Genomic DNA, 45599 nt, shown 5'->3' with positions numbered 1-45599 from the left:
GCGGACCGAGAAGCCGGAGAGGCTGGCGAGGAAGCCGTACGAGCGGGAGCTGCTGCGGCTCCAGGAGGAGCTGGTGAAGCTCCAGGAGTGGGTGCAGCCCGCCCGAAACGAAATATCGGCATTCGGCACGGTCCCGATGATCCTGCACACGGCCATGAGCGAGTGCCTTATGCCTGCTTCAATGGCGACAGGTCAGGATGCCACCGAGGCAGGAGATCTTGAAAGTCCCCTCAGTGGCGATCACCGAGGCAACGATCTCCGCTGCCCGGCTGACGGTCTCGTGGAACGGGACGCCGCTCCGATCAGCCCATGACTCGTAGGAGGCCAGGTGGGCGACGACCGGCGCAGGATCGGTGACCTCGATGACACCGGGCAGCTTCCGCACTCTGATGCCCCCGAACGCCGCACCGAGGTAGCCGGGGGCCTTCTCCAGGGAGAATCGGGAGCTGAGGGAGATCCGGGCCGGGCCCTCGGGAATCCCGAGGACGTCCCCTGCCGCCCTGGCCCAGAGCCGGTCCAGCTCCTGCTTGTCGGCGTCGCTGTTGGTCGAGGCGATGAGCACGCCACCAGGCTGGAGGACGTGGGCCAGTCTTTTGATTGTGGCCGCGATGTCGCTCACGTGATACAGCATGTGCAGAGCCAGCACGGCGTCGATGCTGTCATCGCCGAAGGGCAGGGCCTGAGCGTCGGCCACCAGAACCGGCTTCGCGACGTCGGCGAGGATGCCTGCCGAGATGTCCATCCCTACGACCTGAAGGTCTGGCCTGTCCCTGTGCAGACGGTTGACGAACTTCCCGTTGCCGCAACCGACATCGATGACGGTGCCGCTGACATCGGCCAGCTCCTCTACAACGATCCCGGGCAGATCGTACTGCGGCCGCTGCCACTGGTAGATCGACTGGCGAGCGGCCAGGTGGCGCCCGTCGGCGTAAGCACTGCTCGCGAGGATAGTTCCGTCGGCGACTGCGGCGTCCTGCTGGGCGCTGTTGCTCGTCACTGGGGCAGCTCCGGAGGGTTCGTGAGTGCGGGTCGAGAACAGGCTTCTCTGACATTCTCACGGAGGCTCAGGACGATCGGGGAGCCTGCATAGGCTGGCTCGGCAAGACGGGCGCTCAGCGCCCGAAGGCGGGTGGAGATGCTCGCCGTCCGCCGGTCCGGTGCGACAGCCAGCACCGCCGAGAGCTTCTCCCGCACCCCGTCGAGGTCGCCGTGAGCGAGGTGGGCGTTGGCAAGGTCAAGGCGGGCGGCCAGCAGGTCACCGGAGGACCGCTCCTGCTGCGGTGCGGACTCGTACAGGGCGATGGCCCTGGACGAGGCATCGATGGCGCGGTTCACGTAGCGTCGACTGCCCAGGGCCAGGAGAGCGGTGCCGGCGTAGGTCCACTGCTTGGCCTCGGGGAACGTGAACACGCCCGGAAGATCCGCAGTAGCTCCTCTGCTCCGCGCCGCTTCGGCAGCTTCCACGGCTCGGAGCGCGCTCGTCATGTCGCCGAGTGCGGCGGTGCTCCGCGCTTCGAGGCTGAGCAAACGGGCCGCGATCGTCCCGCTGTCCGCGTACGGCAGCCCGGCTCGCGCCAGCTCGGCGGCTTGGCAGTGGTCCTGCTGCCAGTAGGCGATCAACGACTGGACGGATCGAATCCAGGCTCGAAGACCGTTGTGGCCGGCTGACTCCGCGCAACGCCAGGCCGTTCGCGATTGCGTGGCCGCAGCTGCGTACTGACCGAGGTCCAGAGCAGCGTGGGCGGCCAGGCCGCAGAGGCGCCCGGCCTGCAAGTAGAGATGGCTTGCCTGGTAGGGATGTTGACGGCCTCGGAGCAGGTCGAATACACCACGTCGAAGGATTCCGATGTCGTGGAAGAGCTCGGACACGGGCTTGCTGACATAGTCCTCTGCCAGTGCTGCGATGTCCGCTTCGATCTGTTCGAGCAGCATGTCGTCCACGTTGGAGGCGCTCGCGAAGCGAAGGAACAACGCGGACTCGGTGGAGTCGGCTGCCACGGCCGCTACGAGATCCGTGCTGCGGTCCCCGTGCCGGGCAGGTTGGGGCGGCGACGTGCCACCGACTTCGCCGGGCTGTGGAACTGCATCGGCGGATGCAGGGGGTGCTTCCAGCAGGTCGGCCAACTGGTCAACCGAGAGCTTCAGGGCGCGGGCGAGCCTCGGCCGCATCCAGGGCTGCGGGGTACCCCTGCCGCCCTCCCATCGCCCTACGGTCGTACGGTCCACACCGAGGGCTTCGGCCAGGGATTCCTGGGTGTGGCCAACCACCTCCCTGCGCTGGATCAGCCGGGACCTCCTGGATGTCATCCGGCGTCCTCCAGAGGTACGTCAGTTCGTCTGCAGCCGTAACAGGCCAGGTCATGCCCGGGTTTGCAGCACGGATGCCTCGTTGCCGCCTCAATTCTGCTCTGGTTCACCGGCGTTGGAGGCGGTTCCGTAGATACCTGCCGGGTGAATCCCGGCGCGAATCGGCCCGCTGCCGACCTCGTCCCGGTGAAAGGTCCGCGCTCATGTCCGTCGCCACCCGGCAGGCCACTGCCCCCGCCCCGTTCAGCTTTCGTGTGCTGCCCAGTGTCAAGGCCGTGCCGGATGCCCGGCGGCGGGTGATACGGACCGTGCGCGGTTGGGGCCTGCCGCTGGCGGAGGACGCACTCCGCGATGTCGAGTTGCTGTCCAGCGAGCTGATCACCAACGCCGTGTCCCACACCCACGCCCCGTGCGTCGTATGCGTCTCCTGGGACGGTGAACGGCTGCGCGTCGAGGTGACGGACGTCGGCCACGAACTCCCGGCTGCCGGCGGGATCGATCTCGACGCCACCGACGGGCGAGGGCTGTTCCTGGTGGCCGCGCTCGCGACGGACTGGGGCTCCGAGCCGGACCCCGCCGGAAAGCGGATCTGGTTCGAGGTCGGCACCACCGCCGCCGTCTCGGGCGACGAGCGACTCACCGCGCTGGTGAGGGCCGCGGCCCCGAAGGCACGGGACGTCGTCCCAGCCAGTGCCTGACAAGACTTCCTCCCGCCCCAACGCGGGCTTGGGGGATGCGGGTGGCCGCGCTGGTCAACAGCCACGCGGCGTAAGCACCTGAGGTTCCTTGCCAGCGGCTTGTCCTGGCAACGGACCCATCGCTGTACCCACGACGGGGCTGGTCAGTCGGCCCGCCCCGTGATTCCGAAGGAGGACTCATGCCCGAGAACCTGACGAGCAGCACCGAGTTGGAGTGCGACGGCCTGCTGGTCGCCCGTACGAAGGCACATCGAACTGGAGGGAGCGCTACGGACGCGGGTCGAATGTCTGACCCGAAAGTGATGCAGAGCCCCGTCGCGCCTGCCAAGGCCCTCACAAGCGGCTCGCACTCTTCGTAGTCAGTGTGCTACTTTCCGCATCATCAACGGAACATAGGAGACCCCGGCGGTGGTGGAACACCCCGGGGTCAGGCACCAGGAGTCAGACCTCCAGATGCGGATTCATCGTAGCGTGCACAGGCGCGCGTTCACCGTCATGCCGAACGGCCTGTTGCAGGACCGTCGGCTCAGTTACACCGCTCGCGGCCTCCTCGCCGATCTTCTCTCCCGTCCCGACGGGTGGCGGGAGGACGGGCGGCAGATGGCGGACAGCAGTCCGCAGGGGCGGGGCGCGATCCGGCGGGCGCTCAAGGAGCTGAAGGACGCCGGGTACTACCGGGTCGAGAAGATCCGGATGCCCGACGGGACGATCCGGACCGTGGTCCACGTCTTCGACACCCCGCAGCCCTCACCGGCTGTCCCCCGCCCGGACTCCGGTGGAGGGAGTACCGGCGGCGCTGTCACTCCTCCCGTAAAGGACCAGGGGCAAGAACCCACCCTCCCGGATGAAGGGACGCGGGCGGCCGTGGCCACCCTGTTCCGGGTCCTCCGCCCCGAACCCCGCCTGCGCCTGGGCGAGGCCGAGGCGCTGGCGCTGGCGCCGCTCGTCGCGCAGTGGCTGGAACGGGGTTGCGGCGAGGCCGAGTTGGCGCAGGCGCTGCTGCCCGGGCTGCCGCAGCGGGTGCACTCGCCGGCGGCGATCCTCCGCGACCGCCTCCGACGCAAGCTGCCGCCGGAAGACCCCGAGGACCCGCCCGCGCCGCCCGCCTCGTACGCCGAATGCGGCCGCTGCCACGACCCGGTGCCCCACCCCGGCATCTGCCGCGCCTGTGCCGGCCTGGGCGGTACGAGAACCGTCGCGGTCGGCAGCGGAGCCGGAGCCACCGCCGGCGGCGTCGCCCGCGCCCGCGCGGCCCTGCGCGGGCGCGGGCCCCTCGCCACGGCGGTCGGCGGCTGAGGCGGGAACGCTCAGCGCGTGCGCGGTGAGCGAGGCGTGGGAAGTCGGCCGGGCCGACTTCTCGTGCGGGAAGCCCCCCGTTGCCGCTCCTGCTGAGCCGAAGCGGCACCGGGCAGGCTGCACGGTGGTCGGCCCCCGTCGCTCGCACGCCGGTCCTGGAGGAGGACAGCCGGCGCCGCCGGATTACGGGCGGGTGCCTGCCGTGTCGACGACGGCGCGGGCGAGGACGGCCATCTGGCCGGTGGTGTCGCCCTTCCTGAAGGTCGCGCCGTCGGTGAGGGCGACGGTGCGCTCGCCGAGGAAGGTGTAGTCGGCGCGGTCGAAGATCCACTGGGCCTCGGACCTCCCGCCGATGTCCCGGCGTGCGACGGCGACGCCGGGGCGGCCGGCCCCGTCGGTCACCGAGTCGATCACCGTGACGCCGGGGATCTTCGCGGCCGCCCGGTAGAGCGCGGCGCTGACGGCGGGCGGGGCGATCTGCAACATCAGGAGCTCGCCGACGGTCTCGAACGCCTCCGCTTCGGGGCTGGACCCGTGGCCTGCGGTGTCCGCGTGGATCCTGGCCAGCAGCGCGTCCGGGTCGGTCGGCAGGGCGGCGACGTAGGCGTAGCTGCCGATCCTCCCGTCGTACGGCACGGGTTCGGCCTCACCGTGCTCGTCGCTTCCTCCGGGGTTCGGCAGGTGCCCGTCGATGAGCAGCAGTCCCCGCTTGCTGCCATCGACGGACAGCCAGTCCTCCCGGGTCCGTGACACCTCGCCGCCTGCCTCCTTCCACGTCTCCAGGCTCTTCACATAGATGAACTGGTCCCCGCGAGCCGCCGGGGCGGGCTGCTGCTCGACGGCCGCCGCCGCGCGGTTCAGGACGACGGCCGCGACCGGTCCGCTGGACTCGGTGGACGGACTCGGCTGCCCGCCGCCGACCAGGACCAGGGACAGCGCCAGACCGCCCGCCAGGGCGGGCAGGGCCACCCAGCCGAGCCGGATCCGCCGGGGCGCGGCCACCGGCCCGCGCGCGAACTCGCTCATCAGGTGCCCCCGCAGCTGCCGCCGGCGGTCGGCGGAGAGCCCCGGCTCCTCGGGCGTCGGCAGGAGTTCGTCCTCGTTCATCGGGTTCATCGGGTCCTCCCCTGGGTCGTCGACCTGGCCGCCCCGCTGCGGCCACCCCGTACCTGTCCGGTGCCCGACGGGAGTTCCCGCCCGCCCCGGAGCTCCTCGTCCGCCAGCGCGCGCAACTTGGTACGGGCTCGCGAGAGCCGGGAGCGCACCGTGCCGATCGGCACCCCGAGTGCCTCGGCCGCGCTCTCGTAGTCCAGGCCCGCCAGGACGCAGAGTCCGAACACCTCGCGCTCGGCCTTCCGCAGCCCGGACAGCGCCCGCCGGACGGCGGCGAGCCGGGCGTCGTCGTCGAGCCGCCCGACCAACTCCTCGGCGAAGTCCGGCAGGACGCCGCGGTCGGGTATCCGCGCCATCGCCGCCCGGTGCCGCCGGGCGGCCCGGGTCGTGTTGCGCAGTACGTGGGCGGCGATCCCGAACAGCCAGGGCCGCACCGGCCCGTCGTCCTCCCGCAGCGTGCCGCGCAGGCGCCAGGCTTCGAGGAACGTCAGCTGGACGACGTCCTCGGCGGCCGCCCGCTCCCCCAGCACCCGTGCCGCGTACCGGTACAGGTCGTCCGCCGTCTCATCGAACAGCTCCCCGAACGCCCACTTGTCCCCGCTCCTCAATCGTGCTCGCTGTGACAGTTCCACGTCCCCCACCTGTCCGCACGAGCTGCCGGGTTCCCGCCGGGTACGGCGCAGGCCCCGCCGAACCCGGTGGTTCGTCGGGGCCTGCGCCGGTCCGCTCGCGGCCGTCCGCTCAGGAGCAGTAGGTGTTGTGCTTGACCAGGGCGAGGGCGGCGACCTTGCCCTCCGCCATGGTGAACTCGTAGAACCAGTCCGGCCCGCCGTTGCCGCTCTCGGCCGGGAGCTCGAACTTGCCGTCCCCGGCCGGCTTGAGGTCCTTGCCCGCGTAGGCCTGCTTGAGTTCCTCCTCGGTCGAGCCGGCGCCGACGCCCTCGGCGGTACGGGCGTCCGCCGGGGCGACCACCTGGCGCAGGCCCGTGGTGCCGAAGTTGACCCGGCCGGTGGCGAGGAAGGCCTGGTCCCGGGCCTTGCGGGCGGGCGCGCCGAGCTCCAGGTCCTTGTCGAGCGCGGCGATCTCCCGCTGGTCGACGGCGTCCTGCGCGATCAGTTCCTGGAGGCGGTTGTTGTACTCCTGCAGCTCCTTCAGCGACGCCCCGGGCTTCAGCGGCGGGACCTGCTTCCGGTTGGCCTTGATCTCGTCCATCCTGGCCATCGCCTTGGTGGCCTTCTCGTGGGCCTCCTTCTCGGTGGCCATCCGGACCGGGTCCGGCGCCGGGCCGCCCTTGTACACGTAGTCGGTGCAGCCGTTGAGCACCGAGACCGGCGCCGCCTCCAGCGCCCCGGAGGCGAGCGCCTCGTCCTTGGTCATCGACAGCTGCAGTCCGCGGTAGCCGCCGGCGCCGAAGGGCTGCGGCGGCGTGCTCGCCGCGGCGGCACCGCCCTTGTCCCCCTCGCAGGCCGCCGCACCGGCCACGACCAGAGCAACCGTCAGAACCGCTGTCGCCGCACGGGTGTTGCGCGTCTTCCCCACCGTGATCACTCCCCTTGTTCGATTGCACACAGTAGCGAACATCGGGGTGGTATTCACAACCGGTTACCGATTGCCGGAGGGGCCCGCGCCCGGACCCCTCCGCTTCGCACGGAAGCCGCGTACGCCGCCCGGTGGGGCCGGCCGGTCAGCCGGCCGGGGGCCGGTCGGCGAGGCCGCGGGTGTAGTGGGCGGCGGCGATGACCGAGGCCATCAGCTCGGAGTCGAGCACCGCGGCGTCGGCCAGCCTGGTGGCGGACGCGTGGGAGGCGAGCAGCGTCTTGGTGACCCGCAGGGCGGCCTCGGAGCGGCGGGTGATCGGCCGGGCCAGCTCGTCCACGATCCCGTCCAGCTCCTGCTCCGGGACGACGCGCTGCAGGATGGCGAGCTCCCGCGCCTCCACCGCGCCGACCGGGCGGCCGGTGAGGATGATCTCGCGGACCCGGGCCGCGCCGACCTCGTGGAGCAGCCGGGGCAGCAGGCCGCCCCAGGCGACGGGCAGCCCCAGGGCCAGTTCGGGCAGCCGGAAGACGGCGTTGTCGGCGCCGGCCCGCAGGTCGCAGGCGAGCGCCAGGGCGAAGCCGGCGCCGGTCGCCCGGCCCTGGACCCGGGCGATGGTGACGGCGGGGTTGTTGGTGAGGGCGTCGCAGACCCGGCGGGCCTTGTCCCCGTAGCTCCGTATCCGGCCGCCGGTCGGATCCTCGTCCAGGCCCGCGAAGAGTTCGTCGCGGTCGCCGCCGAGGCAGAAGTCCCGGCCGGCCGCGGACAGCACGATCACCCGCACCGCCGGGTCGGGGACGGCGAGGAGGACGAGGAGTTCGTCCAGCATGGCCGAGGTCACGGCGTTCCCGGTGTCCGGGCTGTCCAGCTCGACGTGGAGCACGGCTCCCCGGAGCTCGGCACGGACCGTACGGACGGGGACGGGGACGGCGACGGGGGCGGGGACGGGGGCGGGGACGGGGGTGGCGACCGGGGCGTGGCCGGGCACCGGCTCGGGCGCCGCACCGGATGCCGTCCCCGGCTGCGGGGCCTGGGGGTACCAGCCGGCCGGTGCCGGCGGGTACGGCGCGTACGGCGGCGGCTGCATCGCGTACGGCGGGTACTGGGGGGCCTGCGGGGGGAGGTTCACGCGGCCACCTTCAGGGACGTCACCCGGTGGAAGACCATCCGGGGCGCGTGCTCCGGCGGGCTCACCGCCCGCAGGGTGGGGAAGCCTTCCAGCAGCCGGCCGAGCAGGGCGCGCGCCTCCAGCCGGGCCAGGCCCGCGCCGAGGCAGTAGTGGGCGCCGCCGCCGAAGGTGAGGTGGGTGCCCCGGCGGAGCGGGTCGAAGGTGTGCGGGTCCGGGTTGCGGCGCGGATCGCGGTTGGCCGCGCCGTACATCACGTGGACCATGGTGTCCTTGGGCAGGAACACCCCGGCCAGCTCGGTGTCCTCGCCGGCGACGCGGCTGTTGACGCGGATCGGCGGGTCGTAGCGCAGTGCCTCGTCGATCGCCTTGTCGATGTGCTCCGGGTGCTCCCGCAGCCAGTCCCACCGGCCGGGCGTCCGCAGCAGCTGCCACACCAGCGAGGAGAGCAGCGTCGCCGTGGTCTCCAGCGAGGCGATGGTGACGAACATGGTGAGCTGGTAGACCATCCGGTCGGTGGCCTCGCGGTCGGACTCCAGCGCGTCCCAGGTGCGGATCCAGCCGGCGATCACGTCGTCGCCGTCGTTGTCGCGGCGTTCCCGGACGAGGCGGGTGAAGTACTCGCGCAGTTCCATGGTGGCCTGCTCGGAGATGGCGAGCTGGCTCTTGGTGGGCAGGAGTTCCTGGGCGTGCACCTGGTTGTGGGTCATCGACAGGATGTGCGGGTAGTCCTCCGGCGCGATGCCGAGCCAGCGCCCGATGGTGCCGATCGGCAGCTGCTCGGCGACCACGGAGGCGAAGTCCGCCTCGCCGTCCGTCCGTATTCGCTCGGCCAGGCGGTCCAGCAGCCCGGCGGCGTCAGCCTCGATCTCCGGCACCATGTCGCGCAGGGTGTTCCGGTCGAAGAGGCTGCCGAGGCTGCGCCGCTGCCGGGTGTGCTCGGGGGCGTTGAGCCGGGAGAGGGTGCGGCTCATCTCCTGGGTGGCGACGGCCTCCCAGCGCTCCGTGCCGCTCTGCCGTTCCTGCCAGGCGAAGTCGGGGACGAGCCAGGTCCTGCCGCGCAGGACCTGGTCGCACGCCTCGTAACCGGTGACCAGGTACCCGCCCCAGGGTGCCGGGACGAGGTCGCCCATGGCCCGCAGCTCGTCGTAGACGGGGCTCGGGTCGGCGAGCCCCTCGGCCGACCGGAGCCTGCGCAGCAGCGGGACGGCGGCCCGGCGGTCGGCCCTTCCGTCAGGACGCTCCGGATCCGCGGGGCGGGCTTCCAACATGGCGGTCACACGGGGCTCCTTCAACGCGCGGGCGGGCAGTACGGCGGCGTACTACCCAGCACCAGCGCGCTCAAGCATCGATCCGTGTTGCCCCCGTCACGTACTGAACGCGTGTCGCACACCATTCACCTCGCGTCGGCCGAAGGACTCTTGACGGCGCGACGGACCGTGCTCCCGAAACCGGGGCGCGACGGACCGCGGCCCCGCTCCCCTGGGGGAACGGGGCCGGGCGGCCATCGGAACCCGGGGCCGGGCGGGCCCCGGGGCGCCTCAGAGCCGGAAGACGTCCAGGAAGGAGCTCCACCAGCCCTTCTTCTGCGGAGCCCGGGCGGGCCCGCCGGCGGCGGCCTGCGGGTACGCCTGCGCCTGCTGCTCGGCGCCGCCGTGCGACGGAGCCGGGGCGGCGTCCACGACCGGCGCCGCGGTGCGGGCGGCCACCGGGCTGAACCGCACCGGGAGCGAGACCAGGCCGCGCTGGAACGGGCCCGGCCGCCACTCCACGCTCTCCGCGGGCACCGCGAGCGTGACGTCCGGCAGCGCGTTGAGCAGGCACTCGATGGCGCTCAGGGCGATCAGCTGGGCCGGGGACTTGGCCGGGCAGGCGTGCGGGCCGGCGCCCCAGGCCAGGTGGGCCCCCTTGCTGAGGGTCAGTCGGGCGTCGGTCAGCGCCGGGTCGGTGTTGGCGGCGGCGAAGCTGATCACCACCGGGCTGCCGGCGTCCATCGGGACGCCGCCCAGGTTGAGGTCCTGCATCGGGTAGTGCGTCGCGTAGTTGGCGATCGGCGGGTTGTTCCACAGCACGTCGTCGAGGGCGTCCTCGATGCGCAGCCCGGAGCCGCCCTCGCCGGACAGCAGCAGGAGCAGCGCGTTGCCGATGAGGTTGCGCTCGGGCTCCACGCCGGCGCCCATCAGCATGACCAGCTGGTCCTTGAGCTCCTCGTCCCGCAGGCCGGCCGGGTGCTGGATGAGCCAGGAGGTGATGTCGTCGCCCGGCTGGCGGCGCTTGAGCGCGACGAGGTCCATCAGGCAGGAGGTCAGCTCCTCGTTGGCCTGGATCACGTCGAGGCCGTCGAAGAGCGCGGACATGCTGCGGGTCAGCCGGTCGCCGATGTCGGCCGGGCAGCCGAACAGCTGGTTGAACAGCAGCAGCGGCAGCAGCTTGGCGTAGTCGTTCAGCAGGTCGGCCCGGCCGAGCGCGCTGAACTGGTCGATCAGGTAGCCGGCGATCCGCTCGACGTGCCGGTTGAGCCGGTTGTCGTTGAGACGTTCCAGGCTCTCGGTGACGGCCTTGCGCAGCCGCAGGTGCTCGGCGCCGTCGGTGAAGAGGCAGTTGGGGCGGTAGAACATCATCGGCAGGACGGGGCTGTCCATCGGCACCCGGCCCTCGTTCAGCGCCGCCCAGCGCCGCGAGTCCCGGGCGAACATCCCCGGGTTCTGCAGCACCCGCAGCGCCGCCTCGTGCGAGGTGACCAGGGTGGCGTCCACCCCCGGCGCCAACTCCACCGGTGCGGCGGGACCGTTGGCGCGCAGCTTGTCGTACACCGCGCCGGGGTCGGCCGAGAACATCTCCCCGTAGAGCGGTGTGCTCACGCCGGCGTGCATCGGGCAGCCCGGCGGAGGCGACTGCGGGACGGGGCGCTGCAGAGATTCCATGGGTCGTTCCTTGGAGGTGGCCCCCGGGCGGGGACCGGGGAGACGTGAGGGGAGGAAGGCGTGGGGGAAGTCAGGAGGCGCGGTCGAGCAGGTGCCGGACGAGCGTCAGCAGGGCGTTGGCCGAGGAGCGCTGGTCCCGCGCGTCGCAGAACACCACCGGGGTGTGCGGCAGCAGGTCGAGCGCCTCGCGCAGCTGGTCCTCGGTGTAGTCGCTCTGCCGGTCGAAGCTGTTGACCGCCACCGCGTACTCCAGGCCGTACTGCTCGATCAGGTCGATGACGGGGAAGGTGTCCGCGAGGCGGGTCGGGTCGGCCAGCAGCAGCGCTCCCAGCGCGCCCCTCGCCATGTCCTCCCAGAGCTGCATGAACCGCTGCTGGCCCGGCGTGCCGAACAGGTACAGCACCAGGTCGTCGCCGAGCGTCAGCCGGCCGAAGTCCAGGGCGACGGTCGTGGTCTTCTTGTCCGGTGCGCCGCGGAGGTCGTCGACGCGGACGGACGCCTGCGTCATGCTCTCCTCGGTGCTCAGCGGGGCGATCTCCGACAGGGCTCCGATGAGCGTCGTCTTGCCGACCGCGAAGTGCCCGACGACCAGGATCTTGACGGCGGTCGTCACCGCGCCCGGGACGTAGATGTCCTCAGGCGAACCGGCGTTGAAGTCCATGCAGTACCTTCTCTAGAAGTCTCGGGTCCGGAGCCTGGGCCGGCGGCGGAGCGGACCGCCGCAGCAGCCGCCCCTCACGGATCAGGTCCGTCAGCAGCAGCCTCACGACTCCGACCGGCAGCTCCAGCCGGGCCGACACCTCGGCCACCGAGAGGTAGCCGCCGGAGCACAGCTCCCAGATCGCGCGGGTCTCCGGGCTCGGCAGGCCGGGGAGGTGCTGCTCGGGCGCGACGGTGACCAGGGTGATCAGAGACAGGTCGTCCGCATCCGGTAATTCGCGCCCGCCGGTGATGACGTAGGAGCGGATGAAGCCGCCGCTGACCCGCTGTTCCTCGCCGCCCGTCATGAGCCGCTGAGCGTGCTCTGGCGCGGCGCCGCCGACATCGCCCGCCCGAGTGCGCCGACCTGCTGCTGCATCCGGAAGGACATCGCCTCCATGTCGACGTCGGGGGCGGTGGAGGCGGCCAGGTACGCGCCGCTGCCGGCGGCGATGAGGAAGATCCAGCCGTGGTCGTACTCCAGGAGGGTCTGGCGCCAGACCCCGCCGCCTCCGCCGCCTCCGCCGACGAACGGGGCGACCGCGCGGCTCAGCGACTGCATCGAGCTCATCGCGGCGGCGTTGGTCTCCGCCTCGTCGCGGCCTATCCCGCTGGACCTTTCGAGCAGGAGGCCGTCGGCGGAGACGAGGATAGCGTGCCGGGCGCCGGGGACCTGGAGTACGTCGTTGAGCACCCAGGAAAGATCGCGGCTCACTGGATCTCGGTTCCTTCCGTGTTCATGGTGTTGCGCCCGGACAGCGTGCCGCGCTGGAACGCGCCGAGGCGGGACGGCGTGTGCTGGCCGGTGCCGCGCAGCGGCTCCTCGGCCCGGCCGTGCTCCTGCGGAGCGGGGACGACCGACACCGGGCGCTGGCGGCGGCGCCTGGGCAGCAGCCCGTCCGCGGTCGTCTCCGTCCCGGCCACCGCGACGGGCGGGCCGGGCACGGGGGCCAGCTGCGCCGTCGGCTCGGACAGCGACACGAGCCGCTGGCCGGCGGCCGGCGTCCAGGGCTGCGCGGGCTGCTCCGCCGGCGCGGCCTGGTAGTCGGGGTAGCCGTTGTGCTCGGCGACGGGCGGGGCCGCGACCTCGCTGCTGAGCAGCTCGGCCGGCAGCAGCACCACGGCCCGCACGCCCCCGTACGGGGAGACGGAGTCGACGGAGACCCGGAAGCCGTAGCGCGCGGCCAGCATGCCGGAGACGGCGAAGCCGAACTTCGGGGGGTTGCCCAGGCTGGTGAGGCTGATCGGCGCGCCCGGGTTCAGGAGCAGCGACGCGCGGTCCTTCTCCTCCTGGCCCATGCCGAGGCCGGCGTCGTCGATGATCAGGCAGACGCCGGTGGGGACGGCCTGGACGCTGACCTCGACGGGGGTGTCGGGGGCGGAGTAGTTGGTCGCGTTGGCGAGCAGCTCGGACAGGACGACGGCGACCGGCTCGACGACCTTGCTGGCGAGCGAGACGCTGACCCGGGAGTGGATCCGCACCCGGTCGAAGTGCCTGATCCGGCCCTGGGCGCTGCGGACCACGTCGAAGACCGAGGCGACGCTCTCGCGGCGGCCCAGCCAGCCGCCGCAGAGCACCGCGATGCCCTGGGCACGCCGGCCGAACTGGCTGTTCGTGTGGTCGATCGTCATCAGGTCGGCGAGGATCTGCGGGCTGTCGCCGTACTTCCGCTGCACCTTGTCGATGACGATCTGCTGCTCGTCGGCCAAGCCCTGCAGGGTCCGCATCGCCGCCTTGAGGACGGCCTTGGTGTCCTCCTCGGCGTCCCGGCGGACGGCCGTCAGCTCGGAGGCGTGCTGGCCCCGCAGCCGGTCGTGCAGCACGGCGAACTCGTCGCGCTGTCTCTGCGCCTGGGCGCTCTCCTCCTCCAGGGAGGCGTTGCGCCGCCGCAGGGCGAGGTTCGTCCTGCGGGCTTGGAGGGCCGCTCCGACGGCTGCGAGCATCACCACGATGAAGACCCAGAAAAAGGGTTCCTGCACAAATGACGTCATGAAACTCTCTTCAGGTGGCATCGCGTGGAGCCGGTCCGGGCTCCGAAGCGCGAATGGGACTGGCGGCCTGGAGCTCCTCCGAAAGGCACCCGATGACACTCACATCGAGGTGCTTTCCGGCACGAGACCTGCGGCGACGCCTATCGCGGAGTCAGCCTACTGCAACTCATGCCATGTCAGAACAGATGCCAAAAAGGGCAGTTGGGGCGAAATTCCACGACCTGTCGGGAACTCTGGTGCCAAATGGCGGAGTTTGTGATGCCGCGTTAACCGCAGGGACACATCCCGCGCACTTCCCGGTTCACGCGCAGAGTGGTTCCGCCGTCACGCTCCGGAATTTCGCGGCCTCCCGGAGAACGGCCGCGGGGACCGGGCGGCGGCGGGCGCCGGGAACGCGGAAGGGGCCCGCGTCCGTGGACGCGGGCCCCTTCGTCGTAGCCGTCCGTCAGCGCATCGAACCGGTGCGCAGCAGGGTGCGGATGACGCGCATCGCGACCGAGAGGCTGGACAGCTCGTAGTTGTCCGAACCCCTTATGTCGTCGAGGGTGGTGCGGGCGCGGTTCAGCAGGGTCGAGTTGAGCTCGGCCCAGGCGTTGTACCGCTCCTCCGGGGTGGCGGCCTCGGGGCCGCAGGCCAGGATGTCGGCGGTCAGCGCCGCGTGCGCCGCGAAGAGGTCCTCGCGGATCGCGGCCCGGGCCATCGACGACCAGCGGTCGGTGCGGGGCAGCTCGATGATGCGGTCGAGCAGGTGCGAGATCTGGAGCCGGTCGCCCAGGTCGTAGTAGAGGTCGGCGACCTCGGCGACGTCCTTGCCGGAGCGGTCCGCGACCTCGGCGATGTCCAGGGTCGGGAAGACCGAGGAGAGGCCGGCGATCCGGGTGGCCAGCTCCTCCGGCACCCCGGCCGCGGCCAGCTCGCCGTACACCGACTCGAACCAGGCCAGGTCCTCGCCGCGCAGCGGCTTGGGCAGCGAGGCCCAGACCTGGTTGACCCGGTCGTGGAAGAACTCGATGGTGCCGGCGATGTCGAGCGGCTGGCGGCGGTTGTTGAGCATCCACCGGGTGGCGCGCTCGACCAGGCGCCGCGAGTGCAGGCGCATCTTGGTCTGCACCCGGGCCGGGACCTTGTTGTCCAGGTCCTCGATCTCGGCCCAGATCGGCTCCAGGTCGAAGACGGCCCGCGCGGCGGTGTGCGTCCGGGCGATCTCCTCGTAGGTCGCGCCGGTCTCCTCCTTCAGGCGGAAGGCGAAGGTGCAGCCACCGCGGTTGATCGTGTCGTTGACGATCAGCGTGGTGATGATCTCGCGGCGCAGCGCGTGGTTGTCGATCGCGTCGGCGAACTTCGCCCGCAGCGCGCTCGGGAAGTACTCGTGCAGCGAGGCGCGGAAGAACGGGTCGTCCGGCAGCTCGGTGGCGAGCAGCTCCTCGGCCAGGATGATCTTGGTGTAGGCGAGCAGGACGGACAGCTCGGGCTGCGAGAGGCCGCGGCCGTTCTGCTGGCGCTCACGGATCTGGCGCTCGGCGGGCAGGAACTCCAGCCCCCGGTCCAGCTGACCGGCCGACTCGAAGCGGCTGATCATCCGGGCGTGCACGTTGACCATGCTGTGCGCCTGGGCGACGGCGTTGGCCAGCACCACGTTCTGCGCGTAGTTGTTGCGCAGCACCAGGTGCCCGACCTCGTCGGTCATCTCGGCCAGCAGGGCGTTGCGCTGCTTGACCGTCATGTCGCCCTCGGCGACGACCTGGTTGAGCAGGATCTTGATGTTGACCTCGTGGTCCGAGGTGTCCACACCGGCGGAGTTGTCGATCGCGTCGGTGTCGATCCAGCCGCCGACGCCCTCCGGGCCGCCGGTGGCCGCGTACTCGATGCGGCCGAGCTGGGTGCAGCCCAGGTTGCCGCCCTCGCCGATGACCCGGGCCCGGACCTGCTCGCCGTTGACGCGGATGGCGTCGTTGGACTTGTCGCCGACCTCGGCGTTGGTCTCGGAGGAGGCCTTGACGTAGGTGCCGATGCCGCCGTTCCAGAACAGGTCGACCGGGGCCTGGAGGACGGCCCGCATCAGCTCGGCCGGGGTCAGCTTGGTCGCCTCGACGCCCAGCGCCGCCCGGACCTGCGGGGTCAGCTGGATGGACTTGGCGCTGCGCGGGAAGACCCCGCCGCCGGCCGAGATCAGCGACCGGTCGTAGTCGTCCCAGGAGCTGCGCGGCAGCTCGAACAGGCGGCGGCGCTCGGCGTACGAGACGGCCGCGTCCGGGTTCGGGTCGAGGAAGATGTGGCGGTGGTCGAAGGCGGCGACCAGGCGGATGTGCTCGCTGAGCAGCATGCCGTTGCCGAAGACGTCACCGGACATGTCGCCGATGCCGACGACGGTGAAGTCCTCGGTCTGGGTGTCGTGGCCCAGCTCGCGGAAGTTGCGCTTGACCGACTCCCAGGCGCCGCGGGCGGTGATGCCCATGCCCTTGTGGTCGTAGCCGGCCGAGCCGCCGGAGGCGAACGCGTCGCCCAGCCAGAAGCCGTAGGACTCGGCGACGCCGTTGGCGATGTCCGAGAAGGTCGCGGTGCCCTTGTCGGCGGCGACGACCAGGTAGGTGTCGTCCTCGTCGTGGCGGACCACGTCGGCCGGGTGCACGACCTCGCCGCCGACCAGGTTGTCGGTGATGTCGAGCAGCGCCGAGATGAAGGTCTTGTACGAGGAGACGCCCTCGGCCAGCCAGGCGTCGCGGTCGACCGCCGGGTCCGGCAGCTGCTTGGCGACGAAGCCGCCCTTGGCGCCGACCGGGACGATGACGGTGTTCTTGACCATCTGCGCCTTGACCAGGCCCAGGATCTCGGTGCGGAAGTCCTCGCGCCGGTCGGACCAGCGCAGGCCGCCGCGGGCGACCTTGCCGAAGCGCAGGTGGACGCCCTCGACCTGGGGCGAGTAGACCCAGATCTCGAACGCCGGGCGCGGGGCCGGCAGGTCCGGGATGGCCTTCGGGTCGAACTTCATCGACACGTAGGAGTGCCAGTCGCCGGAGGCCGCGTGCTGGAAGAAGTTGGTCCGCAGGGTGGCCTTGATGAGGTTCAGGAAGGAGCGCAGGATGCGGTCCTCGTCCAGCGAGACGACCTCGTCGAGGGCGCCGGACAGCTCCTCCAGGATGCCCTCGGTCAGCTCCAGGGCGCCCGAGCGGTGGCTCGGGCTCAGCCGGGCCTCGAACAGGTTGACCAGCAGCCGGGTGGTGTGGGTGTTGTTGCGGAGCGCGTCCTCCATGTAGTCCTGGGAGAACGTGGAGCCCGCCTGGCGCAGGTACTTGGCGTACGCGCGCAGCATCATCGCCTGGCGCCAGGTCAGCCCGGCGGTCAGCACCAGCTCGTTGAAGCCGTCGTTCTCGGCACGGCCGGTCCAGGTGGCGGCGAAGGTCTCCTGGAAGCGCTCGCGTGCCTCGTCGGTGAGCTCGGTGGCCTCGCGCAGCTTCAGGCCGAAGTCGTAGACCCACGCGGTGGTGCCGTCGGAGCGGCGCAGCGCGTACGGGTGCTCGTCCAGCACCTCGACGCCCAGGCGCTGGAGCACCGGCAGGACCTCGGTGAGCGAGATCGGGCCGCCGACCCGGTAGATCTTGAAGCGGCGCTCGTCGTCGCCGGCGCCGACCGGCTGGTACAGGTTCAGGCGGAAGTCGCCCTCGCCGTGCAGCGACTCGATCTGCTTGATGTCGGCGACGGCGGTGCGCGGCGGGAAGTCGGCGCGGTAGCCGTCGGGGAAGGCGTTGGCGTACTTGTGGCCGAGCTCGGCGGCCTTCTCCTCGCCCAGTTCGACGTGCAGCTGGTCGTGGAAGCCGTCCATCCAGAACCGGGCGGCCTCGGCCAGGCGGTTCTCGATCCGCTCGATGTCCGTGTCGGTGAGCTGGGGCAGCTCGGTGCCCGGGGCGACCCGGACCACGAAGTGCAGGCGGGTCAGCACCGACTCGGTGGCGTACACCGTGTAGTCGATGGTGGCGCCGTTCAGCTCCTCCTTGAGGATGTCGGTGATCAGCAGCCGGATGCGCGTGGTGTAGCGGTCGCGCGGCAGGTAGATGAAGGCCGAGAAGTAGCGCCCGTACTCGTCCTGGCGCAGGAAGAGCCGCAGCTTGCGGCGCTCCTGGAGGTAGAGCACGCTCGTCGCGATGGAGAGCAGCTCGGAGGCCGGGGTCTGGAAGATCTCGTCCCGCGGGAAGGTCTCCATGATCTGGAGCAGGTCGCGGCCGTCGTGGCTCTCGCTGGAGAAGCCGGACTCCTCCAGGACGGCCTGGACCTTGCGGCGCACGACCGGGATGCGGGTGACCGACTCGGTGTAGGCCGCGGAGGAGAACAGGCCGAGGAAGCGGCGCTCGCCGATCGGCTCGCCGGCGGCGTTGAACTTCTTCACGCCGACGTAGTCCAGGTAGGCCGGGCGGTGCACGGTGGCACGGCTGTTGGCCTTGGTCAGGACGAGCAGCTTCTTCTCGTGGGCCTTGGCGCGCACCGGCGCGGAGAGCCGGCCGAAGGCCTCGCTGACCGCGTGGTGGGCGTCGTCGTGGCTGTGCGGGTCGGAGCGCAGGATGCCGAGGCCGGTCCCGGCGACGGCCCTGAGGACCTCCTCGCCCTCGTGCTCGACCAGGTCGTACTCGCGGTAGCCGAGGAAGGTGAAGTGATCGTCGGCGAGCCAGCGCATCAGCTCCCAGGCCTCGCCGACCTCCTGCTCGGGCAGGCCGGCCGGGGGCTGCTCGGCGAGCTCGTCGGCCAGGCGCAGCGCGCTCTCGCGCATCTTGCCCCAGTCCTCGACGACCTCGCGGACGTCGCCGAGCACGCGGCGCAGGTCGGCCTCGATGGTGCGCAGGTCCTCGCGGTCCGTCTCGCGGTCGATCTCGATGTGCATCCACGACTCGACGGTCGCGTCGGCGGGCCACTCGGTGCCGGCGGCCTGGCTGCGGGAGCAGGCGTCCACGTCCAGGATCTCCAGCAGCTTGCCGGTGATGTCACGGCGGACGAGCAGCTGGGGGTGGATCACGATGTGGATCGCGCGGTCCTGGCGGGACAGCTCGTTGGTGACGGAGTCGACCAGGAAGGGCATGTCGTCGGTGACGACCTCGACCACGGTGTGGCCGCAGGACCAGCCGTTCTCCTCGACCGAGGGGGTGTGGACCCGCACCTCGGCGGTGCCCTGGGGGCGCTTGAGGCCCAGGCGGTAGTGGGAGGCGGCCGCGCCGTACACGTCGACCGGGTCCCGGTCGAGCAGGTCCTCGGGCGCGGTGTGGAGGTAGTAGTGGTGCAGGTACGCGGTCAGAGCGCCGTTGCTCAGGCCCTCTCCCGGCGCCGCTCCCCCCACCTGGCTGTTCTCAGCGGCTGCGGCTGCCTTCTTGAGCAGTTCGGCCTTGGCTGCGTCCAGCTTGGTCTGCATGACTTCTTGGCTCCTGTCGCGCGCCGTTGCGTGACTCGGTGGTGTGTGGATGTACACCGACGGGTCACCGCAATCCTGCCGCACCGTCCGACTGAAAGGGGCTCATGGCACGCATGAAACGCCCTCCCAGCGGGTAGGACGACACGTTCGTCCTGCAGCCACCCGACGACGCCAGCCAGCCTAACCGGATCAATCGAAGGTGCACAGGGACAGGTAGGCGCAAACCCGCAGGAACTCGGGTCCGTCCTGGACAGCATGTCCAAACCGGAGCCCGGTGTTCACTCTCAGCCCATGTGCGGGTGTCCGTGGTGGGTCGGCGGGACGAAGGTCTCCTTGATCGACCGGGCCGAGGTCCAGCGCAGCAGGTTCTGCGCGGCGCCCGCCTTGTCGTTGGTGCCGGAGGCCCGGCCGCCGCCGAAGGGCTGCTGGCCGACGACGGCGCCGGTGGGCTTGTCGTTGATGTAGAAGTTCCCCGCGGCGAAGCGCAGCTCCTCGACGGCCTGGGCGATGGCGTAACGATCCTGCGCGATCACCGAGCCGGTCAGGCCGTACGGGGCGCCGCCGTCGACCCGGCGGAGGACGTCGTCCCAGCGGGAGTCCTCGTAGACGTGGACGGCGAGGATCGGGCCGAAGTACTCCTTCCGGAAGATCTCGCCCCGGTGGTCGGAGGAGACCAGCACGGTCGGCCGGACGAACCAGCCGATCGCGTCGTCGTACTGACCGCCGGCCGCCAGTTCGACCGTCGGATCGGCCTTCGCCCGCTCGATGGCGTCCCGGTTCTTCTCGAAGGCCCGCCGGTCGATCAGGGCGCCCATGAAGTTGGACAGGTCGGTCACGTCGCCCACCGCGAGCGCGTCCACCTCGGCCAGGAAGTCGTCCTTGATCCGCTGCCAGAGGCTGCGCGGCAGGTAGGCGCGGGAGAGCGCCGAGCACTTCTGGCCCTGGTACTCGAAGGCGCCGCGGATCAGCGCGGCCTTGAGGATCTCCGGGTCGGCCGAGCGGTGGGCCAGCAGGAAGTCCTTGCCGCCGGTCTCGCCGACGATCCTCGGGTACGTGCGGTAGCCGCCGATGTTGGCGCCGATGGTCTGCCACAGGTGCCGGAAGGTCGCGGTCGACCCGGTGAAGTGCAGCCCGGCGAGCGCCGGATCGGCCAGCGCCACCGGGGAGACCTGGAGCCCGTCGCCGGTCACCAGGTTGACCACCCCGGGCGGCAGGCCGGCCGCCTCCAGCAGCCGCATCAGGTGGTACGCGGCCAGGGTCTGGGTCGGCGCGGGCTTCCAGACCACCGTGTTGCCCATCAGCGCGGGGGCGGTGGGCAGGTTGCCGGCGATCGCGGTGAAGTTGAACGGGGTGACCGCGTAGACGAAACCTTCCAGCGGGCGGTGGTCGGTGCGGTTCCACACGCCGGGCGAGGAGATCGGCTGGTCGGCCAGGATCTGCCGGGCGAAGTGGACGTTGAACCGCCAGAAGTCGATCAGCTCGCAGGCGGAGTCGATCTCGGCCTGCTGCGCCGTCTTGGACTGGCCGAGCATCGTGGCCGCGTTGAGCGTGTCCCGCCAGGGGCCGGCGAGCAGGTCGGCGGCGCGCAGGAAGACCGCCGCGCGGTCGTCGAAGGAGAGCGAGCGCCACTGCCGCCCGGCGGCCAGCGCCGCGTCCACCGCCGCCCGGGCGTCCTCCCGGGTGGCGTTGCCGAGCACGCCCAGCTTGGCGGCATGGTGGTGCGGCTGGACGACCTCGATCCGCTCGCCGCCGCCGAAGCGCTGCTCGCCGCCGATGGTCATCGGCAGCGGCACCTGCTCGGCCGCCAGCTCGTCCAGCCGCCGCACCAGCCGCTCCCGCTCCGGGCTGCCCGGCGCGTACGTCCGCACCGGTTCGTTGACCGGCACCGGCACCTCGGTGACTGCGTCGATGGGCATGGCGGCTCCGTCCTGGAGGCTGGTCGGGTGTGACACCAGCCTGACCAGCCGGGGCGCGATCCGCCCGTTCAGACACGCGGACGAAGGACGTGGCGCCCGCCACGTCCGCCCGCCGCCGGGGCCTCCCCGGGGGGTCAGCCGGCGATCCGGCCGGCCAGCTCGACCGCCTCGGCCAGACTGTCCACCACCGGGACGCCGACCGGCTCCAGCTTCTCCCGGGTGTGCGAACCACCGGTGTACAGCACCGCGTGGGCGCCCGCGCCCAGCGCCGCCAGGGCGTCGTCCGCGGCGTCGCCGATCAGCACCGTACGGGCCGGGTCCACCCGCTCGCCGAGCGCGGTCAGGTGCCGGGCCAGGTGCTCCGCCTTCTGCCCGCCGGACGGGCCGCTGCGGCCGTCCACCCGCAGGAAGCCGCCGGTCAGGCCGAAGGTGTCGACCAGCGGCACCAGTGCGTCGTGCTCGTACATCGACAGCAGCGACTGGCTGTTCCCGGCCTCCCGCCAGCCGTCCATCAGCTCGCGCACGCCCTCGGTCAGCCCGCAGGCGGCACTGAGCTCCCGGTAGCGGTCGTGGAACGCGTCGTCGAGCCTCAGCCACTCCTCCGTGGAGGGCATCCGGCCGAGCAGGCGCTGGTAGAAGCGGGGGATCGGGATCTCGTACTGCTCGCGGTACTCCTGGAGGCTCATCGGCCCGATGCCGATGGTCGCGAAGGCGGCGTTGCTCGCCCCGAGCACCGCCTCCATGTCGTGGAAGAGCGTGCCGTTCCAGTCCCAAACGATGTGAGTGCGCACGGGGTGAAACGGTAACCCGGCCGGACGACACGCCGGTAGGACGGAACTCACCCGAGCAGGGAGGGGATCTCCTGGGTCGCGTACCAGAGCAGGTCGTGGTCCTCGGCACCGTCCACGGTGAACTGGGCGTCCTGGTCGCCGGCGTCGGCCGCGGCCACCGCCGCCACCGCGGCGGCCACGTCCGTGACCACCTCGTCGTCGGCCACGTCGGCGTGCACCGAGGCCGCCTTGGCCAGCCGCACCGGGCCGGCCAGCACCACCCGGCCGAGCGAGGCCTGGTCCTGGTACTCGTCGCCGGGGAACGGCCGGACCGAGGCGTCCGCCACGTCCAGGGCCACCACCACGCGGCGGCACGGGGCCTGCGGGTCGGCGGCCAGCAGCCGCAGCGAGGACTGCGCGGCCCGGTTCAGCGCCGCGTACTCCAGCTCCTCCAGGTCGTCGCTGACGTACCACTCGCGCAGCGCGGGCGTCACCGCGTACGCGGCGGACTGGTCCAGGGCGCCGCCCTCGTGCGCCGCCGCCAGGCCGGCCAGGGTGGTGGGCACGTACACGCGCATCGGGGGCACTCTCCGGTTCGTCCAGCGGGGTTCGTCCAGCGGCACAGATTCTCCAGCGCCCCAAGAATAAGCTCCGCCGGACCGCCCCCGATCACCTCCGGTCCGCCGGCGGGCGCTCGCCGCCGGGGCCGAGCCGGCAGCCGAGCGCCTCCCGGCTGGTGCGCAGGGCGCTCTCCAGGACGGCACCCCGGCGGGCCGGGTCCATCATGTTCGGGCCCGTCACCGCGAGGTCCGCCGGGGACGGCGCGAGCAGCCGCACCCGGACGCCCTCGGCCCGCAGCAGGGCGGCCTCGCGCAGCAGCTGCCGGGTGACGGCGCGGCGGTAGCGGCTCACCAGCTGGGCCAGCACGCCGCGCGGGCGGTCCCGGTCGCGCCACTCCCGCAGGGCGGCCACGGTGTCCCGGCCGCGCCCGGGGGCGGCGCCGTCCTCCCGCCCGGCCCGGCCCGCCGGGCGGTCCAGCCGCAGGGCCATCGGGGCGAGCACGTACACCTCGTCCAGCCCCCGGCCGAGCATCAGGTCGGCGTTGGTGGCGGACCAGCAGCCGCCGTCCACGTACGCCGAGCCGTCCAGCCGCACCGGCGCGAACCAGCCGGGGATCGCGCAGGAGGCCATCACGGCGTCGGGCACCGGGACGGCCGGGGCACCCGGGTCGCCGAAGACCACCCGGCGGCCGCTGCGGTAGTCCACGGCCACCACCCGCAACGGTGAGGCCCCGGTGCCGGGCGCCGTCGGGCCGGGGCCGGGGCCGAGCGGTGCGCCGTCGCCGGGGAGGCCGCCGTCACCGAGCAGGCCGCGCACCAGCTCGCCGACCGGCGCCAGCGAGCCCCGGCCGTGCGGGGCGATCGCCGAGACCATGGTCAGCAGCGGGTACTCGCTCGGGTGCCGGACGGCGTCGCGCAGCAGGCCCGGCGAGCCGATCCCGGCCCGGGGGCGGGGCGGCAGGGCGCCGCCGACGGCGGTGTCGTAGTCGAAGGCCGTCCCGGCCAGCGGTCCCTCGGTGACCGGCACGCCGCGCTGGTGGTCGCGCAGCTGCTCGGGGCGGACGCCACCGGCCAGCATCGCGGCGAGGATCGCGCCCGCCGAGGTGCCGAGCAGGACATCGGCCCCGCCCGGCGGCCGACCGGTGGCCTCCTCGACGGCGCACAGCGCGCCGACCGTCCAGGCCGCGCCGAGCATCCCGCCGCCGCCCAGCACCAGGCCGTACCGGGGCGGGCCCGCGGCGGGCGCGGCGGCGCCCGGGGCCGGTGCCGCCGCTTCCTGTGTCGTCATGCCGGCCGCCCCTCGTCGTGGGAGTCCGGTCGTCCGCTCCCGGTCAGGGTCCGATGGTGCGCGCCGGTCCGGGAGGGCGCAAACGCGGCGGCCGGGCGCCGCCACCCGGTCCGCCCAGTCGGTCCGTCCCCTTTCGGGCCGTACGGTCCGTCCCCGCACGTCAACCGGGTGCCGTCGAACGGCCCGGCCGGCCCGTCGCCGCAGTGGCGGCCTCACCCGGATAGGTGAACTTGTCGACCCGCTCCGGGCGCTCCGGAAACCCGTTGCCGCCCTGCGGGGAAGGCCCCCAGCCTGGGCCCGTCCGTACCCGCACGACCCGACGCCGGCACTGCACGACGCCCGCACCGCCCGATGCCGCACGACCCGACGACCGCACCCCCGCCGAGGAGCCCCCGCCGTGACCGTCCACTGCACCGCCGCCCGCGCCGGCGCCCACCTCACCGCCCGCCCGCACCGCCGCCCGCGCGACACCGGCGGCTGCGACCCGGCCGGCCGCCGGCCGGGCCACCCGCGTGCCGCCTGCACCGGCACCCCCGGAGCCGGACCCGGCACCCCCGGGCCCGGCTCCGGGGCCCTGGCGGCCCGGTTCGCCCACCAGCTGGTCGAGGTGCTCACCGGCGCCCGGCCCTCGGGCCAGCTGCTGCGGCACACCAGCCTGGCCGGCTACGGGCAGCTCGCCTCACTGGTGCGGGCCGGCGCGCTGCGTCGCGGCGGCACCGCCGACCGGCCCCGGCTCGGCCCGGTGCACGACCGCTCGCCCTCACCGGACGCGGTCGAGGCCTGCGTGCGGGTCGACCTCGGCCGGCGGCACCACATGGTGGCCTTCCGGCTGGAACAGCGCGGCGCGGCCGGGCAGTGGCAGTGCACCGCCGTGGAGGCCCGGTGAGCACCCCGCCCCGCCCCCGGCGGCGCGGTACGGCGCAGGGCGCCGTCCCGGTCCGGGAACGGCGCCCTGCGTGGCGTCCTGGCTGGTGCCCTGCGGCTGGCTCAGCCCTTGCGGCGGCGGCCCTTGGCCGACTTCGCGGCCTTGCGGCGCTCGGCGCGGGTCAGCCCGTCGCTCTCGTCCTCCGGGGCGAGGTCGTCGAAGTCGCCCTCGATGACACCGCCGCCGACCTCGTCCGAGGGGGCCGTGTAGTGCAGCCGCTGCGGCTTCGGGGCCTCCAGGCCCTTGGCCTTGATCTCCGGGCGGGCGGCGTCCTTCTCCAGCTTGTCGAGCACCACCTGGGCGTCCTCGACCGGGACCTCCTCGACCTGCTGCTCGACCTGGACCTCCAGGTTGAACAGGTAGCCGACGGACTCCTCCTTGATGCCCTCCATCATCGCGGTGAACATGTCGAAGCCCTCGCGCTGGTACTCGACCAGCGGGTCGCGCTGCGCCATGGCCCGCAGGCCGATGCCCTCCTGGAGGTAGTCCATCTCGTAGAGGTGCTCGCGCCAGCGGCGGTCCAGCACCGACAGCACGACCCGGCGCTCCAGCTCGCGCATGATCTCCGCGCCCAGCTGGTCCTCGCGGGCGCCGTACTGCCCCTGGATGTCCTCCTGGATGGACTTGATCAGGAACTCGGGGGTCAGCCCGGCCTGGCCGCCGGCCTCCTCCTCCAGCTCCTCCAGGTCCAGGGTGATCGGGTAGAGCTGCTTGAGCGCGGTCCAGAGCTTGTCGAGGTCCCAGTCGTCCTCGAAGCCCTCGCCGGTGGCCGCCCGGACGTACGCCTCGACGGTGTCGTCCATGAAGTGGCCGACCTGCTCCTGGAGGTCCTCGCCCTCCAGCACCCGGCGGCGCTCGCCGTAGATGACCTCGCGCTGGCGGTTGAGCACCTCGTCGTACTTGAGGACGTTCTTGCGGATCTCGAAGTTCTGCTGCTCGACCTGGGTCTGCGCCGAGGCGATGGCACGGGTGACCATCTTGGACTCGATCGGCACGTCCTCGGGCACGTTGGCCATCGAGAGCACGCGCTCGACCATGCCGGCCTTGAACAGGCGCATCAGGTCGTCGCCCAGCGACAGGTAGAAGCGGGACTCGCCCGGGTCGCCCTGACGGCCGGAGCGGCCGCGCAGCTGGTTGTCGATCCGGCGGGACTCGTGCCGCTCGGTGCCGAGGACGTAGAGGCCGCCGGCCTCCTTGACCTCGTCCTGCTCGATCTTCACCGAGGCCTTGGCCTTCTCCAGCGCGGCCGGGAAGGCGGCCTCGTACTCCTCCGGGGTGTCCGTCGGGGTCAGCCCGCGCTGCGCCAGCTCGGCGGCGGCCAGGTGGTCGGCGTTGCCGCCGAGCATGATGTCGGTGCCGCGGCCGGCCATGTTGGTGGCGACGGTGACGGCGCCCTTGCGGCCGGCCTGGGCGACGATCTGCGCCTCGCGCTCGTGGTGCTTGGCGTTCAGCACCTCGTGCGGGATGCCGCGCTTGCGCAGCTCCTGCGACAGGTACTCGGACTTCTCGACCGACACGGTGCCGACCAGCACCGGCTGGCCCTTCTCGTGCTTCTCGGCGATGTCCTCGACCACGGCGGCGAACTTGGCCGGCTCCGACTTGTAGATCAGGTCGGGCTGGTCGATGCGCAGCGGCGTCTTGTTGGTCGGGATCGGCACCACGCCGAGCTTGTAGATCTGGTGGAACTCGGCGGCCTCGGTGGTGCCGGTACCGGTCATGCCCGAGAGCTTGTCGTACAGGCGGAAGAAGTTCTGCAGGGTGATGGTGGCCAGGGTCTGGTTCTCGTTCTGGACCTCCACCCCCTCCTTGGCCTCGATCGCCTGGTGCATGCCCTCGTTGTAGCGACGGCCGGCCAGGATGCGGCCGGTGTGCTCGTCGACGATCATGACCTCGCCGTTCATCACGACGTAGTCCTTGTCCCGCTTGTACAGCTCCTTCGCCTTGATGGCGTTGTTCAGGAAGCCGACCAGCGGGGTGTTCACCGACTCGTAGAGGTTGTCGATGCCCAGGTAGTCCTCGACCCGGGTGACGCCCTCCTCCAGGATGCCGACGGTGCGCTTCTTCTCGTCGACCTCGTAGTCGCGGTCGATCTTCAGGCGCAGCACCAGCTTGGCGAAGTCGGCGTACCACTTGGTCGCCTGGTCGGCCGGGCCGGAGATGATCAGCGGGGTGCGGGCCTCGTCGATCAGGATCGAGTCGACCTCGTCGACGACCGCGAAGAAGTGGCCTCGCTGGACGAGTTCATCCTGCGACCAGGCCATGTTGTCGCGCAGGTAGTCGAAGCCGAACTCGTTGTTCGTGCCGTACGTGATGTCCATCCCGTACTGGCGCTTGCGCTCGGCGGGCGTCATGTTGGCGAGGATCACGCCGACTTCGAGGCCGAGGAAGCGGTGCACCCGGCCCATCCACTCCGAGTCGCGCTCGGCCAGGTAGTCGTTGACCGTGATCAGGTGGACGCCCTTGCCGGTCAGCGCGTTCAGGTACGTGGGCAGGGTGCCGACGAGGGTCTTGCCCTCACCGGTGCGCATCTCGGCGACGTAGCCGTAGTGCAGGGCGGCGCCGCCCATCAGCTGGACGTCGTAGTGACGCTGGCCGAGCACGCGCTTGGCGGCCTCACGGACGGTGGCGAACGCCTCGGGGAGGATGTCGTCCAGGCTCTCGCCGTCGACGAGCCGCTGCTTGTACTCGTCGGTCAGTGCGCGCAGCTCGGCGTCGGTGAGGTTGACGAAGTCCTCTTCGATGGAGTTGACCTGGGCAGCAATCCGCTGCAGCTTGCGAAGGATCTTGCCCTCGCCTGCGCGCAGGATCTTGTCGAAGACGGACACGTGAGCGGGCTCCTTGCCTGTATTGGCACTGGACGACTGCACGGGGGGTCCACCCCACCGCACGGGCCATCGTATGCGAGGAGTCCAACCCCCCGGGAGGTGCGTCAGCACGGTATTCCCGTGTCACCCGAGCGAGCACATGGCCCGATAGCACCGTCCACCGGGACAAAACGGTCGGCGGGGCGCGGAGTTGGCTCCGCGGGCGGCCGGAATATCGAATGCCGGCCCTCCCCCTCCGGCGGAATAATCCGTTCATGGACGAACTTCGCACCGAACACCCCACCCTCACCACCGACCGGCTGGTGCTGCGCGCTCCCCGGGAGTCGGACATCGACGCGGTCTTCGCCGCCTGCCAGGACCCGGAGATCCAGCGCTGGACCGTCGTCCCGTCGCCGTACCGGCGCGAGGACGCGGAGTTCTTCGTGCGCGATCTCGCCGCGGAGGGCCGGCGCACCGGAGCCAACCGGATCTGGTGCGTGTTCGAGCGCGAGTCCGGGGCCCTGGTCGGCTCCCAGGGGCTCGTCCTGCGGCCCGGGGACCCGGGCTGCGCCGAGATCGGCTGGTGGGCCGTGAAGGAGTTCCGCGGCCGCGGCTACACCACCGAGGCCGCGCGCGCCGTCTCCCACCACGGCCTGCGCGAGCTCGGACTGCGCCGACTGGAGTGGGTGGCCTACGTCGGCAACGAGGGCTCCCGCGCGGTCGCCACGAAGGTCGGCTACCGCTTCGAGGGCACCCTGCGTTCGTACGCCGAGCAGCGCGGCGTCTTCCACGACTCCTGGCTCGCCTCCCTGCTCCCCTCCGACCTGGACTGAGCCCGCGGCCGGCTCCGGGCGCCCGTCCCGGGTCCGCGGTCGGCTCCGGGCGCCCCTCCCGGGTCCGCGGTCGGCTCCGGGCGCCCCTCCCGACTCCGCAGCCGACTCCGGGTGCCCCTCCCGACTCCGGGTCCGTGCTCCGGGTCCGCTCCGGGCCCCGCGCTGTCGGTGCCCCCGGCTACGCTCGCCGGCATGACCGCCGCTGCCGCCCGCCCCGCCCCCGTCGCCGTCCTCAGCGCGGACGACGCCCGCCGGATCGCCCTGCGCGCCCAGGGCCTGCTGGGCGCTCCGGACCGCCGCGGCGGGGTGCGCGGGGTGCTGCGGCACCTGGGCGCCGTCCAGCTGGACACCATCTCGGTGCTCGCCCGCTCGCACGAACTGGTGCCGTACGCCCGCCTCGGCGCGGTCGGCCGCCCGGCCGTCGAGGCGGCGTACTGGAGCGGCGGCGCGAGCTTCGAGTACTGGTCGCACGCGGCCTGCGTCCTGCCGGTCGAGGAGTGGCCGCTGTTCGCCTTCCGGCGCCGCCGCTACCGCGACCGCGGCCACCTCTGGGGCCACCAGGTCGATCCCGGGACCTACCGCGCCGTGCTCGACAAGCTGCGCGCCGAGGGGCCGTTGACCTCCACCGAGCTCGGCGGCGCCAAGAAGACCTCCGAGTGGTGGGACTGGTCCGACACCAAGATCGCGGTCGAGCGGGCGCTGGCCTTCGGCGACGTGGTCTGCACCGAGCGCCGGAGCTGGAAGCGGGTCTACGCACTGGCCGAACAGGCCATCCCGGACGCCCTGTTCGGCCAGCACCGGTCGGACGAGGAGTGCGTGCGCACCCTGGTCGCCCAGGCCGGCGCCGCCCTCGGCGTGGCCACCCGGGCCGACCTCCTGGACTACCACCGGCTGCGCGCCGAGCAGTTGGACGCGGTGCTCGCCGACAGCGGCCTCGTCCCGGTCGAGGTGGCCGGCTGGGGCCCGGACGGCGCCCCGGCCCCGGCCTGGGCCGACCCGGCCGCCCTCGCCACCGCCCCGCGCGGACGCCACCGCACCACCCTGCTCTCGCCGTTCGACTCGCTGGTCTGGGACCGCCCCCGCACCGAGCGGATCTTCGGCATGACGCACCGGCTGGAGGCCTACACGCCCAAGCACAAGCGGGTGCACGGCTACTTCGCGATGCCGCTGCTGACCGGCGGCCGGCTGGTCGGCCGGGTCGACCCGGCCCGCGAGGGACGCACCCTGGTCGCCCGGCAGGTCTCCCTGGACGGCGGTCCAGGGCGCGGCGGCCGGCACGTCGAGGCGCTGGCGACGGCCCTGCGCGAGGCGGCCGCCTGGGTCGGCTGCGACGAGGTGCGGGTCGGGACGCTGCACGACGAGCGGCTGCGCCCGACCCTGGAGAAGCTGCTGGCGGACCACTAAGTCCCGCCCGGCTCACCCTATTTCGAGGATCTTCTCCCGCATCGCGTACACCACGGCCTCCATCCGGGAGTGCAGCTGGAGCTTCTCCAGGATGTTGCGCACGTGGTTCTTCACGGTGTTCTCGCTGATGAACAGCTCCTTGGCGATCTCCCGGTTGTTCATCCCGGTCGCCACCAGCTTGAGCACCTCCAACTCCCGGTCGGTGAGCCGGGGTGCGGGCACCAGGTCCCGGTCGTCGGAGCGGCGCTGGATCATCGACTTGAACTCGGTGAGCAGCTTGGACGCCATCGAGGGGCTGATCTGCGACTGCCCGTCGGCGACCGCGCGGATCGCGGTGGCGACCTCGTCGGTGGAGATCTCCTTGAGCAGGTAGCCGGTGGCCCCCGCCTTGATCGCCTCGTAGAGGTCGGCCTCCTCGTCGCTTATCGTCAGCATGATGATCTTGGTGCTGGGTGCCACGTCCTTGATCGCCGTGCAGGCCTCGATCCCGCTGCGGCGCGGCATCCGGACATCCATGAGGATGATGTCGGGCAGCAGGTCGGCGGCCTTCAGCACGGCCTCTGCGCCGTCCCCCGCCTCCCCGACGACCTTGATGTCCGGCTCCTCCGCGAGGACGATCTCCAGCCCCCTGCGGAACAGCGCGTGGTCGTCCACCACCAACACGCGGATCGGCTCACCCCGGTGCGGCTCGTACGCGGGCTCGTCCTCCGCCCCCAACGGCAGCCCTGGCCCGACCCCGGGCCCCAGCCCGAAGTGATCCCCCATCCGCTCCTCCCCCTTCGCGGGTCGTCGTGCGCCAATCATTCCACGCTCCGACCCCGCCACGGTCACGCTCCGATGCCGATTCCCCCGCATCGGGTGACCCCTCCGTCCGGCACGCGGTGCCGTTCGAACCGCGCCGCCCCCGAACGCCGTTGGGACCTCCCGCACCCCGAACGCCGGTGACCCCGGCGGCCACGGCCGCCGGGGTCACCCCTCCGTCACTGCCCGGACGGTCAGTCCTCGTCGGACCCACCGATCGCGCCGCCCGCCCCGCCGCCCGGCCCGGCCGCGTGGTCGGTCTGCAGGTGGATGACGCCGTAGTGGTAACCGTGCCGGCGGTAGACCACGCTCGGCAGGCCGCTGTCCTTCTCCACGAAGAGGTAGAAGTCGTGGCCGACCAGCTCCATCTCGTAGAGCGCCTGGTCCAGTGCCATGGGGGCGGCCGGGTGCGTCTTCTCCCGGACCACCAGCGGGCCTTCGCCCTCCACTTCCAGGGATCCCATCATGGTCTTGCGGACGGCGCCGTTCGTCTCCCCCTCCGGCGCCGTCGTCTCCGGCAGCGCGGCCAGGGCCGCGGTCGCCTCGGCGACGCTGATCGGGGTGCGGCCGTTCGCGCCGCCCTTGTGCACCCGACGCCGGTCCGCGGACTTGCGCAGCTGGGCGTCGAGCTTCGCCGAGGCCAGGTCGAGCGCCGCGTACGGATCGGCGGCGGCGGCTTCGGCCCGGATCACGGGGCCGCGGCTGCGGAGAGTGATCTCCACCCGATCGGAGCGGTCGGCCTGCCGCGGGTTGTGCTCCTTGGACACCTCGACGTCGAGGCTGATGGCCTTGGCGTCGAACTTCTGGACCTTCTCCAGCTTCTCGGCCACGTGCTCGCGGAACCTCTTGGGCACCTCGGTCTTGCGGCCCTTGACGACGATGTCCACGCAGAACTCCGATCCCTCGTGCTGACGCCGATCCGGGTGCTACCGGACCGGACTGAGACCCAGCTGGACCAGCCCATCCACTGCCGGCCCCCCGTCCCGCCGCCAGCGGCGGAAACGACTGGCCCTCACCTCACTTCCTCCCCACCAGGGACGGTTGAAACCCCCTGGGCCTTATCGAACACCTCACACGGGTTTTTCGCCTCCCCAGGCGATAAGGAGGGTATGACCCGATACTGCGGTCGGGCGGTCAAGCTGGTGCACCCTGTCTACCCTCTCGCGGGTGAAGTATGGGTAAATACCTGGACAACGCCCCCCATACGGCGGATCCTGTGCTCACTCTCCGTGCCTGCCACCGCGAGGAGCAGCCGTGCCGCCGCCTCCCTCCCCCCGCCGCCCGCCGTCCGCCCAAGGGCCGTTCGGCCACGCACTGGCCGGACTGCTGGACGTCCTGCTGCCCACCGACTGCGCGGGCTGCGGCAGCGAACACGCCCAGCTCTGCCCGGTCTGCCGGGGCCTGCTGGCCGCCGCGCGGCCGGCTCCCACCCTGCTGCCCTGGACGCACGCCGCGGCGCCGTACACCGGCCCGGTGCGGCAGCTGCTGCTCGCCCACAAGGAGCGGGGCGCGCTGCGGCTGGCCGGGCCGCTCGGCGAGGCCCTCGGCCGAGCGGTGCGCTCCGCCCTGGGGGCACGGGCCGGGGCCGCCCCGCTGCTGCTGGTCCCGATGCCCTCGACGCGCTCGGCCGTCCGTGCCCGCGGGCACGACCCGACGCTGCGGCTGGCCGGGGCCGCCGCCCGCTCGCTGCGCCGGGCCGGCCTGGACGTGCGGGCCGCGCCGCTGCTGCGGCACGCCCGGCCGGTCGCCGACCAGGCCGGGCTGAACGCGGCCGAGCGGCGCCGCAACCTGCACGGCGCGCTCACCGTGCTGCCCCGCGCCCGGACCGGTCGCACGGGCCTGGCGGGCCGTCACCCGGTGCTGGTGGACGACCTGGTGACCACCGGGGCCAGCCTCGCCGAGGCCGCCCGGGCGCTGGCCGACGCCGGCCTGCCGGCCCGGGCCGGCGCCACGGTCGCGGCCACCGTCCACCCGGCCGACGGGCACCCGACCACCGCGCACCGGGCCGGCGCCCACGGCACCGACGCTCGCCTGGCCGGCTGACCACCGCGGCCACGCCGACCCGCCCGGGCTGACACCGCGTCCGGGAAGGCGTCGGCCCGGGTCGGCGTCAGCCCGCGTAGAAGAACGACCGGGGCTTGTCGATCAGCGAGGTCTCCCGCCACTGGTTGTTGACCAGGCGGAAGGCCTTGATCTCGCTCGGCTTGCCGTCCGCCTGCTTGACCTCGCCCATCGCGAGCACCGACGGCGCCTGGGCCAGGCGGTCCCCCCGGGACTCCGAGGCCGCGACGGTCAGCATGCTCTCGGCGCTCTGCAGCTGGGTGTCCGTGCTCTGCGAGCCGTCGGTGCTGATGAAGTACAGCTGCTGGGTCCGGTCGGCCTCCTTGCCGAGCACGACCAGCTGGTCGGTCTCCGCCCAGGACACCGAGGCGACATCGGTGAGCGTGGGAGCCGCCCGGCGCAACTCGGCGATCTTCACGGTGGGCGCCTGGGGGGTGCCGCCGTGCTCCACCCGCCCGAACATCAGCGAGCGGACGGCCGAGCCCTGGGTCCTGGTCACCAGGGCGACCCGCAGGCCGTCCGAGGAGATCTTCAGCGCCTGCACGCTCTGCCCGGTCAGCAGCCCGTCGACCTGCACGGTGTACGACTTGGCGCCGCGCACCATCACCACCCGCGGGCCCTGCTTGTTGTGGTCCACCACCCAGAGGTCGCCGCGGCCGTCCCAGCTGGGCGAGGCGAAGCCGTCCTCCTTGTCGCCGCCCTTGGCGGCGGAGCTGAGCACCGGTTCACCCATGGCCACCGCGGCGTCCGCCAGCGGCACCGACCAGACCTGGTGGCCGTCCTCGCTGATCGCGGCGGCCTGGGTGCCGCTGCGGCTGACCGCGAGGACGCCGATCGGCGGCTTGGTGTTCGACTGCGGCTTGCCGAGGATGCCGCGGACGGGCTCGCCGGAGCGCCCTTCGCCGGCCGCCACGAGGGCGCCGTCGGCACGTTGGTAGTACTGCGCGGGGGTCGCCTGCCCGGCCAGGGCGCCGGGGCCGATGGCCGGCGCGTCGCCGCGGCCGGCGTTGCAGGAGCCGCGCTGCCCCTTCAGTTCCAGCCGGTCCACCTGCCCCTTGACCTGGTCGGCGAGGGTGTAGAAGAGCTGGGCCGCCATCCGCCGGCAGGCCATCGGCTCGCTCACGTCGGTCGCGACGAGCTGCACGTGGGCGCCCCTGGCGTCGTCGATGGTCACCCGCTCGACCCTGGTGCCGCTCGGGAACGCCGAGCGGACCACCGGCGAGAGCCACTTCGAGGGCCCGTCGGCCACCGCCTGGGCCGCCGCCGTCAGCGGGTCCACCCGGCGCCGCAGGTAGACCGGGTCGGCGACCAGCACCTCCTGGCCGGCGTTCGCGGAGGCCGTCGCCGACGGGTCGGGCGCGGTGTAGAAGAACCGCTCGACCTGCCGGAAGCTGTTCCGGAAGTTGGTCTCGTTCATGATCACGCCGGGCGGCAGCTTGTCGATCCGCCACTCGCCGTCCTTGCGGACGAAGGTGAAGTCCTGGACCCAGTTGTTCTGCCCGGCGATCAGCCCGTACGAGTGCTTCTCGTCGACGGTGGCGACCTGCAGCCCGCTCACCGGCACCGAGACCGTGGTGTCCGCGTCGGTGACGTCCGGGCCGGCCCCGATGGTCGTGGACGAGAGCACCCGGATCTCGGACTCCGGCTTCCAGCCCGCGGAGGCGCTCTCGGTGAGGTACTTGCGCGCGGTCTCGTACCCCTCGTCGGCGGTCACCGCGTCCAGGAACCCGGTCAGCAGCTCGTGCGGCTTGGCCCCCCGGCTGGGCGGCACCGGGTAGACCCGGGCCTGGAGGTTCTTGTCGGCCGAGCCCTGGGACAGCTCCACCTTGGTGATGCCGCCGGAATCCGGCATCGCCGCGCAGCCGCTCGCCACCAGGGCGCCGAACAGCGCGCCGACCGCCGCGAGCAGCCGCGGCTCAGTCCTGTTGCTCGTCCCTCGCACGCTGCGACCCCTCCGCGTCCGTCGTCCCACCCGTCACGTCCGGCTCCGCCGTCCGCTGTGCCACCGACGGCCGCCCCGGCGTCGGATCCACCATGACCTGGGCGCCGGTGGCCCCGTACCCGCCGGCCGTCCAGACGTCCGAGGGGTCCGCGCGCGGCCCCTCGGGCAACCGCCGCCGGCCCAGCCCTGGGCCGATGTTCAGCACCCCGCCGAGCCCGCTGCCGAGGCCGTTGCCCGCGGCCTCCGGCGTCTCCGTGTGGTCCTCGACCGCGGAGGCCGCCGTCGAGCCGCCCGGGCTGATCGCCCGCCGGTACGGCGTGCCCTGGGCGCCCAGGCCCCGGTTGTTGCGGGAGTCCTCCGGCTCCAGCCGGAACGGCGCCCGGCTGATCTCGCCGCCGCGGGTGCGCGGCAGGGTGAGCCGGAAGTGCGAGCCGCCGCCGGGCTCGCCCCAGGCCTGGAGCCAGCCGCCGTGCAGGTGGGCGTCCTCGACCGCGATGGACAGGCCGAGGCCGGTGCCGCCGGTGGTCCGCACCCGGGACGGGTCGGCCCGCCAGAAGCGGTGGAACACCCGGGACGCCTCGCCCGGCTTGAGGCCGATGCCGTAGTCGCGCACGCCGACCGCGACCGCACCGTCCGCGGAGCCCAGCCGGACCACCACGTCGCGGCCCTCACCGTGCTCCAGGGCGTTGACCACCAGGTTGCGCAGGATGCGCTCGATCCGGCGGGAGTCCACCTCGGCCAGCACCGGCTCGCCGTCGCCGCGGATCACCACGGCGCTGCCCTTGGCCTCGGCCAGCGGCTCGGCGGCCTCCACCACCCGGCCGACGATCTCGCGCAGGTCGACCGGCTCGGCGTCCAGGATCGCGGCGCCGGCGTCGAAGCGGCTGATCTCCAGCAGGTCGGCGAGCAGGGACTCGAAGCGGTCCAGCTGTCCCTGGAGCAGTTCCGCCGAGCGGGCCGCCATCGGGTCCAGGTCCTCGCGGCTGTCGTAGATCAGGTCGGCGGCCATCCGGACCGTGGTCAGCGGGGTGCGTAGCTCGTGCGAGACGTCCGAGACGAACCGCCGCTGCACCCGGGACAGCTCCTCCAGCTGGCGGATCTGCGCCTGGAGGGCGTTGGCCATCCGGTTGAAGGACTCCCCGAGGCGGGCGATGTCATCCGTCCCGGTGACCTTCATCCGTTCTTCCAGGTGCCCGTCGGCGAGCCGCTCGGAGATCCCGGCGGCCATCCGGACCGGGGTGACCACCTGGCGCACCACGACCCAGGCGATGCCGCCCATGAGGATCACCACGAACACCCCGGCGGTCGCCAGGGTTCCGGTGACCAGGGTGAGGGTGTCGGTCTCCTGGCCGAAGGAGAACACGTAGAACAGCTGGTACGGCGTCCCGCCCGGGCCGAGGAACTGCATGCCGAGGGCCAGCCCGGGCTCGGACTTGACGCTGCTGTCGGGCGAGCGGTGGATCCTGGTCGGCTGGTCGAACATCTGGCCGGGCTCCGCGGCCAGCTTGGCCCGCAGGCTCTCCGGGATGCTGATCGGCTGGATGTCGCCCGAGTAGCGCGGCGCGAAGCCGGCGGTGTCGGGGACGACGGCGCCGGTGCCGGGGGCCATCGCGATCACCGAGTAAACGGTCTGCCCGCTCCCGGCCAGGTCGTTGACCTGCCGCAGCAGCCAGGTGCCGATCTCGTCGACGGTCGGGTCGGCGGTGTTCCGCAGCTTCTGGTCCCGGGCCTCGTCGATCTTCTTCTGCTCGACCTGGAAGCCGATCCGGGCCTGCGCGCGGGCGGCGTCCATCTTGGTGCCGAGCAGACCGGTGCGCACCTGCGCCACCACGACCACGCCCAGCAGCAGCACGACCACGATGGACGCCAGCAGGGACACCGCGACCACGCGCAGCTGGATCGACCGGCGGTACAGCGTGGCCACCCGGTGCACGGGGCGGCGCAACTGACGCTTCACCATCGCGACCACGGCGGAAGGGCCGCGCCGGCGGCGGGTGGTCGAGCTCAGCACGTCGCCGCGCACGGCCCCGGCCCCGTCGGTCGCGGAACCCGACGGGGTGTCGTCTGCCCGGTCCGTCACGTCAGCTGGGTCCGGCCTTGTAGCCGACGCCGCGGACGGTCACCACGATCTCGGGGCGCTCCGGATCCTTCTCGATCTTGGAACGCAGGCGCTGCACGTGGACGTTGACCAGACGGGTGTCCGCCGCGTGGCGGTAGCCCCAGACCTGCTCCAGCAGCACCTCGCGGGTGAACACCTGCCAGGGCTTGCGAGCCAACGCGACCAGCAGGTCGAACTCCAGCGGGGTCAGCGGGATGCCCCGGCCGTCCCGCTTCACCGAGTGCCCGGCCACGTCGATCACCAGGTCGCCGATGGTCAGCTGCTCGGGCGTGGGCTCCTCGGCGCGGCGCAGCCGGGCGCGGACCCGGGCCACCAGCTCCTTGGGCTTGAACGGCTTGGTGACGTAGTCGTCGGCACCCGACTCCAGGCCCACCACGACGTCGACCGTGTCGGTCTTCGCGGTGAGCATCACGATCGGGATTCCGGACTCGGCCCGGATCTGCCGGCACACGTCGATGCCGTCCCGGCCGGGCAGCATCAGGTCGAGCAGGACCAGGTCGGGCTTGGTCTCCCGGAACGCGGCTAGCGCCCTGTCCCCATCCGCGACGAAAAACGGCTCAAAACCCTCACCACGCAGCACGATGCCGAGCATCTCGGCCAGTGCGGAGTCGTCATCAACGACGAGGACGCGTCCCTTCATGCGTCCATCTTCTCATTACCGGATTGTGACCTGCCGCACAGCAGTGCCATTGCTCCAGAACGGCCAACTCGTCCACCGGTGCATTCCGGCCATACCGGGTGAATGCACCCGCCGGAAGCCCCTCCGCCCCCTCCCCGACCCCGCCGGGACGCACCACCCGGCCCACCCCGGAGGAGCGTTGCCGATCAGCAACCGGATCGCCGTGGGGCCGGTTTCCGGCCCCATGGCACGATGGGCGCTGCGCGCGGGCGGAAGATCCGTTCGCAGTCGCGCCCGTGACGCCCTCCGAGGAGCAGTGATGACCGACACCCCGGGCTGGGCCTCGCCCAGCTCGTCCGAGCCGCCCCGCGACGACGCCCGGCCCCCGGCCGACGCGCCCGCCGCCGTGCCCGGGCCGTCGGCACCACCGCAGACCACCCCCGACCGCCCCGGCCCGGCCGGCGCCCCCGGGGCCGCCCCGCAGTGGGGACAGAAGTGGGGCCAGCAGCCTCCCGGCGGCCACCGCCCGTACGGCTGGGGCGCCCCGGCGAGCCCCAGGCCGGGTGTCATCCCGCTGCGCCCGCTGGCCTTCAGCGAGCTGCTGGACGGTGCCGTCACCACCGTCCGCCGGCACTGGCGCACCGTGCTCGCGCTCTCGCTCGGCATCGCCGTGCTCTCCCAGGCCGGCAACGTCCTGGTCAACCTGCTGGTCAAGGGCAAGACCGGCGAGGCCACCAACACCCTGCGGCTGCTGGCGGGCCTGCCGCTGGAACTGCTGCTCAACGTGTTCACCACCGCGCTGCTCACCATCGTGGTCAGCCGCGCCGTCCTCGGCCGGTCCGCGACCGCCGGGGAGGCCTGGCGCGACGCCCGCCCCCGGCTCCTGCAACTGCTCGGACTGACCCTGCTCACCGTCCTGATCGGCCCCGGGGTGATCCTGCTCGGCTTCGCCCCGCTGCTCGGTTACTCCGCCGTCGGCCAGGACTCGGTCGCCATCGCCGGACTGCTCACCCTGGTCGGCCTGCTGACCGTGCCGGTCGCCGTCTGGCTGTGGATCCGCTTCAGCCTCGCCGCCCCCGCCCTGATGCTGGAGAAGCAGGGCGTGCTGACCTCGCTCTCCCGCTCCCGGCGTCTGGCCAGGGGCGCGTGGTGGCGGATCTTCGGCATCAACCTGCTGGGCCACGTGCTGGCACTGGTCGTCGCGGTGGTCATCGCCGTCCCGTTCCAGATCCTCGGCATGGCCCTGGGCTTCGAGAAGCTCAGCGCCCAGGGCCTGCCCGACACCGCCGACCAAAGCGTCGCCATGGTGCTGCTGCTCTCGGTCGCCGGAATCATCGCCGGCACCTTCACCACCCCGTTCATCGCCGCCATCGGCGTGCTGGTCTACATCGACCAGCGGATCCGCCGCGAGGCCCTGGACATCGAGCTCGCCCGCGCGGCCGGCCTGCCCGAGCACGGCGGCACCGACTGGGCCGGGCAGGGCGACCCGAACCCGGCGAGGCGCTGAACCGGATGTCCGACTGGGGGGACAGACTCCTCGCCGTGGGCGGCGCGCCGGTCACGGTGCCGCGTGACCCGGCCCGCGAGGCCGCCCGCGACGAGCTGCTCGACGCGGAGTACCACAAGCACGACCCGTCCGTACTGCAGCGGATCACGGACTGGATCTACGACCACGTCGCCGGCGCGCTCGACAGCATCTCCGGCGACGGCACCACCGGCACCACCGGACTGGTCCTCTTCCTGATCGTCGCGGTGCTGATCGGCGCCGCGCTCTGGTGGCGCCTCGGCGCGCCCCGCCGCGCCGCCCGCACCGTCCAGGACGTGTACGGCGCCGACGGTCCGCGCAGCGCCGAGCAGTACCGGACGGACGCCGCCGGCCACGCCGCCGCCGGCCGCTGGAACGAGGCCGTCCGCGAGCAGATGCGCGCCCTGGTGCGCGGCCTGGAGGAGCGCACCCTGCTCGACACCCGCCCCGGCCGCACCGCCGACGAGGCCGCCGCCGAGGCCGGCCTGGCGCTGCCCGAGCACGCCGCCGCCCTGGCCGCGGCCGCCCGGACCTTCGACGACATCGCGTACGGCGAGCGCACCGCCGACCAGGACGCGTACCGGCTGCTGCGGGAGCTCGACCGGGCCCTGGAGCGCACCCGCCCGGTCCTGGCGCCCGACACCGCCGTCGCACCCGCCCAGGCCCCGGCCCCGACCCCGGGAGGAGCGGCATGACCCCCGCCCCGGCGGCACCGCCCGTCGCCGAAGCCCCCGCCGCCGTCGCCACGACCAGCCTCGCCCCCACCCCGCGCGGCCTGTGGCGCCGGGCCCGCTGGTACCTGGCCGTCCTCACCGCCCTGCTGATCGGCGCCGCCGCCGTGTCCGCCCTCGGCCAGGACCGCCGCTACCCACCGCTGGACCCGCGCTCCTACGACCGCGACGGCGCCCACGCCGTCGTCGCCCTGCTCGAACGACAGGGACTCAAAACCGAGTTCACCGCCGACCCGACCGCCGCCCCGGCCGGCCCGGACACCCTCGTCCTGCCCGACCCCGACCTGCTCAGCCCCGCCGAACTGCGCGCCGTCGCCGCCGCCCGGCACCACCGGCTGGTCTTGGTCGTCCCCGGACCGGCCGCGCTCACCGCGCTCGCCCCCGGCATCCGGCTCTCCGACGACACGGGCGGGCCACCGTACGCCTCCGTCCGCTCCACCCCCGCCGAGTGCCCGCTCACCGAGGCCGCCGGGGCCGGCAGCGCCCGGCAGGGCGGCATGCTCTACACCGCCGGCAGCCGCGGCCAGGGCTGCTACCCGCGCGGCCACGGCTACCCGCTGGTCAGCCTCCCGGTCGGCGACGGCGGCCGCGACGTCATCGTGCTCGGCAGCGGCGCGTTCCTGAGCAACGAGGAACTCGCCGAGGACGGCAACGCCTCCCTCGCGCTCGGCCTGCTCGGCTCCCAGCCCCGCCTCACCTGGCACCTGCCCGACTACTCGGTCCCGCTCCCCGAGGGCGCCCGCACCAAGACCATCGGCGACTACCTGCCGAGCGGCCTGCACTGGGCCTCCTACCAACTCGCCGTCGCCGCCGTGCTCGCCGCCCTCTGGCGCGGTCGCCGGCTCGGCCCGGTGATCAGCGAGAACCTGCCCGTGGTGGTCCGCGCCGCCGAGACCACCGAGGGCCGCGCCCGCCTGTACCGGCGGGCCAAGGCCCGCGGCCGGGCCGCCGAGGCGCTGCGCTGCGCCACCGCCCACCGGCTCGCCCCCGCCCTGGGCGTCCCGCTCCGGGCCGGCGCGCCCGACCCCGACGCACTCTGCGCCGCCGTGGCCGACCGCCTCCCCGGACGGCCCGCCGGGGACGTCCGGGCCCTGCTGTACGGCCCGCCCCCGACCGACGACGCCGCGCTGCTGCGGCTCGCCGACGACCTCGACGCCCTCGAAAGGCAGGTACGGAACCCGTGACCGACCAGGCAACCGCCCAGCTCCGCCCCGTCCCCGGCACGGCACCCGCTACCCCCGCCACCGACCCGCGCGCCGCGCTGGCCGCCCTGCGCGCCGAGATCGGCAAGGCCGTGGTCGGCCAGGACGCCGCCGTCACCGGCCTGGTCGTGGCGCTGCTCTGCGGCGGCCACGTGCTGCTGGAAGGCGTCCCCGGCGTCGCCAAGACCCTGCTGGTGCGCACCCTGTCCACCGCGCTCAGCCTGGAGACCAAGCGCATCCAGTTCACCCCCGACCTGATGCCCGGCGACGTCACCGGCTCGCTCGTCTACGACGCCCGCACCGCCGCGTTCTCCTTCCAGCCCGGGCCGGTCTTCACCAACCTGCTGCTCGCCGACGAGATCAACCGCACCCCGCCGAAGACCCAGGCCGCCCTGCTGGAGGCCATGGAGGAGCACCAGGTCACGGTGGACGGCGAACCGCGCGCGCTGCCCGTCCCGTTCCTGGTCGCCGCCACCCAGAACCCGGTCGAGTACGAGGGCACCTACCCGCTGCCCGAGGCCCAGCTGGACCGCTTCCTGCTCAAGCTGATCCTGCCGCTGCCCGACCGCGACCAGGAGTTCCAGGTGCTCTCCCGGCACGCCGCCGGCTTCGACCCGCGCGACCTCACCGCGGCCGGCGTCCGCCCGGTCGCCGGACCCGAGCACCTGGCCGCCGCCCGCGAGCAGATCGCGAAGCTGACCGTCTCCCCCGAGGTCCTCGCCTACATCGTCGACCTCTGCCGGGCCACCCGGCAGTCCCCGTCGCTCTCCATCGGCGTCTCCCCGCGCGGCGCCACCGCCCTGCTCGCCGCCTCCCGGGCCTGGGCCTGGCTCGCCGGCCGCGACTACGTCACCCCGGACGACGTCAAGGCGCTCGCCCTGCCCACCCTGCGGCACCGGGTCGCGCTGCGCGCCGAGGCCGAGATGGAGGGCGTCACCGCCGACTCCGTCATCCAGGCCGTCCTCAGCCAGACACCCGCACCCCGCTGAACCGCACCGCACCCCCGAAGGAGCGCACCGCATGGCCCTCACCGGGCGAACCGCCCTGCTCGCCGCACTCGGCGCGCTCGTCGTGGGCCTGCTGCTGCCGTCCTGGACCGGGATCGGCCTGGTCACCGGTGCGGTGCTGATCGCCGTCGCGGTCGACCTCGTGCTCGCCGCCCCGGTCCGCGGCCTGCGCTTCGGGCGGGGCGGCGACACCACCGTCCGGCTCGGCGAGCCCGCCACCGTCGAACTGACCGTCACCAACCCGTCCGGCCGGCCGCTCCGGGGCCCGGTCCGCGACGCCTGGGCACCGTCCGCCTGGCGCCCCGGCACCGCCGAAGCCGCCTCCCGGCACACCCTGTCCCTCCCCGCCGGCGAACGCCGCCGGATCACCACCGTGCTCACCCCCACCCGCCGCGGCGACCACCACGCCCAGCGGGTGACGGTCCGCTCGCTCGGCCCGCTCGGACTGGCCGGCCGCCAGGGCTCCCACCACGTCCCCTGGACGGTCCGCGCCCTGCCCCCGTTCGCCAGCCGCAAGCACCTGCCCTCCCGACTCGCCCGGCTGCGCGAACTCGACGGCCGCACCTCGGTGCTGACCCGCGGCCAGGGCACCGAGTTCGACTCCCTGCGCGAGTACCTGCCCGGCGACGACGTCCGCTCCATCGACTGGCGCGCCAGCGCCCGCCGCGCGGCGAACACCGCCGCCGGGTCGGGCGGCCTCGCCGTCCGCACCTGGCGCCCCGAACGCGACCGGCACATCCTCGTCGTCCTCGACACCGGCCGCACCTCGGCCGGCCGGGTCGGCGACGCCCCCCGACTGGACGCCGCGCTCGACGCCGCACTGCTGCTCACCGCCCTCGCCACCCGGGCCGGCGACCGGGTCGACCTGCTCGCCCACGACTCCCGCAAGCGCGTCGCGGTGGCCGGCGCTTCGGCCCACGAGGTGCTGCCCGCCTTCACCAACGCGATGGCCGCGCTGGAACCCGCGCTGCACGAGACCGACATGCGCTCGCTGGTCGCCACGGCCCTCAAGATGGCCCCCCAGCGCTCGCTGATCGTGCTGCTCACCGGCCTCGACGCGGCCCCCGCCGAGGACGGCCTGCGCCCGCTGCTGCCGATGCTCACCAAGCGCCACGAGGTCGCCCTCGCCTCGGTCGCCGACCCCCGCCTGGACGAACTCGCCGCCGGGCGGGGCACCTTGGAGGCCGTCTACGGCGCGGCGGCCGCCGAGCAGACCCGGGCCGACCGCCGGGCCACCGCCGAACGCCTCACCCGCCACGGCGTCACCGTCCTGGACGCCCCGCCCGCCCGGATCGCCCCGGCCCTGGCCGACACCTACCTGGCGCTGAAGGCCGCCGGCCGGCTCTGAGCCCTCCCTCCCCGCCGTCGCGGGTCAGTCGGTCCGACGGCCCCTCAGGGCGGTGTTGAGCCTGGCCGCCTGACGGGTCAGATGGTCGCGCTCGGCGAGGTTGGTCGCCTTCCGAGCCGCCTCCGCGTACAGCCGGGCCGCCGTCTCCGGCTCCCCGGCGCGCTCGTGGAGGTGCGCCGCCACCGCCGCGTACCTGGGCAGCCCGCCGTCCAGCTCCGCGAGCGCCGCCAGCCCCGCCCGCGGACCGTCGGCCTCACCGAGCGCCACCGCCCGGTTGAGCCGCACCACCGGGCTCCCGGTCAGCCGGACCAGCTCGTCGTACCACTCGACGATCTGCACCCAGTCCGTCTCCTCCGCCGTGGGCGCGTCGGCGTGCAGCGCCGCGACGGCCGCCTGGGCCTGGAACTCGCCCAACCGGTCCCGGGCCAGGGCCCGTTGGAGGATCCCGACCCCCTCGGCGATCAGCCCGGTGTCCCACCGGCCGCGGTCCTGCTCGGCCAGCGGCACCAGCGCACCGCCCGGCGTCGTCCGCCCGGCCCGGCGGGCGTGGTGCAGCAGCATCAGGGCCAGCAGCCCGGCCACCTCGGGGTGGTCGATCACCGCCGCGAGCTGCCGGGTCAGCCGGATCGCCTCGGCCGCGAGGTCGAGCTCACCGGAGTAGCCCTCGTTGAAGACCAGGTAGAGGACCCGGAGCACGGTGGCGACGTCCCCCGGCTGGTCGAACCCTACGGCCGAGACGGTGCGCTTGGCCCGGCTGATGCGCTGGGCCATGGTCGCCTCGGGCACCAGGTAGGCCTGGGCGATCTGCCGGGTGGTCAGCCCGCCCACCGCCCGCAGGGTCAGCGCGACCGCCGACGAGGGCGTCAACGACGGGTGGGCGCACAGGAAGTAGAGCTGGAGCGTGTCGTCCACCGCGGTCGCCGGCCCCGCCTCCGGCTCCTGGTCGACCAGATCCTCCCGGCGGCGACGGGCCGCGTCCGACCGTGCCGCGTCGAGGAACTTGCGCCAGGCCACCGTGACCAGCCACCCCTTGGGATCGCGCGGCTGCTCAACGGTCCAGGCCCGGACCGCCTCGACCAGCGCCTCCTGCACGGCGTCCTCGGCCGCCGCGAAGTCGGCTCCGCGGCGGACCAGGACCCCGATGACGCCCGGCGTGAGGCGCCTCACCAGTACCTCGTCCATCGGAGAGGTCACTCCGTGATCGTCGGCGGCGTGCCCAGGAACGGACGCAGCTCCAGCCACTCGTGGATCGGCTTGCCCCCGGCCCCCGGAGCGGCCGACAGCTCCCCCGCCAGCTCGACGGCACGCTCGTAGCTGTCGACGTCGATCACCATCCAGCCGGCGATCAGGTCCTTGGTCTCGGCGAACGGGCCGTCGGTGACCGGCGGCCGCCCCTCACCGTCGTACCGGACCCACGTGCCCTCGGGCGCGAGCGCCTGGCCGTCGACGAACTCGCCCGTCGCCTCCAGCCGGCCCGCGAAGTCCTGCATGTACTTGATGTGTGCCGTGACCTCCTCCGGCGTCCACTGGTCCATCGGCACGCAGTTGACCGCGTCCGGGGCACCCCGGTAGTGCTTCAGCAGCAGGTACTTGGCCATCGTCTTCTCCTCGGATCCTCGGAGCTGGTGCGACCCATTGTGGCCGCGTGCACCCCTGGGACGGAGCCGGCCACGGGTTCTCGACACGGCTCGCCAAGATCTTTCCGAACGAGTGCCGCGCGCCGTCCCGTCCTGCTCCCGGGCCCGGACGGTCTGGCCCGGTCCGGTCCGGAAACGCGAAGAACCCCCATCCGGGACCCGGATGGGGGTTCTTCAGAAGAATTGTTCGGCGGCGTCCTACTCTCCCACAGGGTCCCCCCTGCAGTACCATCGGCGCTGTAAGGCTTAGCTTCCGGGTTCGGAATGTAACCGGGCGTTTCCCTCACGCTATGACCACCGAAACACTATGAAACTGTGCACCGCACACCCCGACAATGGGGCGGGTCGTTGTTTCAGAACAACACAGTGGACGCGAGCAACTGAGGACAAGCCCTCGGCCTATTAGTACCGGTCAACTCCACCCCTCACAGGGCTTCCATATCCGGCCTATCAACCCAGTCGTCTACTGGGAGCCTTACCCTCTCAAGGAGGTGGGAGTGCTCATCTCGAAGCAGGCTTCCCGCTTAGATGCTTTCAGCGGTTATCCCTCCCGAACGTAGCCAACCAGCCATGCCCTTGGCAGGACAACTGGCACACCAGAGGTTCGTCCGTCCCGGTCCTCTCGTACTAGGGACAGCCCTTCTCAACACTCCTACGCGCACAGCGGATAGGGACCGAACTGTCTCACGACGTTCTAAACCCAGCTCGCGTACCGCTTTAATGGGCGAACAGCCCAACCCTTGGGACCTACTCCAGCCCCAGGATGCGACGAGCCGACATCGAGGTGCCAAACCATCCCGTCGATATGGACTCTTGGGGAAGATCAGCCTGTTATCCCCGGGGTACCTTTTATCCGTTGAGCGACGGCGCTTCCACAAGCCACCGCCGGATCACTAGTCCCTACTTTCGTACCTGCTCGACCCGTCAGTCTCACAGTCAAGCTCCCTTGTGCACTTACACTCAACACCTGATTGCCAACCAGGCTGAGGGAACCTTTGGGCGCCTCCGTTACCCTTTAGGAGGC

The 45599-nt window shown here is 72.7% G+C and carries 36 protein-coding genes, 2 rRNA genes and 1 pseudogene; 11 read left to right on the top strand and 28 right to left on the bottom strand.

What is annotated here, in order from left to right:
- Positions 1–178 precede the first annotated feature (178 nt).
- The 3 genes and pseudogenes from ACWD4P_RS25565 to ACWD4P_RS25555 all read right to left on the bottom strand — a co-directional run.
- Entirely contained in the window at positions 179–997 is an 819-nt protein-coding gene (locus ACWD4P_RS25565) for a class I SAM-dependent methyltransferase (RefSeq protein ID WP_449781170.1), read from the bottom strand.
- Positions 994–1998: an XRE family transcriptional regulator gene (locus ACWD4P_RS25560; RefSeq protein ID WP_359829125.1), complete on the bottom strand. Its 1005-nt coding sequence runs from the start codon at positions 1996–1998 to the stop codon at positions 994–996. The genes ACWD4P_RS25565 and ACWD4P_RS25560 overlap by 4 nt, the downstream gene beginning before the upstream one ends.
- A gap of 126 nt (positions 1999–2124) precedes the next feature.
- Positions 2125–2307 (bottom strand): annotated as a pseudogene (locus ACWD4P_RS25555) (helix-turn-helix transcriptional regulator); the annotation flags it as partial.
- Between the two features lie 203 nt (positions 2308–2510).
- On the opposite strand from ACWD4P_RS25555, the gene ACWD4P_RS25550 reads away from it, so the two are divergent.
- The gene (locus tag ACWD4P_RS25550) at positions 2511–3005 is read left to right on the top strand and encodes an ATP-binding protein (protein ID WP_449781169.1); all 495 of its coding nucleotides are present in this window, start codon (positions 2511–2513) and stop codon (positions 3003–3005) included.
- A 600-nt stretch (positions 3006–3605) separates the two neighbouring features.
- Positions 3606–4301 (top strand): hypothetical protein, encoded by a 696-nt coding sequence (locus ACWD4P_RS25545; protein WP_449781168.1) that lies wholly within the window; start codon positions 3606–3608, stop codon positions 4299–4301.
- Between the two features lie 183 nt (positions 4302–4484).
- Here the strand turns inward: ACWD4P_RS25545 and ACWD4P_RS25540 are convergent, their stop codons facing one another.
- From ACWD4P_RS25540 to ACWD4P_RS25470, 15 genes are all read right to left on the bottom strand, one after another.
- Positions 4485–5417, bottom strand: a complete 933-nt coding sequence (locus tag ACWD4P_RS25540; protein WP_449781167.1) for a CU044_5270 family protein — start codon at positions 5415–5417, stop codon at positions 4485–4487.
- On the bottom strand, positions 5414–6046 hold the full coding sequence (locus ACWD4P_RS25535; protein WP_449781166.1) for an RNA polymerase sigma factor: 633 nt from the start codon (positions 6044–6046) through the stop codon (positions 5414–5416). Before ACWD4P_RS25535 ends, ACWD4P_RS25540 begins: the two co-directional genes overlap by 4 nt.
- A 109-nt stretch (positions 6047–6155) precedes the next feature.
- Positions 6156–6953, bottom strand: coding sequence for a hypothetical protein (locus tag ACWD4P_RS25530; protein ID WP_449781165.1), 798 nt, complete (start codon positions 6951–6953; stop codon positions 6156–6158).
- Positions 6954–7098: 145 nt separating this feature from the next.
- Positions 7099–8079 (bottom strand): enoyl-CoA hydratase/isomerase family protein, encoded by a 981-nt coding sequence (locus tag ACWD4P_RS25525; protein WP_449781164.1) that lies wholly within the window; start codon positions 8077–8079, stop codon positions 7099–7101.
- Positions 8076–9209 carry a cytochrome P450 gene (locus ACWD4P_RS25520; RefSeq protein ID WP_449781172.1) on the bottom strand — a complete coding sequence of 378 codons (1134 nt, stop codon included), beginning with the start codon at positions 9207–9209 and terminating at the stop codon, positions 8076–8078. Before ACWD4P_RS25520 ends, ACWD4P_RS25525 begins: the two co-directional genes overlap by 4 nt.
- Positions 9210–9617: 408 nt before the next feature.
- The gene (locus ACWD4P_RS25515) at positions 9618–11000 is read right to left on the bottom strand and encodes a cytochrome P450 (RefSeq protein WP_449781163.1); all 1383 of its coding nucleotides are present in this window, start codon (positions 10998–11000) and stop codon (positions 9618–9620) included.
- A gap of 70 nt (positions 11001–11070) precedes the next feature.
- A complete protein-coding gene (locus ACWD4P_RS25510) occupies positions 11071–11661 on the bottom strand; it encodes a GTP-binding protein (protein WP_359826635.1) in 591 nt (196 codons plus the stop codon).
- A complete protein-coding gene (locus ACWD4P_RS25505) occupies positions 11636–12007 on the bottom strand; it encodes a DUF742 domain-containing protein (RefSeq protein ID WP_359826632.1) in 372 nt (123 codons plus the stop codon). Before ACWD4P_RS25505 ends, ACWD4P_RS25510 begins: the two co-directional genes overlap by 26 nt.
- The gene (locus tag ACWD4P_RS25500; protein ID WP_359826630.1) at positions 12004–12414 is read right to left on the bottom strand and encodes a roadblock/LC7 domain-containing protein; all 411 of its coding nucleotides are present in this window, start codon (positions 12412–12414) and stop codon (positions 12004–12006) included. Before ACWD4P_RS25500 ends, ACWD4P_RS25505 begins: the two co-directional genes overlap by 4 nt.
- Positions 12411–13691 (bottom strand): ATP-binding protein, encoded by a 1281-nt coding sequence (locus ACWD4P_RS25495; RefSeq protein WP_449781162.1) that lies wholly within the window; start codon positions 13689–13691, stop codon positions 12411–12413. The genes ACWD4P_RS25500 and ACWD4P_RS25495 overlap by 4 nt, the downstream gene beginning before the upstream one ends.
- A 445-nt stretch (positions 13692–14136) precedes the next feature.
- The gene (locus ACWD4P_RS25490; protein WP_359826624.1) at positions 14137–19083 is read right to left on the bottom strand and encodes an NAD-glutamate dehydrogenase; all 4947 of its coding nucleotides are present in this window, start codon (positions 19081–19083) and stop codon (positions 14137–14139) included.
- A gap of 284 nt (positions 19084–19367) precedes the next feature.
- Positions 19368–20993, bottom strand: coding sequence for an L-glutamate gamma-semialdehyde dehydrogenase (gene pruA, locus ACWD4P_RS25485; protein ID WP_359826648.1), 1626 nt, complete (start codon positions 20991–20993; stop codon positions 19368–19370).
- Positions 20994–21133: 140 nt separating this feature from the next.
- A complete protein-coding gene (locus tag ACWD4P_RS25480; protein ID WP_359826622.1) occupies positions 21134–21790 on the bottom strand; it encodes an HAD family hydrolase in 657 nt (218 codons plus the stop codon).
- A 47-nt stretch (positions 21791–21837) separates the two neighbouring features.
- The gene (locus tag ACWD4P_RS25475; protein WP_359826620.1) at positions 21838–22347 is read right to left on the bottom strand and encodes a DUF6912 family protein; all 510 of its coding nucleotides are present in this window, start codon (positions 22345–22347) and stop codon (positions 21838–21840) included.
- Positions 22348–22438: 91 nt separating this feature from the next.
- On the bottom strand, positions 22439–23617 hold the full coding sequence (locus ACWD4P_RS25470) for a patatin-like phospholipase family protein (RefSeq protein WP_449781161.1): 1179 nt from the start codon (positions 23615–23617) through the stop codon (positions 22439–22441).
- A gap of 397 nt (positions 23618–24014) precedes the next feature.
- Here ACWD4P_RS25470 and ACWD4P_RS25465 point away from each other — a divergent pair, with 397 nt between their 5' ends.
- Entirely contained in the window at positions 24015–24503 is a 489-nt protein-coding gene (locus ACWD4P_RS25465) for an Rv3235 family protein (protein WP_449781160.1), read from the top strand.
- 101 nt (positions 24504–24604) lie between these two features.
- Here the strand turns inward: ACWD4P_RS25465 and secA are convergent, their stop codons facing one another.
- Positions 24605–27367 (bottom strand): preprotein translocase subunit SecA, encoded by a 2763-nt coding sequence (gene secA / locus ACWD4P_RS25460; RefSeq protein ID WP_359829984.1) that lies wholly within the window; start codon positions 27365–27367, stop codon positions 24605–24607.
- Between the two features lie 254 nt (positions 27368–27621).
- On the opposite strand from secA, the gene ACWD4P_RS25455 reads away from it, so the two are divergent.
- Together ACWD4P_RS25455 and ACWD4P_RS25450 are read left to right on the top strand one after the other, a co-directional pair.
- Positions 27622–28179 (top strand): GNAT family N-acetyltransferase, encoded by a 558-nt coding sequence (locus ACWD4P_RS25455; RefSeq protein ID WP_359829982.1) that lies wholly within the window; start codon positions 27622–27624, stop codon positions 28177–28179.
- A gap of 192 nt (positions 28180–28371) precedes the next feature.
- Entirely contained in the window at positions 28372–29583 is a 1212-nt protein-coding gene (locus tag ACWD4P_RS25450) for a winged helix-turn-helix domain-containing protein (protein ID WP_449781159.1), read from the top strand.
- 12 nt (positions 29584–29595) lie between these two features.
- Here ACWD4P_RS25450 and ACWD4P_RS25445 read toward each other — a convergent pair whose 3' ends face one another.
- Positions 29596–30348 (bottom strand): response regulator, encoded by a 753-nt coding sequence (locus ACWD4P_RS25445; protein WP_082346073.1) that lies wholly within the window; start codon positions 30346–30348, stop codon positions 29596–29598.
- Positions 30349–30578: 230 nt separating this feature from the next.
- A complete protein-coding gene (hpf, locus tag ACWD4P_RS25440; protein ID WP_359829978.1) occupies positions 30579–31271 on the bottom strand; it encodes a ribosome hibernation-promoting factor, HPF/YfiA family in 693 nt (230 codons plus the stop codon).
- Positions 31272–31638: 367 nt separating this feature from the next.
- Between hpf and ACWD4P_RS25435 the strand changes: the two genes are divergently transcribed.
- Entirely contained in the window at positions 31639–32427 is a 789-nt protein-coding gene (locus tag ACWD4P_RS25435; protein WP_449781158.1) for a ComF family protein, read from the top strand.
- Positions 32428–32494: 67 nt separating this feature from the next.
- On the opposite strand, the gene ACWD4P_RS25430 is transcribed toward ACWD4P_RS25435, so the two are convergent.
- The 3 genes from ACWD4P_RS25430 to mtrA all read right to left on the bottom strand — a co-directional run bounded on the left by ACWD4P_RS25430 (position 32495) and on the right by mtrA (position 37146).
- Entirely contained in the window at positions 32495–34387 is a 1893-nt protein-coding gene (locus ACWD4P_RS25430) for an LpqB family beta-propeller domain-containing protein (RefSeq protein ID WP_449781157.1), read from the bottom strand.
- On the bottom strand, positions 34362–36347 hold the full coding sequence (gene mtrB, locus ACWD4P_RS25425; RefSeq protein WP_359829940.1) for an MtrAB system histidine kinase MtrB: 1986 nt from the start codon (positions 36345–36347) through the stop codon (positions 34362–34364). The genes ACWD4P_RS25430 and mtrB overlap by 26 nt, the downstream gene beginning before the upstream one ends.
- Before the next feature lie 121 nt (positions 36348–36468).
- Complete coding sequence (gene mtrA, locus ACWD4P_RS25420) at positions 36469–37146, bottom strand: MtrAB system response regulator MtrA (RefSeq protein WP_030247322.1); 678 nt, start codon at positions 37144–37146, stop codon at positions 36469–36471.
- A 298-nt stretch (positions 37147–37444) separates the two neighbouring features.
- Between mtrA and ACWD4P_RS25415 the strand changes: the two genes are divergently transcribed.
- From ACWD4P_RS25415 to ACWD4P_RS25395, 5 genes are read left to right on the top strand one after another with little or no spacing between them, the layout of a single operon-like run.
- Positions 37445–38632 (top strand): hypothetical protein, encoded by a 1188-nt coding sequence (locus tag ACWD4P_RS25415; protein WP_449781156.1) that lies wholly within the window; start codon positions 37445–37447, stop codon positions 38630–38632.
- A 5-nt stretch (positions 38633–38637) separates the two neighbouring features.
- Positions 38638–39345 (top strand): DUF4129 domain-containing protein, encoded by a 708-nt coding sequence (locus tag ACWD4P_RS25410; RefSeq protein WP_449781155.1) that lies wholly within the window; start codon positions 38638–38640, stop codon positions 39343–39345.
- Positions 39342–40565, top strand: coding sequence for a DUF4350 domain-containing protein (locus ACWD4P_RS25405; RefSeq protein WP_449781154.1), 1224 nt, complete (start codon positions 39342–39344; stop codon positions 40563–40565). Before ACWD4P_RS25410 ends, ACWD4P_RS25405 begins: the two co-directional genes overlap by 4 nt.
- Positions 40562–41572, top strand: a complete 1011-nt coding sequence (locus ACWD4P_RS25400; RefSeq protein WP_449781153.1) for an AAA family ATPase — start codon at positions 40562–40564, stop codon at positions 41570–41572. Before ACWD4P_RS25405 ends, ACWD4P_RS25400 begins: the two co-directional genes overlap by 4 nt.
- A 31-nt stretch (positions 41573–41603) precedes the next feature.
- Positions 41604–42938 (top strand): DUF58 domain-containing protein, encoded by a 1335-nt coding sequence (locus tag ACWD4P_RS25395; RefSeq protein ID WP_449781152.1) that lies wholly within the window; start codon positions 41604–41606, stop codon positions 42936–42938.
- 24 nt (positions 42939–42962) lie between these two features.
- On the opposite strand, the gene ACWD4P_RS25390 is transcribed toward ACWD4P_RS25395, so the two are convergent.
- The 4 genes from ACWD4P_RS25390 to ACWD4P_RS25375 form a co-directional block, all read right to left on the bottom strand.
- Positions 42963–44120: an RNA polymerase sigma factor gene (locus ACWD4P_RS25390; protein WP_449781171.1), complete on the bottom strand. Its 1158-nt coding sequence runs from the start codon at positions 44118–44120 to the stop codon at positions 42963–42965.
- Between the two features lie 8 nt (positions 44121–44128).
- The gene (locus tag ACWD4P_RS25385) at positions 44129–44536 is read right to left on the bottom strand and encodes a YciI family protein (protein WP_359831146.1); all 408 of its coding nucleotides are present in this window, start codon (positions 44534–44536) and stop codon (positions 44129–44131) included.
- Positions 44537–44760: 224 nt separating this feature from the next.
- A 5S ribosomal RNA gene (gene rrf, locus ACWD4P_RS25380) occupies positions 44761–44877 on the bottom strand.
- A gap of 80 nt (positions 44878–44957) precedes the next feature.
- Positions 44958–45599: ribosomal RNA gene (locus ACWD4P_RS25375) — 23S ribosomal RNA — on the bottom strand; the annotation flags it as partial.

The sequence above is a fragment of the Kitasatospora sp. NPDC002543 genome, from assembly GCF_053594915.1.
The sequence above is the reverse complement of the archived record's forward strand: the minus strand, read 5'-3'. Positions and strand labels throughout refer to the sequence as shown.

Bases quoted from the DNA above. Each gene is read 5' to 3' on its own strand.
- ACWD4P_RS25550 (WP_449781169.1), top strand. From the start codon at position 2,511: ATGTCCGTCGCCACCCGGCAGGCCACTGCCCCCGCCCCGTTCAGCTTT.
- ACWD4P_RS25545 (WP_449781168.1), top strand. From the start codon at position 3,606: ATGGCGGACAGCAGTCCGCAGGGGCGGGGCGCGATCCGGCGGGCGCTC.
- ACWD4P_RS25540 (WP_449781167.1), bottom strand. From the start codon at position 5,417: ATGAACCCGATGAACGAGGACGAACTCCTGCCGACGCCCGAGGAGCCG.
- ACWD4P_RS25520 (WP_449781172.1), bottom strand. From the start codon at position 9,209: ATGGGCGACCTCGTCCCGGCACCCTGGGGCGGGTACCTGGTCACCGGT.
- ACWD4P_RS25515 (WP_449781163.1), bottom strand. From the start codon at position 11,000: ATGGAATCTCTGCAGCGCCCCGTCCCGCAGTCGCCTCCGCCGGGCTGC.
- ACWD4P_RS25510 (WP_359826635.1), bottom strand. From the start codon at position 11,661: ATGGACTTCAACGCCGGTTCGCCTGAGGACATCTACGTCCCGGGCGCG.
- ACWD4P_RS25505 (WP_359826632.1), bottom strand. From the start codon at position 12,007: ATGACGGGCGGCGAGGAACAGCGGGTCAGCGGCGGCTTCATCCGCTCC.
- ACWD4P_RS25495 (WP_449781162.1), bottom strand. From the start codon at position 13,691: ATGACGTCATTTGTGCAGGAACCCTTTTTCTGGGTCTTCATCGTGGTG.
- ACWD4P_RS25490 (WP_359826624.1), bottom strand. From the start codon at position 19,083: ATGCAGACCAAGCTGGACGCAGCCAAGGCCGAACTGCTCAAGAAGGCA.
- ACWD4P_RS25475 (WP_359826620.1), bottom strand. From the start codon at position 22,347: ATGCGCGTGTACGTGCCCACCACCCTGGCCGGCCTGGCGGCGGCGCAC.
- ACWD4P_RS25470 (WP_449781161.1), bottom strand. From the start codon at position 23,617: ATGACGACACAGGAAGCGGCGGCACCGGCCCCGGGCGCCGCCGCGCCC.
- ACWD4P_RS25455 (WP_359829982.1), top strand. From the start codon at position 27,622: ATGGACGAACTTCGCACCGAACACCCCACCCTCACCACCGACCGGCTG.
- ACWD4P_RS25450 (WP_449781159.1), top strand. From the start codon at position 28,372: ATGACCGCCGCTGCCGCCCGCCCCGCCCCCGTCGCCGTCCTCAGCGCG.
- ACWD4P_RS25445 (WP_082346073.1), bottom strand. From the start codon at position 30,348: ATGGGGGATCACTTCGGGCTGGGGCCCGGGGTCGGGCCAGGGCTGCCG.
- mtrB (WP_359829940.1), bottom strand. From the start codon at position 36,347: ATGGTGAAGCGTCAGTTGCGCCGCCCCGTGCACCGGGTGGCCACGCTG.
- mtrA (WP_030247322.1), bottom strand. From the start codon at position 37,146: ATGAAGGGACGCGTCCTCGTCGTTGATGACGACTCCGCACTGGCCGAG.
- ACWD4P_RS25415 (WP_449781156.1), top strand. From the start codon at position 37,445: ATGACCGACACCCCGGGCTGGGCCTCGCCCAGCTCGTCCGAGCCGCCC.
- ACWD4P_RS25410 (WP_449781155.1), top strand. From the start codon at position 38,638: ATGTCCGACTGGGGGGACAGACTCCTCGCCGTGGGCGGCGCGCCGGTC.
- ACWD4P_RS25405 (WP_449781154.1), top strand. From the start codon at position 39,342: ATGACCCCCGCCCCGGCGGCACCGCCCGTCGCCGAAGCCCCCGCCGCC.
- ACWD4P_RS25395 (WP_449781152.1), top strand. From the start codon at position 41,604: ATGGCCCTCACCGGGCGAACCGCCCTGCTCGCCGCACTCGGCGCGCTC.
- ACWD4P_RS25390 (WP_449781171.1), bottom strand. From the start codon at position 44,120: ATGGACGAGGTACTGGTGAGGCGCCTCACGCCGGGCGTCATCGGGGTC.
- ACWD4P_RS25385 (WP_359831146.1), bottom strand. From the start codon at position 44,536: ATGGCCAAGTACCTGCTGCTGAAGCACTACCGGGGTGCCCCGGACGCG.